Source organism: Rhizobacter sp. SG703, from assembly GCF_012275445.1.
Classification (GTDB): domain Bacteria; phylum Pseudomonadota; class Gammaproteobacteria; order Burkholderiales; family Burkholderiaceae_C; genus Rhizobacter.
This window is the reverse complement of the sequence record NZ_JAAZQK010000001.1, coordinates 1-56935: the sequence shown is the minus strand read 5'-3', so window position 1 is coordinate 56935 and position 56935 is coordinate 1. Positions and strand designations below refer to the sequence as shown.

The 56935-nt window shown below is 68.4% G+C and carries 48 protein-coding genes and 1 pseudogene (1 of these 49 cut by a window edge); 26 read left to right on the top strand and 23 right to left on the bottom strand.

The window, feature by feature from the left end:
* Positions 1-799 carry the final stretch of an EAL domain-containing protein gene (locus FHT26_RS00245; RefSeq protein ID WP_168558208.1) on the top strand. The gene continues 2231 nt to the left of window position 1, outside the view, so 799 of the gene's 3030 nt are visible here — the last part of the coding sequence; the start codon falls outside the window, past its left edge; its stop codon occupies positions 797-799.
* Positions 800-823: 24 nt separating this feature from the next.
* Here the strand turns inward: FHT26_RS00245 and FHT26_RS30440 are convergent, their stop codons facing one another.
* The gene (locus tag FHT26_RS30440) at positions 824-1759 is read right to left on the bottom strand and encodes a TonB family protein (RefSeq protein WP_168558207.1); all 936 of its coding nucleotides are present in this window, start codon (positions 1757-1759) and stop codon (positions 824-826) included.
* Between the two features lie 130 nt (positions 1760-1889).
* Here FHT26_RS30440 and dnaG point away from each other — a divergent pair, with 130 nt between their 5' ends.
* The 3 genes from dnaG to FHT26_RS00225 all read left to right on the top strand — a co-directional run bounded on the left by dnaG (position 1890) and on the right by FHT26_RS00225 (position 7501).
* Entirely contained in the window at positions 1890-3863 is a 1974-nt protein-coding gene (gene dnaG, locus FHT26_RS00235) for a DNA primase (RefSeq protein WP_168558206.1), read from the top strand.
* A gap of 349 nt (positions 3864-4212) precedes the next feature.
* Positions 4213-6432, top strand: a complete 2220-nt coding sequence (gene rpoD / locus FHT26_RS00230) for an RNA polymerase sigma factor RpoD (protein ID WP_168558205.1) — start codon at positions 4213-4215, stop codon at positions 6430-6432.
* Positions 6433-6526: 94 nt separating this feature from the next.
* Positions 6527-7501 carry an adenylate/guanylate cyclase domain-containing protein gene (locus FHT26_RS00225; protein ID WP_168558204.1) on the top strand — a complete coding sequence of 325 codons (975 nt, stop codon included), beginning with the start codon at positions 6527-6529 and terminating at the stop codon, positions 7499-7501.
* 91 nt (positions 7502-7592) lie between these two features.
* Here the strand turns inward: FHT26_RS00225 and FHT26_RS00220 are convergent, their stop codons facing one another.
* A complete protein-coding gene (locus FHT26_RS00220; RefSeq protein WP_168558203.1) occupies positions 7593-8291 on the bottom strand; it encodes an HAD family hydrolase in 699 nt (232 codons plus the stop codon).
* 110 nt (positions 8292-8401) lie between these two features.
* On the opposite strand from FHT26_RS00220, the gene FHT26_RS00215 reads away from it, so the two are divergent.
* Both FHT26_RS00215 and hemH read left to right on the top strand, forming a co-directional pair.
* Positions 8402-11611 (top strand): hybrid sensor histidine kinase/response regulator, encoded by a 3210-nt coding sequence (locus FHT26_RS00215; protein WP_168558202.1) that lies wholly within the window; start codon positions 8402-8404, stop codon positions 11609-11611.
* Positions 11612-11660: 49 nt separating this feature from the next.
* The gene (gene hemH, locus FHT26_RS00210) at positions 11661-12683 is read left to right on the top strand and encodes a ferrochelatase (protein WP_168558201.1); all 1023 of its coding nucleotides are present in this window, start codon (positions 11661-11663) and stop codon (positions 12681-12683) included.
* A 94-nt stretch (positions 12684-12777) separates the two neighbouring features.
* Here hemH and FHT26_RS00205 read toward each other — a convergent pair whose 3' ends face one another.
* The 4 genes from FHT26_RS00205 to FHT26_RS00190 form a co-directional block, all read right to left on the bottom strand.
* Positions 12778-13770, bottom strand: a complete 993-nt coding sequence (locus FHT26_RS00205; RefSeq protein ID WP_168558200.1) for a Bug family tripartite tricarboxylate transporter substrate binding protein — start codon at positions 13768-13770, stop codon at positions 12778-12780.
* Between the two features lie 29 nt (positions 13771-13799).
* Complete coding sequence (locus tag FHT26_RS00200; protein ID WP_168558199.1) at positions 13800-15305, bottom strand: tripartite tricarboxylate transporter permease; 1506 nt, start codon at positions 15303-15305, stop codon at positions 13800-13802.
* 14 nt (positions 15306-15319) lie between these two features.
* Positions 15320-15832, bottom strand: a complete 513-nt coding sequence (locus FHT26_RS00195) for a tripartite tricarboxylate transporter TctB family protein (protein WP_168558198.1) — start codon at positions 15830-15832, stop codon at positions 15320-15322.
* Between the two features lie 141 nt (positions 15833-15973).
* A complete protein-coding gene (locus tag FHT26_RS00190) occupies positions 15974-16930 on the bottom strand; it encodes a Bug family tripartite tricarboxylate transporter substrate binding protein (protein WP_168558197.1) in 957 nt (318 codons plus the stop codon).
* Positions 16931-17136: 206 nt separating this feature from the next.
* On the opposite strand from FHT26_RS00190, the gene FHT26_RS00185 reads away from it, so the two are divergent.
* The 11 genes from FHT26_RS00185 (at position 17137) to FHT26_RS00135 (ending at position 29537) form a co-directional block, all read left to right on the top strand.
* Positions 17137-17817 carry a response regulator gene (locus FHT26_RS00185; RefSeq protein WP_168558196.1) on the top strand — a complete coding sequence of 227 codons (681 nt, stop codon included), beginning with the start codon at positions 17137-17139 and terminating at the stop codon, positions 17815-17817.
* Positions 17818-18005: 188 nt separating this feature from the next.
* The gene (locus FHT26_RS00180; protein WP_168558195.1) at positions 18006-19364 is read left to right on the top strand and encodes a sensor histidine kinase; all 1359 of its coding nucleotides are present in this window, start codon (positions 18006-18008) and stop codon (positions 19362-19364) included.
* 54 nt (positions 19365-19418) lie between these two features.
* Complete coding sequence (locus FHT26_RS00175; protein ID WP_168558194.1) at positions 19419-19847, top strand: RNA-binding S4 domain-containing protein; 429 nt, start codon at positions 19419-19421, stop codon at positions 19845-19847.
* Positions 19848-19966: 119 nt separating this feature from the next.
* Positions 19967-20518 (top strand): nucleotide exchange factor GrpE, encoded by a 552-nt coding sequence (gene grpE, locus FHT26_RS00170; protein ID WP_168558193.1) that lies wholly within the window; start codon positions 19967-19969, stop codon positions 20516-20518.
* A gap of 98 nt (positions 20519-20616) precedes the next feature.
* Positions 20617-22575, top strand: a complete 1959-nt coding sequence (dnaK, locus tag FHT26_RS00165) for a molecular chaperone DnaK (protein ID WP_168558192.1) — start codon at positions 20617-20619, stop codon at positions 22573-22575.
* A gap of 78 nt (positions 22576-22653) precedes the next feature.
* On the top strand, positions 22654-23808 hold the full coding sequence (gene dnaJ / locus FHT26_RS00160; protein ID WP_168558191.1) for a molecular chaperone DnaJ: 1155 nt from the start codon (positions 22654-22656) through the stop codon (positions 23806-23808).
* Positions 23809-23902: 94 nt separating this feature from the next.
* Complete coding sequence (locus tag FHT26_RS00155) at positions 23903-25534, top strand: response regulator (protein ID WP_246867650.1); 1632 nt, start codon at positions 23903-23905, stop codon at positions 25532-25534.
* Positions 25535-25604: 70 nt separating this feature from the next.
* Entirely contained in the window at positions 25605-27296 is a 1692-nt protein-coding gene (locus FHT26_RS00150) for a phosphoethanolamine transferase (protein ID WP_168558189.1), read from the top strand.
* A 40-nt stretch (positions 27297-27336) separates the two neighbouring features.
* The gene (locus tag FHT26_RS00145; RefSeq protein ID WP_168558188.1) at positions 27337-27927 is read left to right on the top strand and encodes an RNA polymerase sigma factor; all 591 of its coding nucleotides are present in this window, start codon (positions 27337-27339) and stop codon (positions 27925-27927) included.
* 12 nt (positions 27928-27939) lie between these two features.
* Entirely contained in the window at positions 27940-28290 is a 351-nt protein-coding gene (locus FHT26_RS00140; protein WP_168558187.1) for a hypothetical protein, read from the top strand.
* Positions 28287-29537, top strand: a complete 1251-nt coding sequence (locus tag FHT26_RS00135) for an MFS transporter (RefSeq protein WP_168558186.1) — start codon at positions 28287-28289, stop codon at positions 29535-29537. The genes FHT26_RS00140 and FHT26_RS00135 overlap by 4 nt, the downstream gene beginning before the upstream one ends.
* A gap of 25 nt (positions 29538-29562) precedes the next feature.
* On the opposite strand, the gene FHT26_RS00130 is transcribed toward FHT26_RS00135, so the two are convergent.
* Both FHT26_RS00130 and FHT26_RS00125 read right to left on the bottom strand, forming a co-directional pair.
* Entirely contained in the window at positions 29563-29763 is a 201-nt protein-coding gene (locus FHT26_RS00130; RefSeq protein ID WP_168558185.1) for a type II toxin-antitoxin system VapB family antitoxin, read from the bottom strand.
* 65 nt (positions 29764-29828) lie between these two features.
* Positions 29829-31517 carry a cyclic peptide export ABC transporter gene (locus FHT26_RS00125; protein ID WP_168558184.1) on the bottom strand — a complete coding sequence of 563 codons (1689 nt, stop codon included), beginning with the start codon at positions 31515-31517 and terminating at the stop codon, positions 29829-29831.
* Between the two features lie 92 nt (positions 31518-31609).
* On the opposite strand from FHT26_RS00125, the gene fhuF reads away from it, so the two are divergent.
* On the top strand, positions 31610-32350 hold the full coding sequence (gene fhuF, locus FHT26_RS00120; RefSeq protein ID WP_210427190.1) for a siderophore-iron reductase FhuF: 741 nt from the start codon (positions 31610-31612) through the stop codon (positions 32348-32350).
* A gap of 52 nt (positions 32351-32402) precedes the next feature.
* Here fhuF and dusA read toward each other — a convergent pair whose 3' ends face one another.
* On the bottom strand, positions 32403-33371 hold the full coding sequence (dusA, locus tag FHT26_RS00115) for a tRNA dihydrouridine(20/20a) synthase DusA (protein ID WP_349238054.1): 969 nt from the start codon (positions 33369-33371) through the stop codon (positions 32403-32405).
* 243 nt (positions 33372-33614) lie between these two features.
* Between dusA and sorA the strand changes: the two genes are divergently transcribed.
* The 4 genes from sorA to FHT26_RS00095 all read left to right on the top strand — a co-directional run bounded on the left by sorA (position 33615) and on the right by FHT26_RS00095 (position 36808).
* Positions 33615-34820, top strand: a complete 1206-nt coding sequence (gene sorA / locus FHT26_RS00110) for a SorA family sulfite dehydrogenase catalytic subunit (protein ID WP_168558181.1) — start codon at positions 33615-33617, stop codon at positions 34818-34820.
* A gap of 11 nt (positions 34821-34831) precedes the next feature.
* A complete protein-coding gene (sorB, locus tag FHT26_RS00105) occupies positions 34832-35179 on the top strand; it encodes a SorB family sulfite dehydrogenase c-type cytochrome subunit (protein WP_168558180.1) in 348 nt (115 codons plus the stop codon).
* Positions 35180-35274: 95 nt separating this feature from the next.
* The gene (locus FHT26_RS00100) at positions 35275-36402 is read left to right on the top strand and encodes a class I SAM-dependent methyltransferase (RefSeq protein WP_246867648.1); all 1128 of its coding nucleotides are present in this window, start codon (positions 35275-35277) and stop codon (positions 36400-36402) included.
* Positions 36403-36565: 163 nt separating this feature from the next.
* On the top strand, positions 36566-36808 hold the full coding sequence (locus FHT26_RS00095; protein ID WP_168558179.1) for a hypothetical protein: 243 nt from the start codon (positions 36566-36568) through the stop codon (positions 36806-36808).
* A 7-nt stretch (positions 36809-36815) separates the two neighbouring features.
* Here FHT26_RS00095 and FHT26_RS00090 read toward each other — a convergent pair whose 3' ends face one another.
* The 13 genes from FHT26_RS00090 to rimP all read right to left on the bottom strand — a co-directional run bounded on the left by FHT26_RS00090 (position 36816) and on the right by rimP (position 51486).
* The gene (locus FHT26_RS00090) at positions 36816-37700 is read right to left on the bottom strand and encodes an alpha/beta fold hydrolase (protein ID WP_168558178.1); all 885 of its coding nucleotides are present in this window, start codon (positions 37698-37700) and stop codon (positions 36816-36818) included.
* Positions 37697-38506, bottom strand: a complete 810-nt coding sequence (locus FHT26_RS00085) for an esterase/lipase family protein (RefSeq protein ID WP_168558177.1) — start codon at positions 38504-38506, stop codon at positions 37697-37699. Before FHT26_RS00085 ends, FHT26_RS00090 begins: the two co-directional genes overlap by 4 nt.
* A gap of 52 nt (positions 38507-38558) precedes the next feature.
* On the bottom strand, positions 38559-40109 hold the full coding sequence (locus tag FHT26_RS00080; RefSeq protein ID WP_168558176.1) for a wax ester/triacylglycerol synthase family O-acyltransferase: 1551 nt from the start codon (positions 40107-40109) through the stop codon (positions 38559-38561).
* Between the two features lie 91 nt (positions 40110-40200).
* On the bottom strand, positions 40201-40437 hold the full coding sequence (locus FHT26_RS00075; RefSeq protein WP_168558175.1) for a hypothetical protein: 237 nt from the start codon (positions 40435-40437) through the stop codon (positions 40201-40203).
* On the bottom strand, positions 40434-41147 hold the full coding sequence (locus tag FHT26_RS00070; RefSeq protein ID WP_168558174.1) for a hypothetical protein: 714 nt from the start codon (positions 41145-41147) through the stop codon (positions 40434-40436). The genes FHT26_RS00075 and FHT26_RS00070 overlap by 4 nt, the downstream gene beginning before the upstream one ends.
* A gap of 96 nt (positions 41148-41243) precedes the next feature.
* Positions 41244-42356 (bottom strand): enoyl-CoA hydratase/isomerase family protein, encoded by a 1113-nt coding sequence (locus FHT26_RS00065; RefSeq protein WP_168558173.1) that lies wholly within the window; start codon positions 42354-42356, stop codon positions 41244-41246.
* Positions 42353-43219 (bottom strand): DMT family transporter, encoded by an 867-nt coding sequence (locus tag FHT26_RS00060; RefSeq protein ID WP_168558172.1) that lies wholly within the window; start codon positions 43217-43219, stop codon positions 42353-42355. The genes FHT26_RS00065 and FHT26_RS00060 overlap by 4 nt, the downstream gene beginning before the upstream one ends.
* 1 nt (position 43220) lies before the next feature.
* Positions 43221-45035, bottom strand: a complete 1815-nt coding sequence (typA, locus tag FHT26_RS00055; protein ID WP_168558171.1) for a translational GTPase TypA — start codon at positions 45033-45035, stop codon at positions 43221-43223.
* Between the two features lie 16 nt (positions 45036-45051).
* The gene (gene truB / locus FHT26_RS00050; RefSeq protein WP_168558170.1) at positions 45052-46011 is read right to left on the bottom strand and encodes a tRNA pseudouridine(55) synthase TruB; all 960 of its coding nucleotides are present in this window, start codon (positions 46009-46011) and stop codon (positions 45052-45054) included.
* A gap of 4 nt (positions 46012-46015) precedes the next feature.
* Positions 46016-46381 carry a 30S ribosome-binding factor RbfA gene (gene rbfA / locus FHT26_RS00045; protein ID WP_168558169.1) on the bottom strand — a complete coding sequence of 122 codons (366 nt, stop codon included), beginning with the start codon at positions 46379-46381 and terminating at the stop codon, positions 46016-46018.
* 105 nt (positions 46382-46486) lie between these two features.
* Complete coding sequence (gene infB, locus FHT26_RS00040; protein ID WP_168558168.1) at positions 46487-49399, bottom strand: translation initiation factor IF-2; 2913 nt, start codon at positions 49397-49399, stop codon at positions 46487-46489.
* A gap of 70 nt (positions 49400-49469) precedes the next feature.
* Positions 49470-50948, bottom strand: coding sequence for a transcription termination factor NusA (nusA, locus tag FHT26_RS00035; protein ID WP_168558167.1), 1479 nt, complete (start codon positions 50946-50948; stop codon positions 49470-49472).
* The gene (gene rimP / locus FHT26_RS00030) at positions 50938-51486 is read right to left on the bottom strand and encodes a ribosome maturation factor RimP (protein ID WP_168558166.1); all 549 of its coding nucleotides are present in this window, start codon (positions 51484-51486) and stop codon (positions 50938-50940) included. Before rimP ends, nusA begins: the two co-directional genes overlap by 11 nt.
* 195 nt (positions 51487-51681) lie before the next feature.
* Between rimP and fabI the strand changes: the two genes are divergently transcribed.
* Positions 51682-52467, top strand: coding sequence for an enoyl-ACP reductase FabI (gene fabI, locus FHT26_RS00025; RefSeq protein ID WP_168558165.1), 786 nt, complete (start codon positions 51682-51684; stop codon positions 52465-52467).
* A gap of 93 nt (positions 52468-52560) precedes the next feature.
* Here the strand turns inward: fabI and FHT26_RS00020 are convergent, their stop codons facing one another.
* Positions 52561-53535 carry a glucokinase gene (locus tag FHT26_RS00020; RefSeq protein ID WP_168558164.1) on the bottom strand — a complete coding sequence of 325 codons (975 nt, stop codon included), beginning with the start codon at positions 53533-53535 and terminating at the stop codon, positions 52561-52563.
* A gap of 494 nt (positions 53536-54029) precedes the next feature.
* On the opposite strand from FHT26_RS00020, the gene FHT26_RS00015 reads away from it, so the two are divergent.
* From FHT26_RS00015 to FHT26_RS00005, 3 genes and pseudogenes are all read left to right on the top strand, one after another.
* Positions 54030-55274: a maltoporin gene (locus FHT26_RS00015; RefSeq protein ID WP_168558163.1), complete on the top strand. Its 1245-nt coding sequence runs from the start codon at positions 54030-54032 to the stop codon at positions 55272-55274.
* 202 nt (positions 55275-55476) lie between these two features.
* Positions 55477-56631 carry an ABC transporter ATP-binding protein gene (locus tag FHT26_RS00010; RefSeq protein WP_168558162.1) on the top strand — a complete coding sequence of 385 codons (1155 nt, stop codon included), beginning with the start codon at positions 55477-55479 and terminating at the stop codon, positions 56629-56631.
* Positions 56628-56935 (top strand): annotated as a pseudogene (locus FHT26_RS00005) (extracellular solute-binding protein); the annotation flags it as partial. The gene FHT26_RS00010 and the pseudogene FHT26_RS00005, both read left to right, overlap by 4 nt.

Here is a 56935-nt window from a genome sequence, read left to right as displayed (position 1 = left end):
CTTCGAGGCGCTCAGTCGCGTGCAGACCGCGCTCGACGCGCAGGAGTTCTGCCTGTACTACCAGCCCAAGGTCGACCTGCGCAACGGCACGGTGATGGGCGTCGAGGCACTGCTTCGCTGGAAGCATCCGCAGCACGGCGTGATCGCGCCGGCGCACTTCCTGCCGCTGATCGAGCACACCGGCCTCAGCGCGAGCGTCGGCGACTGGGTGCTGCAACAGGGCATCGAGCAGCTCGCGCAATGGCAGCGCCAGGGGCTCGACCTGACGGTCAGCATCAACGTCTCGGCGCGACACCTGCAGGAGCCGCTGTTCGCGCAGCGCCTGGCCGGCCTGCTGTCGCGCTACAACTCGCCGGTGGCGCAGCGCCTGGTGATCGAGGTGCTGGAAACCGCTGCACTGGCCGACGTGGACTACACGGTGCAGCTGATGCAGGAGTGCCGCAAGCTCGGCGTGCGATTCGCGCTCGACGATTTCGGCACCGGCTATTCCACCCTCACCTACCTGAAGCGGCTGCCGCTCGACCTGCTGAAGATCGACCGCTCGTTCGTGCAGAACATGCTGCTCGACCCGCAGGACCATGCGATCGTCGCCGGCGTGATCAGCCTGTCGCGCACCTTCGGCTGCACGGTGGTGGCCGAGGGCGTCGAATCGCGGGCCCAGGCGCAACGCCTGATCGCGATCGGCTGCGACATGGCGCAGGGCAACGGCATCGCGGCTGCGATGCCGTCGACCGAGGTGGTCGACTGGGTGCGGCAGTACCGGGGCGCGATCGCGCCGGAGCGGACCATCGCGGCCTGAACGCTGCAGCCCCCCGGGAGCGGCTCAATCCAGGTTGAAGCCCACTTCGACGATGCCCTCTTGCGCCTCGCGCAACGGTTGGAACTTCCATTGCCCGACGGCGGCCAGCGCTGCGCGGTTCAGCCGCACGCTCGTCGAGGACACGACGGTCTGCCCGGCCACCGTGCCATCAGGCAGCACGTCGAAACGCACCCGCACGGTGCCACGACGGAGGTCGAGCATCACCGCGCGGGGGAACTGAGGCTCCACCTGGGACACCATCACCAGCGGCTCCTGCTCGGGCTCGGGCTCCGGCGCCGCGGCGAGCGCAGGCGGCGCTGCGGCGTCCGGCATGGCCGTGCGGCCGCCGCCGTTGCCGACCGCTGCGCCGTTGCCGACCGCTGCGCCGTTGCCGACCGCTGCGCCGTTCCCGCGAGCCAGCGCCGCAGCGTTGTTCGACATGCGCGCCGCTTCGTTGTCGACCGTGGAGACCGGCATCGCCTGCGCCGCCGCGGGGGGCACCTGGGTCGCAGCCGTTGCCGCCGTGGCTCGAATCGCGGGCGCCGGTGCAGGCGCTGCCACCGCTCCTTCGGCACTGCCCTCACCCGCCTTCGCGACGCGTGCGGCCGGTGCCGGTCTGGGTGCATTGGCGACCGGCGCCGGTGCAGGCGCGGTCGGCTTGTCGTCCTTGCCCTCGCGCGTTTTGCGGGGCTTGTCCGAGTGGATCATGATCCAGCGGAAGACGTTCTCCGCCTCGCGCTTGGCGCGCTCGCTGGGCGCGGACTCTTCCTTCGCCGCGGGTGCGGAGGCGGCCTGCGCCAGGGCCGCCTGCCATGCGCCCATCAACCCCGACGCCAGCAGCGCGAGGCAGAGTGTGCGAGGCGAGAATCGCAAACGCGCCTGTTCCGGCGTTGAGTGGAGATGCACACGATTCCTTCCGAGGGTCTTGACGTGCCCCAACGACACGGCATCGAACTTCACGGTGCAAAAAGTGTACCGAGCATGGTCACCCTTGCGTCAATCGGTAACAGCCCGCAAGACCGGCCCCGTGCGAAGCTGCACAAGTCGCCGCCTCGGGGTCTTCCCCCGGTCGGTTCGATAGACTCGCGGGGTGATCCCGCCGAGCTTCATCCAGGAACTGCTGTCCCGCATCGACGTCGTCGAAGTCGTCGGCCGCCACGTGCAGCTGAAGAAGGCCGGCATCAACCACAAGGGCCTGTGCCCGTTCCACGGCGAGAAGACGCCGAGCTTCACCGTCAGCCCGACCCGCCAGACCTATCACTGCTTCGGCTGCGGCGTGCACGGCAACGCGCTGGGTTTCCTGATGGAGTATTCGGGGATGGGCTTCCTCGATGCGGTGCGCGACCTGGCGCAGCAGGCCGGGCTCACGGTGCCGGAAGACGACCGCTCGCCGCAGGAGCGCGAGCGCGCCGCCGAGCTGAAGGAACGCCAGGCCACGCTCAGCGACGTGCTGGCCAAGGCCAGCGAGAGCTACCGCAAGCAGCTGAAAAGCAGTCCGCGGGCGATCGACTACCTGAAGGGCCGCGGGCTGAGCGGCGAGATCGCCGCGGCGTTCGGGCTGGGCTACGCGCCCGACGGCTGGCGCGCGCTCGCGAGCGTGTTCCCGCGCTACGACGACCCGCTGCTCGAGGAGAGCGGCCTCGTCATCTCGCAGGGCGAGAACGACGAGGAGCGCAAGCGCTACGACCGCTTCCGGGACCGCATCATGTTCCCGATCCGCTCGGTGCAGGGCGACGTGATCGGCTTCGGCGGGCGGGTGCTCGACAAGGGCGAGCCGAAGTACCTGAACTCGCCGGAGACGCCGGTGTTCGTGAAGGGCCGCGAGCTGTACGGCCTGCACGAAGCGCGCGCCGGGCTGCGCAAGCGCGGCTATGCGCTGGTGGTCGAGGGGTACATGGACGTCGTCGCGCTCGCCCAGCACGGCTTCGACAATGCCGTCGCGACGCTCGGCACGGCCTGCACGGCCGAGCACGTGCAGAAGCTGTTCCGCTTCACCGAATCGGTGGTGTTCAGCTTCGACGGCGATGCCGCCGGGCGACGGGCGGCCGGCCGGGCGCTCGAAGCCTCGCTGCCGCACGCGAGCGACACCCGCACCGTCCGCTTCCTGTTCCTGCCGACCGAGCACGATCCGGATTCGTATGTGCGCGAACTCGGCGCCGAGGCCTTCGAGGCCTGTGTCGCCCAGGCGGTGCCGCTGTCGCGCCAGCTGGTCGAAGCCGCGCGCGACGGCGGCGACCTGTCGACCGCCGAGGGCCGCGCCAAGTTCCTCGCCAATGCCAAGCCGCTCTGGTCGGCGCTGCCGGACGGCGCGCTGAAGCTGCAGCTGCTGGCCGAACTGGCGCAGCAAGGCGGCATCGGCGCGGCCGACCTGACGCAGCTGTGGCAGGCCTCGGCGCCGTCGCGCCACGGCGGCGGTTCGGCATCGAACCGCCATGAGCCGCCGAGCGACGACAGCTACGGCCCGCCGGACGATGGCGAGCCCGCCGCACCGCGCGAGCGCTTCCAGCGCCGCGACGGCGGCGTCGGCGGTGGCGGCCGCAAGTGGACCAAGGACTGGAAGGGCAAGCGCGGCGCGCCGGACCGCTACGAGGAAAGCGGCCCGTTCCCTCCGCAGTCGAAGGTGCGGACAGTTCCGACCAGCCCTGCCGACACCGTGCTGCGGCTGCTGTTGCTGCACAGCGACTGGTGGGACCAGCTCGGCACCGACGACCACCAGCTGTTGCACGAGCTGCCCGCGCCGCACGGCTCGCTGATCGCCTGGCTGGAGCGCCACCTGCTCGAACACGGTGCCACGCCCTGGGCCGTGCTCGAACAGGCCTTGCACGGCAGCGAATGGGCCGACGACAGCCGCCGCCTCGTGCCGCCGGGCGTGCTGCAGGACGAAATGCAGTTCGCCGACCTGCGCCGGGTGGTCGACGGCATGTGGGTCGAGCTGCTGTCGGCGCGCCAGGAAATCCTGATCCGGCAGGCCGCGACCGACCCCTCCGCGCTCACGCGATGGCGTGAACTCGACGCGGAGCGCCGGCTTCGCCTGCAGGGAATGAAGCCGCCGGCTTTGACGTAACAGGTTCTTTCGCCGATAATCGAGGGTTTGTTGTAAGGCAAGAGTGATGACCGGCTGGCAAGACAGTCAGCAAAGACGGTTCCAAAGACAGCACCTCCGGGCCCCGGCCACCCTCTGACCCAGGGTCCCCACCTCAAGGCCACCCCTATCCCGCAAGGGCTGTACTCCGTTCGATGGTCACGCGACCTTGCCCAATTGATTGCGGCCCCAAGCTAAGGCTTGATCCGGGCCTCGCTACGTCTTTGGACCTCCGCTGAACAAGGCCCTGCCGAGCCGCCGTCATCCGGCTTCTGGGCGTGGGCCCTGGGGCGTGGTTCGACGTGACGACCACCACCATTCGAGGATTTGCATGACCGCGAAGAAGAGCGCCCCCGCCAAGGCAGCACAACCCGCCGCTGCGTCGAAAGCCGTGAAGGCCGGCAAGGCCGAAGCTGAAGACAAGAAGAAGGCCGTCGCCAAGCCGGCCGCCAAGGCCGTGGCCGACAAGACCGTCGCCGACGCCAAGGGCAAGCCGGGTCGCAAGCCGAAGGCCGGCGCCGCCGCCAAGAAGGAAGAAGTGCCCGAAGAGGACTTCTCCGACGTCGAAGCCGAACTCGAAGGCGAGCCCGAGCCCGAAGCGGCGGGCACCGACGACAAGGCAGCCAAGGTCAAGCCGCTGCGGATGAAGGTGTCGCGCGCGAAGGAGCGCGCGCTGATGCGCGAGTTCGGCCTCGACGAGACCGCGCTCACCGAAGAAGAAGTCGCCAAGCGCCGCCATGAGCTGAAGACGCTCATCAAGATGGGCAAGACGCGCGGCTTCCTGACCCACCAGGAAATCAACGACCACCTTCCCGAGAAGCTGGTCGATGCCGACATCCTCGAAGCCATCGTGTCGATGCTGAACGACATGGGCATCGCGGTGTACGAGCAGGCGCCGGACGCCGCGACGCTGTTGATCGCCGGCGGCGGCACCACCACCGCCACCGAGGAAGAGGCCGAGGAAGCCGCCGAAGCCGCGCTGTCGACCGTCGACTCCGAATTCGGCCGCACCACCGATCCGGTGCGCATGTACATGCGCGAGATGGGCACGGTCGAGCTGTTGACGCGCGAGGGCGAGATCGAGATCGCCAAGCGCATCGAAGGCGGCCTGCAGGCCATGATGCTGGCGATCAGCGCGTCGCCGACCACCATCGCCGAGATCCTGGTCTATGCCGACCGCATCGGCGCCGGCGAGATGACGATCTCCGAGGTCGTCGACGGCTTCGTCTCGGAAGACGAGGCCGACGACTACGTGGCCGAGGAGGACGTCGACTTCTTCGACGAGGAAGACGACGACGACGGCAACGGGGGCAGCAAGGCGCTGACCAAGAAGCTCGAGGAACTGAAGGGCGCGGCGCTGACGAAGCTCGCCAACCTGCGCGAGAACTTCGACAAGATGCGCAAGGCCTTCGAGAAGGACGGCTACCAGTCGGCGCCGTACAACAAGGCCCAGCAGGCCATCAGCGCCGAGCTGATGACGATCCGCTTCACGGTCAAGACCATCGAGAAGCTGTGCGGCATCCTGCGCTCGCAGGTCGACGACGTGCGCCGCTACGAACGCGAGCTGCGCAAGATCCTCGTCGACAAGTGCGGCATGCCGCAAGAGTATTTCATCAAGAACTTCCCGCCCAACATCCTGAACCTGAAGTGGGCGGAGAAGGAAGCGGCAGCGGGCAAGCCCTACAGCGCGGTGCTGGCGCGCAACCTGCCGCCGGTGCAGGAATTGCAGAAGAAGCTGACCGACCAGCAGGCCCGCGCCGTCGTGCCGCTGGAAGACCTGAAGCAGATCAACAAGCGCATGAACGAGGGCGAGAAGGCCTCGCGCGACGCGAAGAAGGAAATGATCGAGGCCAACCTGCGCCTGGTGATCTCGATCGCGAAGAAGTACACCAACCGCGGCCTGCAGTTCCTCGACCTGATCCAGGAAGGCAACATCGGCCTGATGAAGGCGGTCGACAAGTTCGAATACCGCCGGGGCTACAAGTTCTCGACCTACGCGACGTGGTGGATCCGCCAGGCCATCACCCGCTCGATTGCCGACCAGGCGCGCACGATCCGCATCCCGGTCCACATGATCGAGACGATCAACAAGATGAACCGGCTGTCGCGCCAGCACTTGCAGGAATTCGGCTTCGAACCCGATGCCCCGACGCTGGCCGAGAAGATGGAGATCCCGGAAGACAAGATCCGCAAGATCATGAAGATCGCGAAGGAGCCGATCTCGATGGAAACCCCCATCGGCGACGACGACGATTCGCACCTGGGCGACTTCATCGAGGACACCAACAACACCGCGCCGATCGAGGCGGCGATGCAGGCCGGCCTGCGCGATGTGGTGAAGGACATCCTCGACAGCCTGACGCCGCGCGAAGCCAAGGTGCTGCGCATGCGCTTCGGCATCGAGATGAGCACCGACCACACGCTGGAAGAAGTCGGCAAGCAGTTCGACGTGACGCGCGAGCGCATCCGCCAGATCGAAGCCAAGGCGATCCGCAAGCTGAAGCACCCGAGCCGGTCGGACAAGTTGCGCACGTATCTGGACAATCTCTGATCGACAGCCCCTGCTGCAAAGGCCCCGCAAGCACCGCTTTCGGGGCCTTTTTTGCGCCTTCGGTGGCCGCCAAGTTGCCATAAACTTCACGCTTATGACCCAGATCCTGCAGCGCACCGTGTTGTTTGCCGATCTTCGCGGCAGCACTGCGCTGTACGAGACGCTGGGCAACGCCGAGGCCACGACGGTCGTCACGCACAGCGTCGCGCTGCTGGCCCATGTGGTGACCAGTTGCCGCGGCACCGTCGTCAAGACGCTGGGCGACGGCCTGATGGCGGTGTTCGAGAACCCGATCGAGGCGGTGTCCGCCGCCGACGGCATGCACGAGTCGCTCGACCGCATCGTGCCGCCGGCCGCGCCTGCCGCCGGCGTACCGGCCGCGGCGCAGCGCTCGCCGGTGCTGAAGCTGCAGGTCGGGCTGGCGCATGGCGAGGTGGTCGCGATGTCGGGCGATTGCTTCGGCGATGCGGTCAACGTCGCGGCACGCCTGCTCGACCATGCCGGCGACAACGAGACGCTCACCACCGCCACCGTGTTCTCGGCCCAGGACGCCGAGAGCAGCGCGCGCTTTCGCAGCCTCGACCGCGTTCAGCTGCGTGGGCGCGTCGAGCCGGTGCACGTCTACCTGCTCGAAGGCCGGCGCTTCGGCGACACCGCGGCCACCGCCTATGGCGACTTGCTGCCCACCGCGACCGAACCCGAAGGCATCCGCCTCGCGTGGCTCGACCTGAACCGCGTCTATGCCGGCCCGAGCCTGCCGGTGGTGCTGGGCCGCAGTCCGCAGGCCACCTACTGCATCGACGATTCGCGGGTGTCGCGCTCGCATGCCCGCATCGACTGGCATGGCGGCGCCTTCCAGCTGACCGACCTCAGCTACAACGGCACGTATGTGCGCTTCTCCAGCGATTCCGAGATCGTCCAGCTGCGCCGCGGCACCTGCACGTTGCACGGCAGCGGCGCGATCGGGCTGGGGGCCTCGCCGGTCGACCCCACCTCGCCGTGCGTGCGCTTCGAGGTGATGAAGTTCTCCGACACCCAGCCGCAGGCGCCGTTCGAATTCAACCGGTGAGGGATGACCCACCCCCGGAGGCGCCGCGCGCCTCCCCTCAAGGGGGCAACACCAGCGGCCCGGCAAAGCCGGTTCCGCGGTGTTCGCTTGATCAGCACCCCAACAGGTCGGCCAGTTCGATCAACGTGGCGGCTTGGCCGCAGCCGGGGGGCAGCTCCCCCTTCGCATGATCCGGGCGGTGCAGCCACAGCGCCTGCAGCCCGGCGTCGCGAGCGCCGTGTACGTCGAGGCGCAGGTCGTCGCCGACGTGCAGCACCTGCGCCGGCGGCACGCCCAGGCGCTCGCAGGCCAGGTGGAAGATCCGCGCGTCCGGCTTGCCGATGCCGAGTTCGCGTGAGCTCAGGCTGCCCTGGAAGTGGTGCGCGACACCGACCGTCGCGAGGTCGGCATTGCCGTTGGTCACCGCATACAGCGGGAAGCGCGCCGCCAGCCGCGCCAGCCCCGGCAACGCATCGTCGAAGAAGTCCACCCGCTGGCGCGCCGCGAAGAACACGTCGAATGCCGGGCCGGCCAGTTGCGGATCGTGGCCGGTCATCGCCAAGGCCCGCGCGATGCTTTCCTTGCGGATCGCGCTCAGGTTGTGGCGCCAGTGCGGGTGCTCGGCCTCCACCGCGTTGCGCAGCGCGCGCAGCGCCGGCGGGTCGAAGCGCTGCGCGGCGGCCGGCGCATGCTCGTGCAGCCAGCCGTGCAGCTGGTGCTCGGCACGCTCGATCGCGGGCCAGACCGGCCACAGCGTGTCGTCGAGGTCGAGGGTCAAGGCCAACGGCGAACTGACAGGGAAAGCAGGCATGGAAGCTGTGGATTCCAACGCGGCGACAGCGCGTCGACCGCCTGGATTCTCCATTACAGTCGATCGACCCCGGAGCAGCAGACACCCATGGATCACGCCTTCCGCGCTTCATGACGCCGGCCGACCTGCCCGCCGACGAGCCCGAGCGCCTGCGCGTGCTGCGCGAGCTCCGCGTGCTCGACACCGTCGTCGATCCGGCCTTCGCCGCGCTGGCCCGCCAGATCGCCGCCCGAACCGGCTGGCCGATCGCCGCGATCAGTCTCGTCGATGCCGAGCGCCAGTGGTTCCCGGCCGCCGTCGGCCTCGCCGTGCGCGAGACACCGCGCGATCAATCGTTCTGCGGCCACGCGATCCTGCAGCCAGCCGCCTTCGAGGTGGCCGACGCACGGGTCGATCCGCGCTTCGGCGACAACCCGCTGGTCAGCGGCGCCCCCGGCATCCGCGCCTATGCGTCGGTGCCGCTGGTGGTCGATGACCGGCGCATCGGCACGGTCTGCGCGATCCACACCGCCCCGGCACGCCTGGACGCCGCGCAACGGCAGGCGCTGCACGACCTCGCGTTGCTGGCCAGCGCACTGCTCGACGCCCGGCTGCGCGAACAGCGCTGGCGGCTGCAGGAGGCGCGGGTGCGGGCTGCCAGCCAATCCGGCAACAGCTGGCTCTGGGAGACCGACGACCAGGGGCAGCTCAGCTGGCTGTCCGAGAACTTCGAGCACTGCATCGGCCTGCCGCCGCAGAACGACCTGGGCCGCCGCTTCCTCGCGCCGTACCAGCCGCATGGCGGCGAGCATGCGGCCTCGTGGCCGCGGTGCGAGGCGGCGCTCGCGCAGCGCAAGCCGTTCACCGAGCTGGTCGCCGACCGCCCTTCCCCGTCCGGCCTGCTGACGCTGTCGATCAGCGGCGTGCCGGTGTTCAGCAGCACCGGCCGGTTCCGTGGCCACCGCGGCTCGGCCACCACGATCAATGCGCGCCTGCAGGCACAGAGCGCCGCGCGGCGTGCCGAGCAGTTGCTGAGCGATGCGCTCGAGAGCATGCACGTCGGCGTGATGATCAGCGCGCCGGACGGCCGCGTCGTGCAGTCGAATGCGGCCTGGCGGCGCTCGATCGGGCGCACCATCCCGGCCGAGCAGATGACCTGGCCCGAGATGGTGCGCAGCATGGCGGCGCGCGGCGACTACCCCGATGCGGTCGGCAACGAAGAGGCCTTCGTGCAGTGGCGGCTCGGCCTGGTCTCCGAAGAGCGCGCCCAGCACGAGCTGCGCTGGCGCCACCGCTGGCTGATCGTCAACGACCGCCGCCTGCGCGACGGCAGCCTGGTGCACCTGTCGGTCGACATCACCGACCGCAAGCGCGCCGAGCTCGAACTGGCGCGCCAGCAGCTGCAGGCGCAGGAGGCGCAGGCGCGGCTCGGCGCGGTGCTGGCCGCGGTGCCCGACCTGTGGTTCGTGCTCGATGCCGACGGTCGCTACCTCGAATGCAGCGACCCGGACCACCCGCTCCTGGTGCACCGCTGGGAGCGCGTGCGCGGCCGGCCCTTCGTGCAGGGCGTCACGCAGGAGCTGGCGGACCAGGTGCTGCCGGCGATCCGCCGCGCGCTGCGGACCGGCGAGGTGCAGCGCCTCGAGTACGACCTGGTGACGGCCGGCGGCCGCCCCGGCAGCTTCGAGGCGCGACTGTCGCCGATGGCCGGCGAGCGGGTGCTGTACGTGACGCGCGACGTCACGCAGCAGCGCGCCGCGGAGCGCGCGCTGAAGGCCGCCGAAGAGCGCTGGAAATTCGCGCTCGAAGGCGCCGGCGACGGCGTCTGGGACTTCGACGAAGACCGCAACATCGCGTTCTATTCGCCGCGCTGGAAGGAGATGCTCGGCTACCGCGAGGACGAGGTCGGCAACACCATCCAGGAGTGGTCGCGCCGCATCCACCCGGACGACCGGCCGCGCGTGATGCGGGCGATCCAGGCCTACCGGCGCGGCGAGACCGAGGCCTACGAGACCGAGCACCGCCTGCTGCACCGCGACGGCCGCTGGCTGTGGGTGCTCGACCGCGGCAAGATCGTCGAGCGCCATGCCGACGGCAGCCCGCGCCGCGTGGTCGGCACCCATTCAGACATCACGCGCACCAAGCAGGCCGAGCAGGCGCTGCGCGACAAGCAGGCCGCCGAGCTCGCCAACCGGGCGAAGAGCGAGTTCCTGTCGCGCATGAGCCACGAGATGCGCACGCCGCTGAACGCGGTGATCGGTTTTTCACAGCTGATGCGCATGGGCGTCGACCAGGCCGACCTCGCCAAGGTGCACGACTATGCCGACCACGTTCTGGACGCCGGACAACACCTGCTGGCGCTGATCAACGACGTGCTGGACCTGCAGAAGGTGGAGGAAGGCGCCCTGGCGCTGGACATGGGACGGGTGGCGCTGGACGACGTCGTCGAACGCACGATCGACCTGCTGGCGCCGATGGCGCACACGCGCGGCATCCGCTTCGAGAACGCGGTGCCGTCGCCGCTGTGGGTGCAGGCCGATGCGCAGCGGCTGCGCCAGGTGCTGCTGAACGTGGCCTCGAACGCGGTCAAGTACAACCGCCCCGGCGGCGCGGTGCGCTGGACGGTGGTCCAGGACTGCCCCGAGCGGCTCACGCTGCGGATCGAAGACGAAGGCGCCGGCCTGACCCCCGAGCAGATGGGCCGGCTGTTCCAGCCTTTCGAACGGCTCGGCAGGGAGACCTCGGCCATCGAGGGCACCGGGCTCGGGCTGATCATCGCGCGCAGCCTGATGCAGGCGATCGGCGGCGATCTGCAGGTGACCAGCGCACTCGGCCACGGCACCTGCGTGCGGCTCGACATGGTCTGCGACCTGGAACCGGCGGCATCCGCCCCGGCACCGCTGGCCGATGGTCCCGGCGATGCGGAGACCGCGCCCGCGCCCGCCGCGCGCTCTGCGTTGCGGATGATGTACGTCGAGGACAACCGCATCAACGCGATCCTCTTCGAGGAGGCATTGCGGATTCGCCACGGCACCGTCGACCTGCGCATCGCCGAGGATGGCGAGGAAGCACTCGAGATCGCGCGCGACTGGCAGCCCGAGGTGCTGGTGCTCGACGCCCACCTGCCCGGCATGACCGGCTTCGAGGTGCTGCACCAGCTGCGCCAGCTGCCGGGCCTGGCCCGCGCCCCAGCCTACATGTGCTCGGCCGATGCGATGCCCGAGGACGTGCAGCGTGCCTACGAGGCCGGCTTCATCGGCTACTGGACCAAGCCGATCGACATCGCTGCAGTGGTGGCCGACATCGACCAGCTGCTGCAATCGCCCGCGCTGGCCGGCTGAAGCGCCTCGGACTGCTGCGACGCCGGAGGCTGCCGCGATAATCCGGCCGATGCGCTTCTCTGCCGAACCTCCCGCCCCCACCCAGCCGGCCCCTGTCAACGGCACCGCGATCCTGCTGTGCAACTTGGGCACCCCCGATGCGCCAACCGCCAGCGCGGTGCGCCGCTACCTCGCCCAGTTCCTCAGCGACCCGCGGGTCGTCGAGATCCCGAAGGCGCTGTGGTGGCTGATCCTGCACGGCATCATCCTGCGCGTGCGGCCGGCGAAGTCGGCCGCCAAGTACGCGACCGTGTGGATGCCCGAAGGCTCGCCGCTGAAGGTCTGGACGCAAAAACAGGCGAGGCTGCTCGCCGGCTACCTGGGCGAGCGCGGCCACCCGGTGCCGGTGGCGTACGCGATGCGCTACGGCACGCCGGCGATCGGCCGCGAACTCGACGCGCTGAAGGCCGCCGGCGCCACCCGCATCCTGGTGCTGCCGCTGTACCCGCAGTACTGCGCGGCCACGACTGCCAGCGTCAACGACGCGATCTACCAATGGGCACTGAAGGTTCGGGCGCTGCCCGAGCTGCGCTTCGTCAACCGCTACCACGACGACCCGGCCTACATCGCGGCGCTCGCGAAGCGGGTGTCCGACCACTGGATGTCGCACGGCCGGCCCGACAAGCTGGTGATGAGCTTCCACGGCATGCCGCGACGCACGCGCGACCTGGGTGACCCGTACCAGGGCGAGTGCCTGGAGACCGGGCGCCTGCTGGCGCAGCGGCTCGACCTGAAGGATGGCCAGTGGGCGGTGACCTTCCAGAGCCGCTTCGGCAAGGCCGAATGGCTGCAGCCCTACACCGAGCCGACGCTGGTGGCGCTGGCGAAGCAAGGCGTCAAGCGCGTCGACGTGATGTGCCCCGGCTTCACCGCCGACTGCCTGGAGACGCTCGAAGAGATCGCGCAGGAAGCGCGCGAGGCCTTCCTGCATGCGGGCGGGGCGGAGTTCAACTACATCCCGTGCCTGAACGACCAGCATGAGTGGATCGCGGCGCTCACCGGCATCGCGACACGCCACATGCAAGGGTGGTGAGATGACAACCCTCGTCCGGTGGGTACACCGGACGGTCCCCCGAGGGGACGCGGGCCGGCTTGGGGCGGCCGGGCGCCCGGCCCGCTGCGCCTGATCAGGCCGTCTTCAGCTTCAGGATGTAGACGAGCGCGTCGGCCATCGCCTTGTCGAGCTCCATCGACTCGCTGAACTCGGTGCCGACCTGCCAGCTCGGCTGCCAGTCGTTGCGCACCAGCGCGGCCTGCCAGCTCGGGTGCTGGGTCGCCTTCTGCAGCGCGGCGCGCACGTTGGCGACCTGCGCATCGGACATGCCGGCCGGCGCGAAGATGCCGCGCCAGTTCGCCAGGTCGACGTCGAGCCGCTGCTCGCGGAACGACGGGATGCCGAACAGCCCGCGGCGCGAGCTGATCGCCAGCGCCCGCAGCTTGCCCGACGAGATGCCCGACTTCAGCTCGCCGAAGCCCGACACCGCCGCCGCCACCTTGCCGGCCGCCAACGCCTGCATCACCTCGGCGCCGCTGCTCGACGGCACGTAGACCAGCTTGCCCGGATCGGCCCCGGCCGCACGCGCCACCAGCGCGGCACACATGTGGTCGACGCCGCCCGCCCCGCCGCCGGCCAGCGGCACCTCGGCGATGTTCTTCACCAGCGCCGCCTGGAAATCCTTGACCGTCTGGAACTTCGAATCGGCCGGCACCACCAGCGCCAGCACCTCGCTGGTCAGGCGAGCGACCGGCTTCACCTTGGCCAGCGTGATGGCCGGGCGGTTCAGCGCGATCGAGCCGACCATCACGAAACCGCCGACCATCACCGAATCCTGGGAATCCGAGTATTTCTCCACGAATTCGGCCAGCCCGATGATGCCGCCCTTGCCGCCCTTGTTCTCGTAGACGATCTCGCTGGCCTGCCCTGCCGCGACCAGCGCGTCGCCGATCGCGTGGCCGGTGCCGTCCCAGCCGCCTCCGGGGTTGGCCGGGATCATGATGCGCAGTTTGCCGAGCGGCGCTGCGGCGGTGGCGGCCAGGCTGGCCACCGGCAGCGTGGGGGCGATGCCGGCGGCCGTGGAGGCGGCCATCCAGCGGAGAACGGAACGACGGTTCGACTTCATGGGGGATCCTTGCTGCGAGGGAGGGCCGGTCAGGCCAGCGCCACGGTACGTCGGCGTCGGAACCGGGTCAACAGCGGCGGGACGATCAAGACCGCCACGCACACGGCGAGGATAGTCGCCGACAACGGCCGTTCAATGAACACCGTCCATTTGCCCTCTCCAATGGACATCGCATTGCGCATGTGAGCCTCGCCGAGCGGGCCGAGGATCATGCCGACGATCACCGGGGCGGTCGGGAAGTCGAAGCGGCGCATCACGACGCCCAGCAGCCCGATGCCGTACAGCAGGAACAGGTCGAAGGCCGACTGGCGCATGCCGTAGACGCCGACCGTCGCGAAGATCAGGATGCCGGCGTAGAGCGTCGGCTTCGGGATCTTCAGCAGCTTCACCCACAGCCCGACCATCGGCAGGTTGAGCACCAGCAGCATCACGTTGCCGATGTACATCGACGCGATCAGCGCCCACACCAGCGCCGACGAGGTCTGGAACAGTGTCGGGCCGGGCTGGATGCCGTAGTTCTGGAAGGCCGACAGCAGGATCGCCGCGGTGGTCGACGTGGGGATGCCCAGCGTCAACAGCGGCACCAGCGTGCCGGCTGCGGCCGCGTTGTTGGCAGCCTCGGGGCCGGCCACGCCTTCGATCGCGCCGACGGTGCCGAATTCTTCCGGGTGCTTCGACAGCTTGCGCTCGGCAGCGTACGACAGGAAGGTCGGGATCTCGGTGCCGCCGGCCGGGATGGTGCCGAACGGAAAACCGATCAGCGTGCCGCGCAGCCAGGACGGCCACGAGCGCTTCCAGTCGCCCTTCGTCATCCACAGGCTGGACATCTTGTTGCGCGTCTCGTCCTGGCGGCCCTCGTACAGCATCGTGTACATCGCCTCGCCGACGGCGAACAGCCCGACCGCGACCAGCACCACCTCGATGCCGTCGACCAGCTCCGGCACGTTGTTCAGCGTGAAGCGCGCCTGGCCGGAGATCTGGTCGATGCCGATGATCCCGACCGACAGGCCCAGCAGCAGGCTGGTCATGCCGCGCAGCGTGCTCTGGCCGAGCACCGACGACACGGTCGTGAAGGCCAGCAGGATCAGCGCGAAGTATTCCGGCGGGCCGAAGCGCAGCGCGAATTCGGCCAGCCCGGGCGCGAACAGCGTGATCAGCACGGTGGCGATGGTGCCGGCGAAGAACGAGCCGATCGCCGACGTGGCCAGCGCCGCGCCGGCACGGCCGCTCTTGGCCATCAGGTTGCCTTCGAGCGCGGTGACCATGCTGCCGGTCTCGCCCGGCGTGTTCAGCAGGATCGAGGTGGTCGAGCCGCCGTACATCGCCCCGTAGTAGATGCCGGCGAACATGATCATCGACGCGGTCGGCTCGACGTGCGAGGTGATCGGCAGCAGCATCGCGACCGTCAGCGCCGGGCCGATGCCCGGCAGCACGCCGATCGCGGTGCCGATCAGGCAGCCCAGCAGCGCCCACATCAGGTTGATCGGCGAGCCGGCCGTGATGAAGCCCTGCAGCAGCGAATTCCAGATATCCATGGTGATGCTTTTCTTCAGATCCAGCCGGAGCTGGTGAGGCCAGGGAGGGTCAAGCCCAGCAACTTCGTGAACAGCCAGTAGACCGGCGCCGACAGCGCCGCGCCGACCAGCACGTCGCGCATCCAGTCGGCCAGCGTCGCGCGCCCTGCGCCCATCGACAGCCGGAAGCCGCGCGCCGCCAGCACGAACAGCAGCGAGCACGACGGGATGAATCCGATGTGCGTGATCAGCGCCGCATTCAACAGCAGGCCGGCCGACAGCCAAGCCATGCCGACCCAGTACGGCGGGTGCACGTCATCGTGACCCTCGGGCATCGCGCGGAAACCTCCGCTCGCGGCCTGCACGATCAGCAGCACGCCACACAGCGCCATCGCGGCCGCCATCAGCCACGGCAGGAAGCCCGCGCCGACGCCGGCATAGCCCGCTTCGCTCTTGATCTGCGCCGCGCCGATGGCCATCAAGGCCCCCAGCCCGATCGCGCCGGCACCGAGGCCGATCTCGGATCGCCGGGTCGTGTGCTTGGTCATCTTCCACCTCCATCCGTTGGTTCGGTTGCGCCGACAGGCCCTGCGACGCCGCGGGGCTGCAAACGCGGGCTGGCCGGCGCACGGGCGCCGGCCAGCCGGTACTGCAAGGAACTTTGCGTACTGCCTCGAAGCGTCGCTGCCTCAGAGCATGCCCAGCTTCAGCATCAGCGCACGCAGGCGCGCGGTGTCGTCGTCGACGAACTTTCCGAAGTCGTCGCCGGTCATCAGCGCCGAGTTCCACTTGTTGGCGGCCAGCGTCTCGGCCCAGCTCTTGGTCTTGGTGGCCTTGGCGACCGCGTCGACCAGCTTCTGGCGCTGCGCCGGCGTGATGCCGGGCGCGCCGTACACGCCGCGCCAGTTGCCGATCGAGACGTTGATGCCCTGCTCGACCAGCGTCGGGATGTCGGAGCCGCGGATGCGGTTCGGTGCCGTGACGCCGATCGCGCGCATCTTGCCGGTCTTGATGAATTCCTCGAACTCGGCCAGGCCGCTGGTGCCCACCGTGACGTGTCCGCCCAGCACCGCGGCCGTCGCCTCGCCGCCGCCCTTGAACGGCACGTAGTTGATCTTGGTCGCATCGACTCCGGCTTCGCGCGCGATCATCGCGACGCTGACGTGGTCGACCGAGCCCTTCGAGCCGCCGCCCCACTTGACGCTGCCGGGGTCCTTCTTCATCTGCTCGACGACATCCTTCATCGTCTTCAGCGGCGAATTGGCCGGCACGACGAACACGTTGTACTCGGCCAGCAGGCGCGCCACCGGCGTCGCGTCGGCCAGCGTGATCGGCGGCTTGTTCTGAACGATCGCGCCGACCATGATGGCGCCGACGACGATCATCGCGTTGGGGTCGCCCTTCGACGCGTTCGCGAACTGGGCCAGCCCGATCGTGCCGCCGGCACCACCCTTGTTTTCATAGGTGACCGAGCCGGCCACGCCCGCTTCCTGCATGGCCTTGCCGATGCCGCGGCCGGTCTGGTCGTAGCCGCCACCGGGGTTGGCGCCGATCATCACCTTGAAGTTGTCCTGGGCGAACACGGCCACGGAAGCGGTCGCGAGGGCCAGCGGCAACAGCACGGTTTTGAGCAAGAGGCGTCGCATGGATAGGTCTCCTTGAAGGGTGATGCACGGAACAGAGGCGCCATCCTGAGCGCAGGGTGCGCCCGGTTACATCCGGGCAAGCCCTGGGGTCGCGGCATCAGGCTGTCAGACGCCTGTCATTCCCTGCCGATGGCGCTGTCGTCTGCCTGTCAGGCCGGGTTCGCCCCTGGCGCGACCCCCTTGCGCGGCAAGGCACACTCGCGGCCATGAAACTCCTGCTGGTGGAAGACGACCTCGCGATGGCGCAGGCGCTGCAGCTGGCGCTCGAACGGCGCGGCTTCGACATGGCGGTCGCGCACAACGGCAGCGATGCCCTGCAGCAGCTGCGCAACCAACCGCCCGACCTGGCGCTGCTCGACCTGACGATCCCCGGGCTGGACGGCCTGCAGGTGCTGCACCGGGCGCGTGCCGAGGGCATCCGCGTGCCGATCGTGGTGCTGACGGCGCGCGGCGCGGTCGGCGACCGGGTGCTGGGGCTGAACGCCGGTGCCGACGACTACCTCGCGAAACCGTTCGACCTCGACGAGCTCGAGGCCCGCATCCGCGCGCTGCTGCGGCGCACCGCGGGCAACGAATCGGAAGAACTGGCCTGCGGCGCGCTGACGCTCGAGGTGGCCTCCGGCGCGTTCTACCTCGACGGCCGGGTGTTCGACGTGACGCCGCGCGAGCAGGCCTTGCTGAAGGCACTGATCGCGCGCCCCGGCCATGCGGTGCCGAAGGAGAAGCTGTTCCGCGTCGTGTTTCCGATGGAGACCGACATCCAGTTCGAGGCGATCGAGGTGGTGGCCTACCGGCTGCGCAAGAAGCTGACCGGCTCCGGCGTCTCGCTGATCACGCTGCGCGGCCTGGGCTACCTGCTGCGCTCCGACCCGGCTGAAGGCGCATGAGCCCGCCGGACCGCTCCAAGGGCGAATACCGCGGTGCGCAGCACGAAGGTATTCCAGTGAGCGAATCGCAGCACGAAGGCGGGCCGAGCGCCGGGCCGATCCCGGGCCCGCCCGCCCTCCCCCCGGGGGAGCGGCCGACGTACCCGTCGGTCGAGGGGTCGTCATCCTATTCATTGCGCAGCCGGTTGATGGGTTGGATCGTGCTGCCGATCGCCTGCTTCATCGCGTTCGACACCATCAGCCTGTACCAGCGCGCGCTCGACGCGATCACGCTGGCCTACGACCGCACGCTGCTCAGCTCGGCGCGCAACATCGGCGAGCTGCTGTCGATCAAGGGCGGCGAGCTGCGCGTCGAGCTGCCGTACAACGCGCTCGAGATGCTCGACAACGGCGACGCCCGCATGATGTACCGCGTCAGCGGCTTCAACGGCGAGTTCCTGTCGGGCTATGCCGACTTCCCCGCCTATGAGCGCACACCGCCGCAGCGCTCGGCCTACGACGCGCTGGTCGATTTCTACGACGGCGAGTTCCACGGCGAGCCGGTGCGCATCGCCGCGCTGTACCAGCCCGTCGCGAGCCCCGACGCGCGTGGCGTCGCGCTGGTGCAGGTCGCCGAAACGCTGGAGGTGCGGCGCCGCCTGGCGCGCCAGATCCTGCTGGACACGCTGGTGCGCCAGGCGCTGCTGATCAGCGTGGTCGCGCTGATCACGTGGTTCGTCGTCGCCCATGCGCTGCGGCCGATCGAGGCGCTGCGCGCGCAGCTCGAATCGCGCAGCGACCGCGACCTGTCGCCGGTCAGCGACCCCAACCTGCCGACCGAGCTGTCGCCGCTGCTCGGCGCGGTGAACCAGCTGATGCAGCGGCTGCAGCGGCTGCACGGGCACCAGCGGCAGTTCGTGCGCGACGCGTCGCACCAGCTGCGCACGCCGCTGGCGGTGTTGAAGACGCAGGTGCAGTCGGCGATGTGCGCGCCCGGCAAGGATGCAAGCGCGGCCTTGCCGGCGATGCATGCCACCGTCGACCGGGCGATCCGGCTCGCCAACCAGATGCTCGCGCTGGCCAAGGTCGAGCAGGTGCAAGGCCAGCCCGAGCCGGCCACCGCCGACCTGGGCGCGCTGGCGCGCGAGGTGGCGCTGGACCTGTCGCCGCTGATCGGCGAGCGCAACCTCGACTTCGAGCTGCAGGCCGAATCGACGCTGGTGCACGGCCATGCGTGGATGGTGCGCGAGCTGCTGCGCAACCTGCTGCACAACGCGATCCGCGAGACGCCGAAGCGCGGCGAGCTGCTGCTGCGGGTCGCGAACGCCGAATTGCTGATCAGCGACAGCGGCCCGGGCATCGCGCCCGAACTGCGCGAGCGGCTGTTCGAGCCGTTCCACACCGGCCATCCGACGCAGGGCAGCGGCCTCGGGCTGTCGATCTGCCGCGAGATCTGCAACTCGGTCGGCGCAACCATCGAGCTGGCGAACCGGCAGTACGCCGGACGCCTCGCCGGCCTGGATGCCACGGTGCGCTTCCGGCCGGCAACCGAGCCGCCGCCCGCCTGATTCCTGCCTACACTGGGTGCCCGATCACTGCGCGCCCGCCCCCCCGAACCGTTCATGGCGAAGACACCTTCCAGCACACCCGACGACGCCGGCGTGCGGCTCGACAAATGGTTGTGGGCCGCCCGTTTCTTCAAGACCCGCAGCCTCGCGACGCAGGAGATCGACAAGGGTCGCATCCAGGTGAACGGCCAGGCCGCGAAGCCGGCGCGCGAACTGAAGCCCGGCGACCGCCTCGAGATGCGCCAGGGCCCGGTGACCCGCAGCATCGTCGTGCTGGCGCTCAGCCACCAGCGCGGACCGGCACCGGTCGCGCAGGCGCTGTACGAGGAGACGGCCGAGAGCATCGCCCGGCGCGACGAGGCGGCGCGGCAGCGCAAGCTGGCCGCCGAACCGGCGCTGGCGATCGAGCAAGGACGGCCGACCAAGCGAGACCGCCGCCAGTTGGCGGACTGGGACCGCTGGAGCGCCAGCATCGATCCCTAGTAACCCTCGGCGCGGCACGCCCGCCCTTGCCTTTGCGCCAGCCGCTCCCACGTGCCTTCCAGCGCGGGGGCCTGCATTATTTTGAAAGCCCCTCTTGAAACGCGGGACAAAGCGCCAATATGCGCGCCATTCGACAGGATCCACCCATGCAAAATCCAGAAAATTCATCGCAAGATCAAGGACTTGAGACGCCGGCCGACAACGCTGGCGCTGCCGCCGCGCCAGCGGCCGAGCCGACGCTGGAGGCCCGCCTGGCCGAGATGTCCGACGCCTACCTGCGCGCCAAGGCCGAGACCGAAAACATCCGCCGCCGCTCGGAAGAAGAAATTGCCAAGGCCCGCAAGTTCGCGGTCGAAGGCTTCGCCGACAGCCTGCTGCCGGTGAAGGACAGCCTGGAAGCCGCGATCGCGATCCAGGCGGCGACGCCGGAGCAGCTGCTCGAAGGCGTGCATGCCACGCTGCGCCAGCTGTCGGCGGCCCTCGAGCGCAGCAAGGTGATCGAGATCAACCCGCCGGCCAGCACGAAGTTCGATCCGCACCACCACCAGGCCATCAGCATGGTGCCGGCGGAGCAGGAGGCCAACACCGTCGTGGCCGTGCTGCAGAAGGGCTACCTGATCGCCGACCGCGTGCTGCGCCCGGCGCTGGTCACGGTGGCCGCACCGAAGTAGCGCAAGCCAGGCGGCTGTCCACAAGCCCGGCCCCTTGAAACGGCCCGACTTATCCACAACTCGAACACATCAAGATTTTCGGAATTCAGGAGAACCACATGGCAAAAATCATCGGCATCGACCTCGGCACCACCAACTCGTGCGTCGCCATCATGGAAGGCAACACCACCAAGGTGATCGAGAACAGCGAGGGTGCGCGCACCACGCCGTCGATCATTGCCTACCAGGAAGACGGCGAGATCCTCGTCGGTGCCTCTGCGAAGCGCCAGGCCGTCACGAACCCGCGCAACACGCTGTATGCGGTGAAGCGCCTGATCGGCCGCAAGTTCACCGAGAAGGAAGTGCAGAAGGACATCGACCTGATGCCCTACACGATCGCGAAGGCCGACAACGGCGACGCGTGGGTGGAAGTGCGCGGCCAGAAGCTCGCGCCGCCGCAGGTCAGTGCCGAAGTGCTGCGCAAGATGAAGAAGACCGCCGAGGACTACCTGGGCGAAGCCGTCACCGAAGCGGTCATCACGGTGCCGGCGTACTTCAACGACGCCCAGCGCCAGGCCACGAAGGACGCAGGCCGCATCGCCGGCCTCGACGTCAAGCGCATCATCAACGAGCCGACCGCTGCGGCGCTCGCGTTCGGCCTCGACAAGAACGAGAAGGGCGATCGCAAGATCGCGGTGTATGACCTGGGCGGCGGCACCTTCGACGTGTCGATCATCGAGATCGCCGACGTCGACGGCGAGAAGCAGTTCGAGGTGCTGTCGACCAACGGCGACACCTTCCTGGGCGGCGAAGACTTCGACCAGCGCATCATCGACTACATCATCACCGAGTTCAAGAAGGAGCAAGGCGTCGACCTGTCGAAGGACGTGCTCGCGCTGCAGCGCCTGAAGGAAGCGGCCGAGAAGGCGAAGATCGAACTGTCGAACAGCTCGCAGACCGACATCAACCTGCCGTACGTGACGGCCGATGCCTCGGGCCCGAAGCACCTGAACATCAAGCTGACGCGTGCCAAGCTCGAGTCGCTGGTCGAGGAGCTGATCGAGCGCACCATCGCGCCGTGCCGCACCGCGATCAAGGATGCCGGCGTCGCGGTGAACGCGATCGACGACGTGATCCTGGTCGGCGGCATGACCCGCATGCCCAAGGTGCAGGAGAAGGTCAAGGAGTTCTTCGGCAAGGAACCGCGCAAGGACGTGAACCCTGACGAAGCGGTGGCCGTCGGTGCCGCGATCCAGGGCCAGGTGCTGGCCGGTGACCGCAAGGACGTGCTGCTGCTCGACGTGACCCCGCTGTCGCTGGGCATCGAGACGCTGGGCGGCGTGATGACGAAGATGATCGCGAAGAACACGACCATCCCGACCAAGTTCGCGCAGACCTTCTCGACCGCCGACGACAACCAGCCGGCGGTGACGATCAAGGTCTACCAGGGCGAGCGCGAGATGGCCTCGGGCAACAAGAGCCTGGGCGAGTTCAACCTCGAAGGCATCCCGCCGTCGCCGCGCGGCACGCCGCAGATCGAGGTCAGCTTCGACATCGACGCGAACGGCATCCTGCACGTCGGCGCGAAGGACAAGGGCACCGGCAAGGAAAACAAGATCACCATCAAGGCGAACTCCGGCCTCTCCGAAGCCGAGATCCAGCAGATGGTGAAGGACGCCGAGCTGAACGCCGCCGAGGACAAGAAGAAGCTCGAGCTGGTGCAGGCCCGCAACCAGGCCGACGCGATGGTGCACAGCGTGCGCAAGTCGCTGGCCGAACACGGCGAGAAGCTCGATGCCGGCGAGAAGGAAAAGATCGAGACCGCGCTGAAGGACGCCGAGGAAGCGCTGAAGGGCGAAGACAAGGCGGCCATCGAGGCCAAGAGCGAAGCGCTGATGGCCGCGAGCCAGAAGCTGGGCGAGAAGGTCTATGCCGATGCGCAGGCGGCCCAGGCCGCTGCCGCCGGCGCCGCATCCGGTGGCGAGGCGCATGCCTCGCACGCCGAAGCGGCTTCGTCGAAGCCGGCCGACGACAACGTCGTCGACGCCGAGTTCAAGGAAGTGAAAGACCAGAAGTAAGCCCGGCGGTTCGCTGAGCGGTACCCCCGTGGGCTGTCACAGGCGCACGGGGGATTTGCATTTCAAGCATGAGCACCCATGGCAAAGCGTGACTACTACGAAATCCTCGGCGTCGCGAAGAACGCGTCCGACGAGGACATCAAGAAGGCCTACCGCAAGCTGGCCATGAAGCACCACCCCGATCGCAACCAGGGCGACGGGGCGAAGAAGTCCGAAGAGCAGTTCAAGGAGGTCAAGGAGGCCTACGAGATGCTCTCGGACGCGCAGAAGCGCGCGGCCTACGACCAGTATGGCCATGCCGGCGTCGACCCGAACGCCGGCGGCTTCCGTCCGGGCGGCCAGGGCGGCGAAGGCTTCGGCGGCTTCGCCGAGGCCTTCGGCGACATCTTCGGCGACATCTTCGGCGGCCAGGGCGGCGGCCAGCGCCGCGGCGCCGGCGGCCAGCAGGTGTTCCGCGGCAGCGACCTGAGCTACGCGATGGAGATCACGCTCGAGGAGGCGGCGCGCGGCAAGGAAACGCAGATCCGCATCCCGAGCTGGGAAGAGTGCGAGACCTGCCACGGCAGCGGCGCCAAGCCCGGCACCAGCGCGAAGACCTGCCCGAGCTGCAACGGCGCCGGCACGGTGCACATGCGCCAGGGCTTCTTCAGCATCCAGCAGACCTGCCCGCACTGCCACGGCACCGGCAAGATCATTCCCGAGCCGTGCGTCACCTGCCACGGCCAGGGCAAGATCAAGAAGACCAAGACGCTGGAGGTGAAGATCCCCGCCGGCATCAACGAAGGCATGCGCATCCGCTCGGCCGGCAACGGCGAGCCGGGCACCAACGGCGGGCCGGCCGGCGACCTGTACATCGAGATCCGCATCAAGCAGCACGAGATCTTCGAGCGCGACGGCGACGACCTGCACTGCACCGTGCCGGTCGGGCTGACGCTGGCGGCGCTGGGCGGCGGCATCGAAGTGCCGACGCTGGGCGGCAAGGCCGAGATCGAGCTGCCCGAAGGCACGCAGCACGGCAAGACCTTCCGGCTGCGCGGCAAGGGCATCAAGGGCGTGCGCTCCAGCTACCCGGGCGACCTGTACTGCCACATCAGCGTCGAGACACCGGTCAAGCTGACCGAGCACCAGCGCAAGCTGCTGAAAGAGTTGGACGAGTCCTTCAACAAGTCGGGCGGCAAGCATTCTCCGAATGCCAAGAGCTGGACCGATCACGTGAAAGACCTGTTCAAGTAAAGCGCCCGGCGCGGCCGGCGCTCAAGCGGCCATCCCACCCGACCGATATGGTGGGATGGCCCCGCTCGACCGTGACATTGCGCAGTGCCGGGCCATGGTCATCGACCCGAACCCGACCTCGCGCAGCATTCTTTCCGCCCAGCTGCGCGATTTCGGCGTCGGCACGGTCGTGCAATGCGGCCGCATCGAAGACGCCCGCAAGCAGTTGGAGGCCCGCCCGTTCGACGTGGTGCTGTGCGAGCACAGCTTCAGCGCCACCGGCTACTCCGGCCAGAACCTGCTCGACGACCTGCGGCGCAACCAGCTGCTGCCACTGTCCACCGTCTTCATCATCGTCACCAGCGAAGCCTCGTACGCGCTGGTGGCCGATGCCGCCGAATCGGCGCTCGACAGCTACCTGCTGAAACCCCACACCGCGACCGCGCTCGGCGAACGCCTGATGCAGGCGCGCCGGCGCAAGAAATCGCTCGGCGAGATCTTCCTCGCGATCGAGGAAGGCGACTTCGAGCGCGGCGCGGCGCTGTGCGCCGCCCGCTTCGAGCAGCGCGGGCCGTACTGGCTGTACGCCGCGCGCATCGGCTCGGAACTGCTGCTGCGCGTCGGCAAGCACGCCGAGGCGCGCCAGATGTTCGAGGAAGTGCAGAAGACCGGCGCGATCCCGTGGGCGCGGCTGGGCATCGCGCGCAGCCAGCTCGATGCCGGCCAGACGGGGCCGGCGCTGCGCACGCTGGAAAGCCTGATCGGCGAGCACCCGAGCTTCGTCGACGCGTACGACGTGATGGGCCGCGTGCAGGTCGAGCAAGGCGACCTGCAGAGTGCGCTGGACACCTACAAGCGCGCCACCGCGCTGACGCCCGGCTCGATCAGCCGGCTGCAGAAGCACGGCATGCTGGCCTTCTACATGGGCGACCGCGACGAAGCCGGCCGCATGCTGGAGCGCGCTGCCTCGGTCGGCATCAGCTCGAAGATGTTCGACTACCAGACGCTGGTGCTGCTGGCCTTCACGCGCTTCCACCAGCGCGATTCGAAGGGCCTGCAGCGCTGCCTCGACAACCTGCTGCATGCGCTGCAGAAGGTGCCGCAAAGCCGGCGCCTGCAGCGCTTCGCCGCGGTCGTCGAGGTGTTCAACCTGATGCTGCAGAAGCAGCTCGGCGCGGCCATCGCCGCGGTGCGCGAGATCACGCGCGACCTGCGCGATCCCGGCCTCGACGTCGAGGCGGCCTGCAACATGCTGGCGATGGTGTCGCAGCTCACCGCCGCCGAGCTGAACCTGGACGGTGCCGACGACTGGGTCGACGCGCTGGCGCTGCGCTTCGCGAGCGCGAAAGGCCTGGCCGAGCTGCTGGCGCGCACCGCCTCCAGCCACCCGCCGCACGCACAGCGCGTGCGCGATGCGCAGCAGCGCATCAACGAGATGGCCGAACAGGCGGTGTCGCACACGCTGTCGGGCGACCACCGCGGCGCGGTGCAGCTGCTGCTCGCGCACGGCGAGCGCACGCTGAACGGCAAGCTGATCGAGATGGCGCGCATGACGCTGCAGCGACACCACGAGAAGATCGCCGACGCCGAGCCGCTGCAGCAGCGCGTCGAAGCACTGCGCAGCCGCTACGCCGGCAATGCGATGCCGGCGCTCGGGCAGGCCTCGGGCCGCCAGGCGGGCGCGCTGACGCTGCGCGAACGCGGCGCACCGGCCGAGGCCGAAGTGAAGGTGGAAGCCGAGGATTGACCCAGCCGCGCCCCGCTGAACCCGCCTGGCCGGGCCGCCGGGTGGCGCCCCTTGGGGGCACAATCCCAGGATGCACCTTGGCCGCAACCGGGCACTGTTCCCTCGCACTCCGAACCGCTCCGCCTGGAATCCGCTGACGCTGGCCGTGCTGGCCGGCGTGTGGATCGCGGCCCTCGCGAACTGGCCGCTGTGGCAGTCGCTGCACGCGCTGCCCGAGATGCAGGGCCCGCGCGGCACGCTGTTCATCATCGCGTTCGGCGTCATCGTCGCGTGCCTGACCACGCTGGTGCTCGCGCTGCTGGCCTGGCGCTGGAGCATCAAGCCGGCGATCGGCCTCTTCCTGCTGGCGGCCGCCTTCGGTGCGCATTTCATGGGCACCTACAACGTCGTGATCGACAGCACGATGATGACCAACGTGCTGCAGACCGACCTGCGCGAGACGCGCGACCTGCTGAGCCTGCGCATGGCGGCGAGCGTCATCGTGATCGCGCTGCTGCCGCTGGCCTGGCTGTGGCGCCGGCCCTTGCAGGCGCCGGGCGCGCTGCGGCAGGCGGGTCGCAACCTGGTGGGCGTGGTGGTCGCGGTGGTCGTGATGGTGGCCGTCGCCGGCGCGCTGTTCGCCGACCTCGCGTCGACGATGCGCACCCACAACACGCTGCGCTACAAGATCAATCCGCTGAACTCGTTCTATGCGCTTGGCATGCTGGTGCACGACGCCAACGCGCGCCCGGCCGGACCGCCAGTGGCGATTGGCACCGACGTCGCGCTCGCGCCGCCGGCGCCAGGCGCGAAGCCGCTGCTGCTGGCGCTGGTGGTCGGCGAGACGGCGCGGGCCGATCACTTCGCGCTGAACGGCTACGGCCGGGCGACCACGCCGGCGCTGGCTGCGCATGGCGTCGTCAGCTTCAGCGACGTCACCTCGTGCGGCACCAGCACCGCCACCTCCCTGCCCTGCATGTTCTCGCACCTGGGCAAGCAGGCCTACGAATCGCGCGACCAGGACTTCGAGAACCTGCTCGACGTGCTGCAGCATGCCGGCCTCGCGGTGCTGTGGCTGGACAACCAGGCCGGCTGCAAGGGCCTGTGCGAACGCGTGCCGCATGACGACGCGTACCGCCTGGCGCCCGGCGCCGCGCCGATGCCGGCCGGGTTGTGCGACGGTGGCGAATGCCTCGACGAGGCCTTGCTGCACGGGCTGGACCAGCGGCTGGCCGCGCTGCCGGCCGAACGCCGCGCGCGCGGTGTGGTGCTGGTGCTGCACCAGATGGGCAGCCACGGGCCGGCGTACTCGAAACGCTCGCCGCCGGGCCGCAAGCCGTTCATGCCGGAGTGCACGACCAACGTGCTGCAGCAGTGCGACCGCCAGCAGCTGCTCAATGCCTACGACAACTCCATCGCCTACACCGACAGCGTGCTCGGGCAGGCCATCGACTGGCTCGGACGGCAGTCCGGCGGCTACGACCCGGCGCTGCTGTACCTGTCGGACCATGGCGAATCGCTCGGCGAGAACAACCTCTACCTGCACGGCCTGCCCTACGGCATCGCGCCGCGCGAGCAGAAGCACGTGCCGCTGGTGGTGTGGCTCGCGCCGCAGACCGAGACCGCGACCGGTGTCGCGATGAGCTGCCTGCAAGGCCGGCGCGACGTCGCGCTGAGCCACGACAACCTGGTGCCGAGCGTGCTGGGCTTCATGCGCGCGAAGACGGGCGTCTACCGCGCCGACCTCGACCTGTTCGCTGCCTGCCGGGGCCGACAACCGTAGGGTCCCACAATATTCCCGCGGCACGAACGTCTACCCAGGCATGGACCCGCCAACGCAGCCTGCCGCCACCGTGACCCTCCCGGACCGCGCCGACCCCGACCGTGACATCGCCGCCACGGTCCGGCGCGAGTCCGGCCGGCTGGGCGATTTCATCCGGCGGCGCGTGCGGGACCCCGGCGAGGCCGAGGACATCCTGCAGGACGTGCTCGAAGAATTCGTCGAGGCCTACCGGCTGCCGGCCGCGATCGAGCAGGTCAGCGCGTGGCTCTACCGGGTGGCGCGCTACCGCATCGTCGACCGCTTCCGCAAGAAGCGGGAGCAGCCGCTGCACGACGACGGCGACCCGGACGACGACGAGTCGAGCCTCGACCTGGCCCTGCCGTCGCCCGACGCCGGGCCGGAGGCAGCCTATGCGCGCTCGGTGCTGCTGGACACGCTGCAGCAGGCGCTCGACGACCTGCCGGCGAACCAGCGCGAGGTCTTCGTCGCGCACGAGCTCGAAGGCCACAGCTTCAAGGACATGGCCGCGCGCAGCGGCGTGCCGGTCAACACCTTGCTGGCCCGCAAGCGCTATGCGGTGCTCTACCTGCGCTCGCGCCTGCAACCCATTTATGACGAACTGGACGACTGAAGGAGAAACATGATGAAGGACACGACGAGATTCAAGGCGAGGTTCCTGGGCCGCGCGCTGCTGATGCTGGTCGCGGTGGCCGCGCTCGGCGCGGTGGTGATGGGCCTGTGGAACGCGATCGTCCCGGGGCTGCTGAGCGGTGCCCAGGTCATCGACTACCCGCACGCGCTCGGGCTGCTGGTGCTGTGCCGCATCCTGTTCGGCGGCTTCCGCGGGCACGGCGGCTGGCACGGCCACCGCTTCGGCCACCGCTGGCATTCGATGACGCCCGAAGAGCGCGAGCAATTCCGCCGCGGCCTGCGCTCGAAGATGGAATCGCGCATGGGCCACGGCCCGTTCGGCCGCGACGGAGCCGCTGAATGAGTGCAGCTCCCGCCCCCACCGCAGTCGCCGCCCCGGTCTTCACCGGCTACCAGAAGGTGGTGCTGGGGCTGCTCGCGTTCCTGCAGTTCGCCGTCATCCTCGACTTCATGCTGATGGCGCCGCTCGGCGCGCTGATCATGCCGGCGTTGTCGATCACGCCGAAGCAGTTCGGGCTCGTCGTCTCGGCCTATGCGTTCAGCGCCGGCACGGCCGGCCTGCTGACGGCCGGCTTCGCCGACCGCTTCGACCGCAAGAAGCTGCTGCTGTTCTTCTACGGCGGCTTCGTGCTGGGCACGCTGTGGTGCGGGCTCGCGCCGAACTTCGAAAGCCTGCTCGCGGCGCGCATCGTCACCGGCCTGTTCGGCGGCGTGATCGGCTCGATCGTGCTCGCGATCTCGACCGACCTGTTCCCGGCCTCGATGCGCGGCCGCGTGATGGGGGTGATCCAGACCGCGTTCGCCGCCAGCCAGGTGCTGGGCCTGCCGGCGGGGCTGTACCTGTCGAGCCACTGGGACTGGCACATGCCGTTCTTCGCGATGGCCGCGCTCGGGCTCGTCGGCGGCATGGTGGTGGCCTGGCGCCTGCAGCCGGTGGACGGGCACCTGAAGCTGCCGCAGGAACGCGGCGCCTTCGCCCACCTGCTGCACACGGTGACGGTGCCGCGCCACCTGCTGGCGTTCGCGGCGACAGCGTTGCTGACCACCGGCGGCTTCATGCTGATGCCGTTCAGCAGCGCGTTCACCGTCAACAACCTCGGTATCGACCTGCACAGCCTGCCGGTGGTGTACCTGGCGACAGGCTTGTGCACGATCGTCTTCGGACCGCTGATCGGGCGGGCCGCCGACAGGTTCGGCAAGTTCCGCATGTTCACGGTGGGCACGCTGCTGGCGATGACGATGGTGCAGATCTACACGCACCTCGGCCCGGTGCCGCTGCCGGTGCTGATCGCGGTCAATGCAGTGCTGTTCGTCGGGATCTTCTCGCGGATGATCCCGTTCCAGGCCATGGTGGCCGGCGTGCCCTCGCCGGCGCAACGGGGTGCGTTCAACGCGATCAGCGCGTCGGTGCAGCAGTTGTCGGGCGGCATCGCGTCGGTGGTGGCCGGACACATCGTCACCGCGGGGGCCGATGGGCGGCTGCAGCACTTCGAGTGGGTCGGCCACGTGGTGGTGGCGGCGTCGGTGGCGTCGTTCCTGCTGGTGTGGCGGCTGCAGCGGGCGGACAAGCCGGCGGCCGTGGCTGGGTGATCCCACAGCGAGGTATCGACCGGGATCATGTGTCGTCTCCGCCACGACGGCGGGGAGCGGCTTTCAGTTTCGGTTGCGTGCCGCCGAGCCGAGCCAGGCGCTTGGCACTCTCGCGCTCGATGAGCGCCTTCAATCCGTCGCGCACCATGGCCGAGCGGTCCAACGGACCGGTGAGTTTGGTCGCCTTGGCGAGCAGATCGTCATCGATGTTGATGGTGGTTCGCATGCTTCGACACCCTTGGCTGCCTCTCGACGGGCACCCCATGTAGCTTCGGTTGATGCTGAACTGATTCACGCCACCAGCGCCGCGGCTTCCTCCTCGACCCGTCCCTTCGACATCCGCACCACCCGATCCGCCACGTGGAAGTAGCGGTCGTCGTGCGAGATCACCACCAGCAGGTGCCCCTTCGCGCGCAGCTCGGGCAGCAGCTCGGTGTAGAACAGGTGCCTGAACGCCGGGTCCTGGTCGGCGGCCCATTCGTCGAACACCAGCACCGACCGGCCTTCGAGCCAGGCATGCACCAGCGCCAGCCGCTTGCGCTGGCCGGTCGACAGGTCGGTGGTGCTGAAGGCGCCGTCGCGCACCGACACCTTGTGCGCGATCTCCAGCCGCTCCAGGTAGGGCTGCGCCGCCTGCGGCAGCGGTGCCCCGCCCTCGCCTGCCAGCAGGTCCTCGAACAGGTAGAAGTCGGAGAACACCGTGGTGAACAGTTGCCGGTAGTCGTCGCGCGTCGCGTCGGTCACCGGCTGGCCGTCGAGGCGCAGCTCGCCGTGCTGGGGCGCATACAGCCCGAGCAGCAGCTTGATCAGCGTCGTCTTGCCGGAACCGTTGTCGCCGACGATGAAGACCAGCTCGCCGCGCCGCAGCACCAGGTCGACCGGGCCGAGCACGAACGGTTCGCCGCCGCCCTCGGAGGCGGCGAACGCATAGCGCACGCCGCGCAGCTCGATGGTGTCGACGAACGCGACCTCGCCGGCCGGGCGGTCCAGGTGCAGGTGCGGCTCGGGCGTCGCGAAGCGCAATGACAGATCGCCGATGCGCTGGAACGCCACCTTCGCGCGGCCGACGTTCGGCAGCACGCCGACCAGTTGGTCGATGGGGCCCTTCAGGAACAGCAGCACCAGCACGAAGCCGCTCAGCACCGCCGGCGCCACCGTGCTCGCCGCGGCCCAGCCGAGGATCACCGCGATCAGCAGGAAGAACAGCGCCGAGCCGAACGCGCTGCCGACCACGTAGGTGTTGATCGCGCGCTGGTTGACCGCGCGGATGCCGTCGACCGTCCGCTCGATCTGGCCGGACATCATCCGCGCCCGCCGCCCGCGGTGCATGCGCAGCTCCTTCGCGCCTTCGCTGATGCCCCGGTAGGCCTTGTGCAGCTGCTCCTCGCCGTCGCGAGCGCGCCAGAAGCCGGCCTCGGCGCGCGTCAGCACCACCGCCTGCACCGCGGCGCCGACCGCGAGCGCCACCACCAGCAACCCGAACATCGGCAGCGACAGCCACGCCAGGTAGCCCAGGCAGCCGAGCGCGATCGACAGCGCGATCACGGTGGACGCGAGCACGAAGCCGGCGTCGCTGATCATGTCGACGTCCTGCGTCAGCACCGGCATCAGGCGGTGCGTTCGGTAGCGCTCCAGTGCATCGATCGGCGCCGAGAGGATCTTCTGCGCGAGCGACTTGCGCACCTGCGCCACCAGGCGCTGGCCGACCCGGTTGGTCGACATGTCGGAGGTCACGCGGCCGACCAGCGCCACCGCGCACAGCGACACGAAGGTCAGCAGCAGCCCGCCGGCCATGCCGCCGCTGCGGTTCAGCACCTGGTTGATCGTGCCGAGCAGCGCGACGGTGGCCGCGCCGGCCGCGATGCCGGTGACGACCGACAGCGCGAGCCACGGCAGGAACGGCCGCAGCAGGCGCGCGACCTCCGCGAACGGCCGGTCGACGAAGGGCGGATGGGGAGGAGTCGAGGCAGGAGGGCTCATGCCTTGCATGACGAACCACGCGTGCCGCCGTTCAGCGGCGTGGTCCCGCTGAACACCGCCCTGCCCCGTTCGTCTGCTCAGTCGTGATCCCGATGCTCGAACCTCTTTTCCAGGGCGCCTGGGCGCCGCTCGGCGAGGCGCTGGTGTGCGCGGCGCGGCCACCGGCGGGCGCTGTCGCCGTGCATCGGCTGATCGATGCGCAAGACGATTTGCTGGACAACCTGCTGCGCCGGCATGCGCGCCACCTCGGCGTGAGTGATGCGGAGCAGCACGGCACCGACCTGCGCGCGGCCGCGTCGAGCTGGTGCTTCGCCTACCTCGACGCGCTGCTGCCGCCGGTGGTCGCGGCGGCCAGCGTGCTGCAGCAGGTGTTCCCGACCGCGCCGCACGAGATGCAGGTCGCGTTCGACGACACCGAGGCGGTGCCGCGCCGGTTCTACATCGGGCACATCGGCACGCCGCACCCGGATGCCGACGGCGCGACCCGCCTCGCGCCGTTGATCGACGCCCACCTGGCGCCGCTGTTCGCGCAACTGGCGCGCTGCGCGCGGCTCCCTCCGAAGATCCTGTGGGGCAACCTGGCGCGGCGGCTCGACGGCATCTTCGAGCAGGCGCAGGCGCTGACGGGACACGCGGCCCGGATCGCGCACGACCGAGACACGCTGCTGGACCAGCCGCTGTGGCACGACGGCCGGGCCAACCCGTTGTGGCCGCGGCAGCGCCCGCACCCCGATGCGCCGCGCGACATCCGGCTGCACCGGCAGTGCTGCCTGTTCTACCGGCTGCCGGCGCAGGCGTACTGCAGCGCCTGCCCGCTGGCGCCGCAGCCGTAGCCGGGATGCCCATCCGGGAAATGGTCGGACGAATCCCGGATGGGCCGGCGGGCTACGCGGCCGCGAGCCTTGCGACCGCGCGCGCCGGCTCCGCCTTCAGCGTGTGGTCCGACCACACCTGGCGCCAGCGGCGGGCGCCGGGCAGCCCGTTGCGCAGGCCCAGCATGTGGCGCACCACGCGCGACCACGGCTCGCCGCGCAGGCCGACGCGCTCCATGTAGTCGACCATCTGCTGCTCGATCGCCGCGCGGTCGAGCGCGCGGTGATCGGCGCCGAAGAAGAGCTCGTCCCACTGCGACATCAGCCAGGGGTTGTGATACGCCTCGCGGCCGAGCATCACGCCGTCGAGGTGCTGCAGCTGCTCGGTGATCTGCTCTTGCGTGGTCACGCCGCCGTTCAGCACGATGGTCAGGTGCGGAAAGTCGCGCTTCAGCCGGTGCACCGTCTCGTAGCGCAGCGGCGGCACCTCGCGGTTCTCCTTCGGGCTCAGGCCTTTCAGCCAGGCGTTGCGCGCATGGACGATGAAGACCTCGCAGCCGGCCTCGGCGATCTGGCCAACGAAGTCGCGCACGAATTCATAGCGTTCGTCCTGGTCGATGCCGATGCGGTGCTTCACGGTCACCGGGATGGACACCGCATCGCGCATCGCCTTGACGCTGTCGGCCACCAGCGCCGGCTCGTTCATCAGGCAGGCACCGAAGGCCCCGCGCTGCACGCGTTCGCTGGGGCAGCCGCAGTTCAGGTTGACCTCGTCGTAGCCCCATTGCTCGGCCAGCTTCGCGCAGAACGCCAGATCGGCCGGTTCGCTGCCGCCGAGCTGCAGCGCGACCGGGTGCTCCTCGGCATTGAAGTCCAGGTGCCGCGGGCGGTCGCCATGGATCAGCGCCCCGGTGGTGACCATCTCGGTGTAGAGCCGGGTGCGCCGGGTCAGCAGGCGGTGGAAGTAGCGGCAGTGGCGGTCGGTCCAATCCATCATTGGAGCGACGGACAGGCGCCAGGGGGAAGCGTCGGGGGTGTTCACGTGGGTGGGGTGCCTGGGCTGTTCGAGGGGCGCGCAGGCTCGTGGCTCGCGGGAAGGAGTGCATTGTCCCAAAGAACGGCGAGCGACATGGGCGGTGGGGTCAGCTCCTGCAGATCGCTTGCATCCTGTCTCTCCCGACAAGCCCGCCATCTTGCTTCAAGACAGCGGAATAAAGTGCCCACCGGACGCGTCCACACACGACAGGCGGCCCACCGGTCACGGCCGCCACACCGGAGACACCCCATGCAACGTCGCAGACTTCTTGCCGGCAGCGCCGGCCTGCTGGCCGGTGCCACGCTGGCACGCCATGCCCTCGCACAGGCGCCCATGCCCATCGACCTTCCCTTCGCCAATGGCAGGCGCAACCTCGTCGCCTTCCCCGAGAAGCGCCCGCTGATCGTGCTGACCTCGCGGCCGCCGCAGCTCGAAACGCCCTTCGAGGTCTTCAACGACGGCCTCCTGACACCCAACGATGCCTTCTTCGTGCGCTATCACAACGCCGGCATCCCGACCTCGATCGACGCCGACACGCACGTCATCAAGATCGGTGGCAACGCGCTCGCCAAGCCCTACGAGCTGAGCTTCAGCGCGCTGCGCACGCAGTTCAAGCCGACCGAGATCGTCGCCGTCAACCAGTGCTCGGGCAACAGCCGCGGCTTCTTCAGCCCCCGCGTCACCGGCGGGCAACTCGGCAACGGTGCAATGGGCAATGCGCGCTGGCTGGGCGTGCCGCTGAAGGACGTGCTGGCCCGGGCCGAACCGAAGAACAGCGCACGCCAGGTCAGCTTCAACGGCCTGGACATCGCGCTCTTCGGCGGCGGAGATTTCGTGAAGGCGCTGGACATCGCCCACGCGATGGACGGCGAGGTGATGCTCGCCTACCAGATGAACGGCGCCGACATCCCGCTGCTCAATGGCTACCCGGTCAAGCTCATCGTGCCGGGCCACTATGGCACCTACTGGGTCAAGCACCTGTCGGAGATCGAGGTCGTCGACGACACCTTCGACGGCTTCTGGATGAAGACCGCCTACCGCGTGCCCGACAACGACTGCACCTGCATCGAGCCCGGCACGACCCCGAAGTCGACGCGCCCGATCGGCCGCTTCAACGTGCGCTCCTTCATCACCTCGCTGGCCGATGGTGCGCGCGTGAACGCCGGCCAGCCGATCGCCGTGCGCGGCATCGCGTTCGACGGCGGCCAGGGCATCCGGGAGGTCGCGTACTCGACCGACGGCGGCCAGAGCTGGCGTGGCGCGAAGCTCGGCACCGACATCGGCCGCTACTCGTTCCGCGAGTTCAGCTTCGGCTTCACGCCCGACAGGGGTCCGCACGAGCTGCGCGTGCGGGCCTGGAACCGCTCCGGCCAGAGCCAGCCGATGGAAGCGCTGTGGCAGCCCGCGGGCTACATGCGCAACGTCGTCGAATCGATCCGCGTCCACGCCGCATGAGGAGCCAGGCCATGAAGAATCGTTCGTCCCTGCTTGCGCTCGCGCTGGTCGCCATCGCACTTGCCACCGCGTGGCCGACGCCGGCGCCCGCGGTGCCGAAGAACATCGAACTGCCGCCCGACGGCCTGCAACTCAAGCCGAGCGCGCTGCCCGGCTTCGAGAAGGCGCAGGCCCACTGCACCGCCTGCCACTCAGCCGAGTACATGGCCTACCAGCCGCCGACCGCCGCACGTCCCTACTGGGACGCGATGGTCAAGCGCATGAAGGGCGTCTTCAAGGCGCCTGTCGCCGACGCCGACATGCCGGCCATCATCGACTACCTGGTGAAGACCTATGGCAACGAACAGGTCGCGCCGTGATGCGTTTTGAGGTGCGCGGTCATTGAACCACGTCCTCAAGCCCGGGCGCCGAGGCTGACAGGCTACGTGCCCACGCAGGTCAAAGTGGGAACGCGATGTCTGAAGGTATGGAAGAGCTGGCGCGCCGGCTGGTCGTGGACCACAAGCGCGATGGACGGGTCGTGTACGACGAGCAGGCAAAGGCGAACTGGTCTCCATGTGCACCGCGCCCAGAGCGTCTGGTGTCGCGCTTGGCACGCGAGTGCGGCGTCAACGCCAACCAGCTTGGCCGCTGGATCCGCGAGAGCGCCGAGCGGCGCCAGCGTGCGCTCGTTGTACCGCCGGAGCGTGGCGCGGCGCTCGTCCCGGTCACGATGGAAGCTCCGTCGTCGACCGTGGGGGCCGAGGGGCGCTGTGCTTGCAGGCTCGACTGGGCGCCTGCGGTATCGTTGACCGCAGCCCGACAACGATCCGCCCAAATGAGCAGCGACTTCTACGACCGGCTCGCGCCCTTCTACCACCTGCTCTATGGCGACTGGGATGCCGCCGTGCGAACGCAGGGCGAGGCGCTGGCGCGCCTTCTACACATGCGGGGCGTGGAGCCGGGCGAGCCTGTTCTTGACGCAGCCTGCGGTATTGGCACGCAGGCGCTGGGCTTGCTCGCCCGGGGCTACGCGGTAGACGCCTCGGACCTCTCGCCGGGCGCGGTCGCCCGACTGCGACAAGAACTTGATGCACGTGGCCTGCGGGCCAGCGTTCGCGTCGACGACCTTCGCACACTGCAAGGCACGGCCGACTGCAGCTGCGCCGCTGTCCTCGTCTGCGATAACAGCCTGCCACACCTGCTGACCGATGCTGAGATCCTGCAGGCGCTGCGCAATGCCCATCGCGTCCTACGCCCTGGCGGCTGGCTGGTGCTCTCGGTCCGTGACTACGGCGCCATTGAGCGCCGCTCACCCGACGTTCGCCCGTACGGCCTACACCTCGACCGTGATGGCACGCGCTTCCTTGCCGTCCAGGTGTGGGAGTGGGATCGCGACTGCTATGACTTGCGCATGTACCTCACGACTGAACAGCCTGACGGTCGCTGCACGACGCAGGTCTTAACAAGTCGCTATTACGCGGTGACCACTGACCGGTTGCAGGAGCTAATGAGCGAAGCGGGCCTATTTGAAGTTCAGCGTCTCGACAATGTTCTGTTCCAGCCGGTGCTCGTCGGGCGTCGGGCCGAGACGCCAGCCTGACTGCCCGCGTCCAACAATGGGCTGCGAAGCAAGGACGTAGCTCAAAGCGCGCTTACGTTTTGAGGCACGCAACTGACAGCTGCAGACAGCACTCGGAAATACTGTACGTTCGTACAGTTCATCGCTACGATGCATCGCTCCTCGACTCCGCCGAACGACTGCGATGAACCCCGACATGACTTCCGAAAACTGGGCGCTGAAGTGCGCCGAGCGCCTGCACGAACAATGGCCGCGCGTCGACCGCAGCGATCTTGAGCACCTCGCGTGGGCACTGATCTCGGAGCCCTATTGGCAAGGAATGGACCCCGGCGCGGCCGCGCTCGAATGGCTGCAGCAAGGTGTGTCCGATCAACGCGACGCGCAGCCTGAAGCCAGCAACGACGCAGTGCTGCCGTGCAGCCGCTGACGGCCGCTCAGGCCCGCCCGGCGGCCAGCGCGATGCCTTGTGCGAAACGCGGCAGCAAGGGCATCGGCAGGTCGTGCCCCATGCCGTCGATCAGGTCGAGCTCGGCACCGGCGATCTTGCGGGCCAGGTCGTGCGCCGCACCCACCGGCACCAGCGGGTCGGCCTGGCCGTGGATCACGCGGCATGGCAGCGTCACGCCCGCCAGGCGCCGGCTGCGGTCGCCATCGGCCGCAATCGCCACCAGTTGGCGTGCGGTGCCGGCGGGTCGGTACGCACGGTCGACCGCCGCGCGCAGCTTGGCCTGCATCCACGCCGGATCGGGCCGGTACGCGGGGCTGCCGATCAAATGCATGAAGCGACCCAGGTGCGCCGCGATCGAGGCCGGGTCGCGCGGGTTCTCCGGCCGGCTCAGCAGCGCGCGTCGCACCTCGGGCGTGGCCATCGGCACGCGGCGCGAGCCGGTGCTGGTCATCATCAGCGTCAGGCTCTTCAGGCGCTGCGGATGATGGATGGCCATCAGCTGCGCCACCATGCCGCCCATCGACGCGCCGCACACATGGGCCTTCGCGATGCCCAGCGCGTCGAGCACGCCGATGGCGTCGTCGGCCAGCGCGCGCAGCGGGTACGGCGGGCGGATCGGCAAGTGGAAGGCGAACTTCATCGCCGCCACCGCCACGTTCGGCACGCCCAGCTGGTCGAAGCCCTGGCTCAGGCCGACATCGCGGTTGTCGAAGCGGATCACCCGGAAGCCGCGCGCCACCAGCATGTCCACCAGCTCGTCGGGCCAGGCGGTGAGCTGCATGCCCAGGCCCATCACCAGCAGCAGCGGCTCGCCGGTGGGCGAGCCGTGGTCCTCGACCTCGAGCGAAATGCCGTTGGCCGAGAGCTTCATGCGCCGGCGGTCTTCAAGAACCCGCCCTTGAAAAACCACTTGCGCACGCCGCCGGTCGCAAAGCGGTGCCAGTGCGCCGGGTCCTGCGCGAGCCGGTCGGCGATGGCATAGAGCGCCAGCGGGTTCATGCCCATGCCGATGTGGCTCGCATGCACCTCGATGTTCTCGGCCAGCGGAGATTCGTCGTTGATGCTGCACTGCCACGCGACGACGCCATCGGTGCGCGAGTAGATCGACGTGGTCGGCACCGGCGGCGGCCGGCGCACCTGCTCCAGCAGCGCCGGGTCGTGCACGCTCTGGCCGCTGACCCATTCGTAGAGGCGCCAGGCGTTGGTCGCGCGCGGGTGGCCGGTGAACGGCGTGCCGAGCGTGATCACGCAGCGGGTCTGGTGCGGGCGCTCCTTCGCGACCTCGCGCGCGTAGACGCCGCCCAGGCTCCAGCCGATCAGGCTGACCGGCTTCCGGTGGCGCTGGTGCAGGCCGTCGACGGTCTCGACGCAGCGTTGCAGCACGCCGTCGCGCGGGCCGAAGTTGAAGCCCTGCTCCCACGGGTACGGCACATAGCCGCGGTCGCGCAGGAAATTGCGCAGCGGCACGGTCGTGAAATCGGCGGCGGCGAGGCCGGGGAACACCAGCACCGGGTGGCCGTCGCCGGGCGGCAGCTTGTCGAGCGCGCGGTTCAGCACCGGCGTCGATGCGAGCATCGCCGCGAGCTCCCACGGCGCACGCCCTTCCAGCATCAGGAGCAAGGCGTTGGGGGCTTTCAGGTCGTCACCGGGAAACTGCTGCGCGCCGTCACGGGGCATGGTGGAGGGCCTCGTCGGGCCGTCGTGAACACACCTGCATCTTAGTGGGCAATCAGCGAGCAGCCGCGAGTTTGGCTGGAGCCTTCGCCCTAGGCTCGGCATGGGGCCTGGTGCGGCGCTTGGCAGCAGACGACGGTGTCACCTTCGCGACAGGCGCGACCGGCTTGGCGGTGGCCGGCAACGCCAGCAACTCGGCCAGCGAGGCCTGCAGGTGGTCCGCCAGTTCGGCCACCTCGGGCATCGCCTTCGCGCAGGCCATCAGCCCGAAGTCCAGCGATTCGTCATAGCTCTGCACCGTGATGTTGAGTGCGATGCCATGCACGACGATCGAGGCCGGGTAGTTGGTCAGCATCTTCGCGCCGGCCATGTAGAGCGGAAACGCCGGCCCGGGCACGTTCGAGATCACGACGTTGGCGATCGGCGGGATGCGGTCGGCCACCCTCGCCTTGCCGTACAGCGACGTGACGGTGCTCATCAGCCACGGCACGCCGAGCGACGGAAAGTCGCTCGGCATCAGGCTCTTGACGCTGCCGAGCGTGGATTTCATCGCCGCGCTGGCGGCCTGCACGTAGCGCAGACGCTCCATCGGGTCGGCGATGTGGGTGCCGAGGTTGACGACCGTCATCGAGGCCTGGTTGTTCGCGGTGGTGTCGCCGGCCGCGCGGGTCGACACCGGCACCGCCGCCACCATCGACTTGCGCGGCAGCGGGCCGTGCTGCAGGAAGTGCCGCCGCAGTGCGCCGCCGCACAGCATCAGCACGACGTCGTTCAGCGTCGCGTCGTGCGCGCGGCGCAGCGCCTTGACCTGCGCGATCGGCAGGCTGACGCCGGCGAAGGCTCGGCCGGCGGTCACCGAGGCGTTGAGCCGGGTGCGCGGGGCGAGGCCGATCGACGCTTCGGCGGTGCCGCCGCGCACCTGGGCCACGGCACGGCCGGCGACGCTGCGGGCGCCCTTCTCCGCCATCTGCGACAGGGCCCCCACCGTCGATGGCAAGGCCTTCACGAGCTTGCCGTACTGCTGCAGCTGGTTCGCGAGCACGCCACTCAGCAGGCTGGCGAGGCCGATGTCGAGCTTCTTCGCGGGGCGCGCCTCGTGGTCGATGTTGCGCGGCGTGGCCTGCACATCGAGGATGGCCTGGGCCAGCGCGATCGCGGCCTGGCCGTCGACGGCGGCGTGGTGCAGCTGCGTGTAGAGGGCGACGCGCTTCTCCTTGTCCGGCCCCGACGCGAGCCCTTCGAAGACGTGGAACTTCCACAGCGGGCGTTCGCGGTCGAGCAGCACGGGGTGCAGGCGGCTGACCTGTTCATCGAGTTCGGCGAGGCCGCTGCCGCGGGGCAGCTTGATGCCGACGATGTGCTGCGCAAGATCGGGCTGGGCATCGACCCACACCGGGTTGGCCAGGTTGAACGGCATCCACGCGAGCTTGCGGCACAGCACCTTCGCCAGCGGCAGGCGCGAACCGATGTGGCGCCGCACGTCGGCGACGAAGCTGCCCTTGTAGCTGGCCGGCAGCTCGAACAGGTGCAGCGCGCCGACGTGCATCGGCATCTCGGGCGTCTCCATGTAGAGGAAGGACGCGTCCAGACCGGACAGCTGCTTCATGGGCCTCTCCCTGGGGAATGAGGCTGATGCTAGGGCGGGCCGTCGAACCTGGCCCCTCGGAGAAGCCCTAGCACCCATCCGATGGAGGGGATCACCCCCATGCGTAGGAAGTCAGGATTGGTTGGTGATCCGATGCAAACGCCGGTTCGCTGTCGTGATCGTTGATGTACTTTTTCACCTGGTCTTCGTTGTTGAACGAGGTGATGCCGGACGTGTCGTGGCACGCCGCCGGCAGAAGCTTGCATTTCGTCCTCTCGAATCCTCGCTGAAATACCCGATCCAAGGTGCCGCCCAATGCGGGGCAACGCTGGAACAAGACACTGATCATTGCCTTACGGCATTCAGGCTGCAATGACGCAAGGAACGCGTGTGGATTGAAGGGATGTGAAGCTTTCGATAGCGCGTCATTGGCCTCTTGCCGGTGCTGTTCGGATGCCAGTGAAGCGACAACCTCTCCCATAGTCGATGCTGCTCAGGGAGGTCAAGGTGAACGTTGATTGAATAGAACGGTTCGTCCTCATCGCGATGCTTGAACTTCGTGACCTGCACCCCCCGTTCCCACTCGGATCCGAAGTTGTGATCCTTGATCTGATCGGCCACGGCTTTGGCCTCTTCAGGCGACATACCGCTCGTGTCGGGGCGAACAGTTGGTTGACTCGGCGTTCGGGTGAAATAGCGCATGTAGCTGCCTTCTAGCGTCAGCTTTTGCGGGTCGTATGCCGTGATGAACTTGAACGCCTTGTCGCCGCCTGCCTCGTTGTAGTTGTTCACGAGTGCTTCGTATCCTCGCAACTTGAACTGATCGAGAAGCGGTGTGAGCGAATCCACGGCGTCGCCAAACTTGGTCTCGAACTGGCGACATTCCTGAATGTTGACCACGTCCGGTCGCTTCGCCACCAGGACCGCGTCGAGCGCTTCGACGACCTCGGGAGCGCGCGCATTGGCGCGCCATGCGGGATGGGTCTCCCGCGCGTAGCCCTCTTCCGTACGCGCAATGTTGGTGTCGATGTTGTAGCTCAGCGAGCGGACCTTGGTCATGGGAATTCCTCGTTTGGCGCTGCTCAACAGCAGCTTGTGCCACCCTGAGCAACGCAGCCCAACCGAGGGTTCCGCTCTTCTACAAACAGCTTGGGGCTATGCTGCCCGATTCAGTCCAGCCAACGGATGCGCAAACCCCGGCCACGGGCTCTCGAAGAACGCCGCCACCATCGCCGGCGTCACGTCGTCGATGCGCGCCGGGTTCCAGCGCGGGTTGTGGTCCTTGTCGACCGCCAGTGCGCGGATGCCTTCGACGGTCTCGCTCGCCGCGCCCGGGCGCAGCTGGAAGCAGCGGCGCACCAGATCGCGCTCCATGCGCAGGTCGTCGGCCAGCGTCATCGTGCGGGCACGCCGCACTTGCTCCAGCGTCACCGCCATCATCAGCGGCGAGCGTTTGCCCAGCGTCGCGAGCGTGGCCTGGGCCCACTCGCTCGAATCACCCTTCAGCGATTCGACGATGCCGATCAACGACTCGGCCGCAAAGTGCCGGTCGATGGCCGCACGATCGAGAACGCTCGTGGCCGCCGGCGCCACCGCCCGCGCGCGCACTGCGGCCTGCAGTTGCGCAGCGTTCTCGTGCGGCTGGTCGACCAAGGCCTCGACCAGCGCCGGCAACTCGCCGCTTGCCACGCACACATCCGCCAACCCGCACGCGATCGCATCGCCCGCGCCGAGGATCTGCCCCGTCAGCGCCAGGTACTCACCGAGCCGCCCCGGGCAGCGCGCGAGGAACCAACCACCGCCGACGTCAGGGAACAGCCCGATGTGCGTCTCCGGCATCGCCATCTTCGTGCGCTCGGTCACCACGCGCAGCGAGGCGCCTTGCGAGATGCCCATGCCGCCGCCCATCACAATGCCGTCCATCAGCGCGACATAGGGCTTCGGATAGGTGTGGATCAGGTGGTTGAGCGCGTATTCCTCGGTGAAGAAATCTTCCAGTTCCGGGTTGCCGGCCAGCGCCGCCTGGTGGAAGAAGCGGATGTCGCCGCCGGCGCAGAAGGCCACGCCCTTGCCCTCCAGCGTGGCACCGCGCACCACGACGGCCTGCACCGCCGCATCGTCGCGCCACGCCAGCAGCGCGCGCGTGATGTCGCGGATCATCGACAGCGACAGCGCATTCAGCGCCTGCGGCCGGTTCAGCGTCAGCAGGCCGATGCCGCCCTGCACTTCTGCGATGACGAATGACGAACTGGATGTCGAAGCGCTCATGCCCGTGCCTCCCGCAACCCGACCCATGCATTGACGAACAAGGTGCCCAGCACCAGGCTGCCGCCGACGATCACCGCCATCGACGGCTGCTCGCTGGTGCCCAGCCACGCCCACGCGATGCCGAACACGATCTCCAGCAGCGCCAGCAGCGACATCTCCGGCGCCGGCAGGTGGCGCGCCAGCCGCACCGCCAGCACGCACGGGATCGCCAGTTGCACCAGCCCCAGCAGGCCGAGCAAGCCGACATCGTGCACCGACGCCTGCAGCGGCAGCGACAACGGCAGCGTGACGATGGCCGAGATCAGCGAGCCCAGCAGCAGCGCCGGCACCAGGTCGACGCTGGTGCCGCTGCGCTGCAGCGTGTTCCAGTTGATCGCGCTCGCGATGGGCACGCCCAGCGCGACCAGCGTGCCGATGACGTGCTGCGGCTCCGAGCTGACACCCTGCCCGTACATGTAGGCGATGCCCAACCCGGCCAGCACGATCGCGGCCCAGGTGCGCCGCGCGACCGGGTGGCCGAGCGTGAATCGCGCCAGCACCGCGGTGATCAGCGGCGCGAGCGCCATCGTGATCAGCACGTTGGCCACCGTGGTCAGCGTGAGCGCCACCATGAAGCAGGTGAACATCACGCTCCACATCACGCTCGAGACCCACAGCGGCCGCCCGCCTGCGCGCAGCAGCGCCAGCGTGCTGCGGCCGTGCGCCCAGGCGTAGTAGCCGCCCAGGCACACGAACGTGGCCAGGCTGCGCCAGAACGTCACCTCGAAGCTGCGCGCCGATTCGAGCTGGCGCGTCACCACGCCGGCGATGCTCCACATCAGCGTGACGAGCAGCATGCCCGCCACCGCCCGCCCGTGGGTCATGTCACTCGCTGCGGGAAGCGCGCTTGCGGTCGTGTTCCTTCAGGTGGCGCTTGCGCACGCGGATCGACTTCGGCGTGATCTCGACCAGCTCGTCGTCGGCGATGAACTCCACGCCGTACTCCAGCGTCAGGATGATCGGCGGCGTGATCTTGATCGCGTCTTCCTTGCCGGAGACGCGGAAGTTGGTCAGCTGCTTCGCACGCACCGCGTTGACGATCAGGTCGTTGTCGCGGCTGTGGATGCCGACGATCATGCCTTCGTACACCGGGTCGCCCGGCTTCACGAACATGCGGCCGCGGTCATCGAGCTTGCCGAGCGCGTAGGTCACGATCTCGCCGTCGTCCTGGCTGATCAGCACGCCGTTCTTGCGGCCTTCGATCTCGCCCTTGAAGGCTTCGTAGCCGTCGAAGATGTTGCTGATCAGGCCGGTGCCGCGCGTCAGGTTCAGGAACTCGTTCTGGAAACCGATCAGGCCGCGCGCCGGGATCTTGTACTCGAGGCGCACGCGGCCCATGCCGTCCGGCTCCATGTTGACGAGCTCGCCCTTGCGCTCGCCCATCGCCTGCATCACCGCACCCTGGTGCTGGTCCTCGACGTCGGCCGTCACCATCTCGATCGGCTCGTGGCGCTCGCCGTCGACCTCCTTGAACACCACGCGCGGCTTGCTGACGGCCAGCTCGTAGCCCTCGCGGCGCATGGTTTCCAGCAGGATGGTCAGGTGCAGTTCGCCGCGGCCCGACACCTCGAAGATGCCGTCTTCGTCGGTCTCGCGGACCTTCAGCGCCACGTTGCTCTGCAGCTCGCGCTGCAGGCGGTCCCAGATCTGGCGGCTGGTGACGAACTTGCCTTCGCGGCCGGCCAGCGGCGAGTTGTTGACGCAGAAGTTCATCGTCAGCGTCGGCTCGTCGACCTTCAGCATCGGCAGCGGCTTCGGGTCGTCGATGCTGGTCAGCGTGACGCCGATGCCGATGTCCTCGATGCCGTTGATCAGCACGATGTCGCCGGGGCCGGCTTCAGTGGCTTGCTGGCGCTCCAGGCCTTCGAACTTCAGCACCTGGTTGACGCGGGCGTTGAACGGCGTGCTGTCCGGGCCGCTGAACACGGCCACGTTCTGCATCGGCTTCAGCGTGCCCTGGTTGACCCGGCCGATGCCGATGCGGCCGACATAGGTGGAGTAGTCCAGCGAGCAGATCTGCAGCTGCAGCGGTCCGGCCGGGTCGCCTTCGTGCGCCGGCACGTGCTTCAGGATCGCGTCGAACAGCGGCGCCAGGTCGGTGCCGGTCTCGCCGGCGGTCAGCGTGGCCCAGCCGTTCAGGCCGGAGGCATACACCACCGGGAAATCGAGCTGCTCTTCGGTCGCGCCGAGCTTGTCGAACAGCTCGAAGGTCGCGTTGATCACGTAGTCGATGCGCGAACCGGGGCGGTCGACCTTGTTGACGACGACGATCGGCTTCAGGCCGAGCGCCAGCGCCTTCTTGGTGACGAAGCGGGTCTGCGGCATCGGGCCTTCGACGGCGTCGACCAGCAGCAGCACGCTGTCGACCATCGACAGCACGCGCTCGACCTCGCCGCCGAAGTCGGCGTGCCCCGGGGTGTCGACGATGTTGACGTGCGTGCCCTTCCATTCCACCGCGCAGTTCTTCGCGAGGATGGTGATGCCACGTTCCTTTTCGAGGTCGTTGCTGTCCATCACCCGTTCGGTGACCTTCTCGTTCTGGCGGAAGGTGCCGCTCTGGCGAAGCAGCTGGTCCACCAGCGTGGTCTTGCCATGGTCCACGTGGGCGATGATGGCGATGTTGCGGATCTGTCGGGTCATGACGTGCTCTCTGCGTTCAAGGTGTCTTCAGGAGGCCTTGCACCTCCACCGGGCTCAAGAGCCTCGTCGAAATCAGTTCTCCGGCATTCACCCGGCCGCTGCCGAGGAACGCACGGGGGTCGGGGCCGTACACGCGGACCTGCTCCGCATCTGCCAGCGGCAGGCGGCGGCGCAGGCCGCTCAGGAATCGGCCGGCGTCTTCGTCGCCGAGGCGCACCACCGGCCAGTCGGCCAGCAGCGCATCGGCATCGAGCAACGCGGCTTCGCGCTGTGCTTCGTCCATGCCGGCCAGTTGCTCCAGCGTGAGCGCCTGGCCGAGCGTCAGGCCACCGGTCTCGGTGCGGCGCAGCGCAGCCAGGTGGGCGCCGCAGCCGAGCGCTTCGCCGATGTCTTCGGCCAGCGTGCGGATGTAGGTGCCCTTCGAGCAGCGCACGTCGAGCGTCCAGCGGTTGTTTTCACCGGCAGTCTCGTCCGCATGGTGGTCATCAACGATGGCAATGCGATGAATCGTCACCTCGCGCGCCTCGCGCTCGATCTCGATGCCGGCGCGCGCGTAGTCGTACAGCGCGCGGCCTTCGTGCTTCAGCGCCGAATGCATCGGCGGCACCTGGCGGATCGGGCCGGTGAAGCGCTCGATCGCGGCCTGCAGTTGCGCGCGCGTCACGTCCACCTCGCGCCGCTGCAGCACCTCGCCCTCGGCATCGGCCGTGGTGGTCGTGGTGCCCAGCTGCAGCGTGGCGCGGTAGGTCTTGTCGGCGTCCAGGCTGACCTGCGAGAACTTGGTGGCCGCGCCGAAGCACAGCGGCAGCAGCCCGGTGGCCAGCGGGTCCAGCGTGCCGGTGTGGCCGGCCTTCTCGGCGCGGTACAGGCGCTTGGCTTTCTGCAACGCGTCGTTGCTCGACAGGCCGAGCGGCTTGTCGAGCAACAGCACGCCGTGGACGGCGCGCCGCGGAATGCGCGGGCGTTGTGCGTTCACCGGATCAGTCGTCCTTGGCCTGCGTCGAATTGGCCTGCTGGATCAGCGCGCTCAATTCGGCCGCCCGCTCGGTGGTGCGGTCGAAATAGAAATGCAGCGTCGGCACGGTGTGGATCTGCAGCCGCTTGAACAAGCCGTTGCGCAGGAAGCCGGCGGCCTCGTTCAAGGCCTCCTCGCATTCCTTCACGTCGCCGACCAGCAGCGAGAAGAACACCTTCGCGTGCGCATAGTCGGGCGTGACCTCGACCGCCTGCAGCGTGACCATGCCGATGCGCGGATCCTTCAGGTCGCGGATCAGCTCCGCCAGATCGCGCTGGATCTGGTCGGCGATGCGGAAACCGCGGTTCGGAATGGCTCTTTTGTGTCGCATGTTCAAGGCTCCTGCCGGGGGCGAGGGGGTCTCCCGAGACTCTCTTCAAACACAAACCCCGCCATCTTTCGGAGGGCGGGGTTTGGGGGAGAGACCCACTCCGCTTTACAGCGTTCGTGCCACTTCCTTCACCTCGAAGAACTCCAGCTGGTCGCCTTCGGCGATGTCGTTGTAGTTCTTCAGCTTGATACCGCACTCGAAGCCTTCCTTGACTTCGCGCACGTCGTCCTTCAGGCGGCGCACCGATTCGACTTCACCGGTGTACACCACCACGTTCTCGCGCAGCAGGCGGAAGCGCGCGTTGCGGCGCACCACGCCCGAGGTGACCATCGAGCCGGCCACCGTGCCGATCTTCGAAGCCACGAACACCGTGCGGATCTCGGCGGTGCCGATCACCTCTTCGCGCTGCTCCGGCGCCAGCATGCCGGTCATCGCCTTCTTCACGTCGTCGACCGCGTCGTAGATGATGTTGTAGTAGCGCAGGTCGACGCCGTTGCCTTCGGCCAGCTTGCGCGCACCGGCATCGGCACGCACGTTGAAGCCGACGATCACGGCCTTCGAGGCGATCGCGAGGTTGATGTCGCTCTCGCTGATGCCGCCGACCGCCGCGTGCACGATCTGCACCTTGACCTCGGCGGTGCTCAGCTTGAGCAGCGACTGGGCCAGTGCTTCCTGCGAACCCTGCACGTCGGCCTTGATGATCAGTGCCAGCGTCTGCGCTTCGCCCTGGCCCATGTTCTCGAACATGTTCTCGAGCTTGGCGGCCTGCTGCTTGGCCAGCTTGACGTCGCGGTACTTGCCCGAACGGAAGGTCGCGATCTCGCGCGCCCGGCGTTCGTCGGCCAGCACCATGAACTCGTCGCCGGCCTGCGGCACTTCGGTCAAGCCCTGGATCTCGACCGGCAACGACGGACCGGCTTCGGTCGCCGGCTTGCCGTTTTCATCGAGCATGGCGCGCACGCGGCCGTAGGTCGAGCCGGCCAGCACCACGTCGCCACGCTTCAGCGTGCCCGACTGCACCAGCACCGTCGCGACCGGGCCGCGGCCCTTGTCGAGCTGGGCTTCGATCACCAGGCCCTTGGCCGGCGCATCTTTCGGTGCCTTCAGTTCCAGCACCTCGGCCTGCAGCAGCACCTGCTCCAGCAACTGGTCGATGCCCATCCCGGTCTTGGCCGACACCGGCACGAACGGCGAATCGCCACCGAAGTCTTCCGGCACGACCTGTTCGGCCACCAGCTCCGACTTCAGGCGCTCGACGTTGGCCTCGGGCTTGTCCATCTTGTTCATCGCGACGACGATCGGCACCCCGGCCGCCTTGGCGTGCGAGATGGCTTCCTTGGTCTGCGGCATCACGCCGTCGTCCGCCGCCACCACCAGGATGACGATGTCGGTCGCCTTGGCACCGCGGGCACGCATCGCCGTGAAGGCCGCGTGACCCGGGGTGTCGAGGAAGGTGATCATGCCGCGCGGCGTGTCGACGTGGTACGCGCCGATGTGCTGCGTGATGCCGCCGGCTTCGCCGGCGGCCACGCGGGCACGGCGGATGTAGTCGAGCAGCGAGGTCTTGCCATGGTCGACGTGACCCATGACGGTGACCACCGGTGCGCGCGGCAGTTCTTCGTGCGTCGATTCGGCCTGGGTGTCTTCGAGGAAGGCTTCCGGGTCGTCCAGCTTCGCAGCGAACGCCTTGTGGCCCATTTCCTCGACGAGGATCATGGCCGTTTCCTGGTCCAGCTGCTGATTGATCGTCACCATCTGGCCGAGCTTCATCAACTGCTTGATGACCTCGGACGCCTTCACCGACATCTTGTGCGCGAGGTCGGCGACGCTGATGGTCTCCGGCACGTGCACTTCCTGGATCTGCTGCTCAGGCGGTGCATTGAAGTTGCCGCCCTGCGAATCGTTGCGGTCGCCACGGCGGCCCCCGCGAGGCGCACGCCAGCCCGGCCGGGCCGCGGCGTCGTTGCGGGTCTTCAGCGCGCGCTTCTTCGCGGCGTCATCGGCCCAGCTCGACGACAGCTTCTCGGACTTGACGGACTTCTTGTCGCCCGGCTTGTCGCCCGGCTTCGCGGCGGCGGCCGTGGTCGTCCCCGGCGCGGCAGCCGGCTTGTGGATCGTGCCCTTGATGCCTTCCTTGCCGGCTTCCGGCTTCGGCGGTTCTTCGGGCTTCTTGGCCGTCAGCACCTTCTTCGGCGCGTTCATCATCGCGCGGATCGCGGCGGCTTCGTCCTCGGCGGCCTTGCGGCGCTTGGCGAGGTCGGCGGCGCGCTGCTTCTCTTCGTCGACGACGTCGGCAGCCTTGATCACGCGCAACGCGGGCTTCGGCGGCTCGACAGGCGCAGCCGGCGCCGCGGCAACCGGCGCGGCGGTCGGTGCCGGCGCCGCCTTGGCCGCGGCGGCCGCGGCCTTCGCGGCAGGTGCCGGCGTCGGCGCGGTCGGCGCAGCCGCGGCGGCCTTCGCGGCAGCAGCCGCGGCGGCGGCCGCTTTCGCGGCTTCCTCGGCGGCGGCCTTCGCGGCGGCCTCGGCGGCTTCACGTGCGCGGGCCTCGGCGGCCTCGCGTTCGCGGGCTTCCTGCTCCTCGCGCAGGCGGCGCTTCTCGGCCAGTTCTTCTTCCTGGCGGCGCAGCAGCTCGGCCTGGGCCTGGGCCTCGACCTCGCGGCGCTGCAGTTCGGCGTCGTCGACGACCGGCGCTGCCGGCTCTTCGGACGGCGCCGATTCATCGCGTTTGACGAAGGTGCGCTTCTTGCGCACCTCGACCTGGATCGTGCGCGCCTTGCCGCTCGAATCGGCCTGCTTGATCTCGCTGGTCGACTTGCGGGTCAGCGTGATCTTCTTGCGCTCGCCCCCGCCCGTGCCATGGGCGGTGCGGAGGTAGTCAAGCAGTCGCTCCTTGTCGGACTCGGTCAGCGCGTCGTCGCTCGACGCCTTCGCGACGCCGGCCGACTGGAGCTGCTCGAGCAGCGCAGCCGCCGGGCGATTGAGCTCAGCAGCCAACTGGGCGACGGTGGTCACAGCCATTGTGAATATCCTTGCTTGGTACTTGCAGTGCAGCGTTCGATCGGGCGTTGGGGCATCAGGTCGTTCAATGTCAGGTCGTGAACCAGTGTTCGCGTGCCTTCATGATCAATGCCTTGGCCTGGTCTTCCCCGATGCCGGCAATTTCAGTCAGCTCGTCGACCGCCAGGTCGGCGAGGTCATCGCGTGTGTTGATCCCGCTCTCGGTCAGCTTCGGGATCAGGGCCGGGTCCAGCCCTTCGAGGTCGCGCAGGTTCTGCGAAACGTCTTCCATTTTCTCTTCGCGGGCGATCTCCATCGTCAGCAAAGCGTCTTTGGCCCGCGTGCGCAGCTCGTTGACGGTGTCTTCGTCGAAGCCTTCGATCTCGAGCATTTCCTGCATCGGGACGTAGGCCACTTCCTCGAGGCTGCTGAAGCCTTCGGCGATCAGGATGTCGGCCACTTCGGCGTCGACGTCGAGCTTGTCGACGAACAGCTTGCGAACGCTGTCGGACTCCTCGCTCTGCTTCGCCTGCGACTCTTCAGCCGTCATGATGTTGATGCGCCAGCCGGTCATCTCGGAAGCCAGGCGCACGTTCTGGCCGCCGCGGCCGATCGCGATCGCGAGGTTCTCTTCATCGACGACGACGTCCATCGCATGGCGCTCTTCGTCGACGACGATCGACTGCACGTTGGCCGGGGCCAGAGCGCCGATCACGAACTGCGCCGGGTCTTCGGACCACAGCACGATGTCGACACGCTCGCCGGCGAGTTCGTTGGTGACCGCGTTGACGCGCGAACCGCGCACGCCGACGCAGGTGCCGATCGGATCGACCCGCTTGTCGTGCGAGATCACCGCGATCTTGGCGCGCGAACCCGCATCGCGGGCGCACGACTTGATCTCCAGCAGGCCCTGCTCGATCTCGGGCACTTCCTGGGCGAACAGCTCGATCATGAAGCCGGGCGCGCTGCGCGACAGCACGATCTGCGGGCCGCGCAGCGTCGAATCGACCTCGGCGATGAAGGCGCGGACGCGGTCGCCGGAGCGCAGGTTTTCCTTCGGGATCATCTCGCTGCGCTTCAGGCGTCCTTCGACCCGGCCGGATTCGACGATCACGTCGCCCTTGTCGAGGCGCTTGACGGTGCCGACGAAGATCTTCTCGCCGCGCGACAGGAAGTCGTTGAGCAGCTGCTCGCGCTCGGCGTCGCGGATCTTCTGCAGGATGACCTGCTTGGCCGCCTGGGCGCCGATGCGGCCGATCGACACCGAGTCGACCGGTTCCTCGATGTAGTCGTCGACCTCGATGTCGGGGATCTGCTCGAGCGCCTCGAACAGCAGGATCTCGGAATCGGGCAGTTGCAGGCCGGCCTCGTTCGGCACCACGTGCCAGCGGCGGAAGGTTTCATATTCGCCGCTCTCGCGGTCGACGGTGACGCGCATGTCGACCTCGCCTCCGTGCAGCTTCTTGCTGGCCGAGGCCAGGGCGGCCTCGACCGCGCCGAACACGACTTCGCGATCCACGCTCTTCTCGCGCGAGATGGCATCGACCAGCATCAAGAGTTCACGATTCATTCTTAGGATCTCCGTCAACATCTTCGGCCTGCACGTCGGCGTCGTGCGGCGCAGCAGCCGGCTGCGCAAAGCGCCGGCCCTTGAAATCGAGGACGGGCACCAAGTGGGCGTCCCGCACTTCCTCGAACGAAAATTCCAGGGCCTGGTCGACCTTGCCGTCGTTGAACACCAGGCGCCACTGCTCCCCCAGGGCCTCCAGCACGCCGCGGTACTTCTTGCGGCCCTGGAACGGCATCTTCAGCGTCAGCTCGATTTCCGAGCCGGCGAATCGCTGGTAGTCGGCAGGCTTGTTCAGCGGCCGGTCCAGCCCCGGCGACGACACTTCCAGGCGCTCATAGGCGCACCCTTCGACCTCCAGCACGTGCTGCAGCTGGCGGGTCACCTTCTCGCAATCCTCGACCACGATGAACTCACCGTTCGGATCATTCTGCAACCGGTCGATGAAGACACGCAGCAAACCCTTGGGACTGCGATCGCAGCTCACGAGGTCGTAACCCAGCCCGGTCACGGTGCGTTCAACAACGTCTTGCCAATTCATCCAGCGAGTGTCTTCAGAGGTTATGAAAATGTGGAGAAGCAAAAAAAATGGGCTGGAAGAATCCGCCCATGCAGTTTTCTTGCGAAAGACGCATTGTATCTCGCTGAGCGAGCACGCGGCAAGGGTTGTGACGGGCAAGCCCATGTGCATGCCAGAATGAGCACCCCCTTTTGATGACACCAGACTGGAGACTCCATGGGATTCCTGGCCGGCAAGCGCTTCCTGATCACCGGCGTTCTGTCCAACCGCTCGATCGCCTACGGCATCGCACGTGCCTGCCGGCGCGAAGGCGCCGAACTGGCGTTCAGCTACGTCGGAGAACGCTTCCGGGACCGCGTGGCCGAGTTTGCCGCCGAGTTCGACTCCACGCTGTTGTTCGATTGCGATGTCGCGAGCGACGAACAGATCGACGCGATGTTCAACCAGCTCGGCGAAACCTGGCCACAGTTCGACGGTTTCGTCCATTCGATCGGTTTCGCACCGCGCGAAGCGATTGCCGGCGATTTTCTCGACGGCCTGTCGCGCGAGAGTTTCCGGATCGCCCACGACATCTCCAGCTACAGCTTCCCGGCGATGGCCAAGGCAGCCGCCTCGCGCCTGACCCCGAAGGCCGCGTTGCTGACGCTGAGCTATCTGGGGGCGATCCGCAGCGTTCCCAGCTACAACACGATGGGGCTGGCGAAGGCCTCGCTCGAGGCCTCGGTCCGCTATCTGGCGGCCAGCCTGGGCCCGAAGGGGGTGCGGGTCAACGGCATCTCGGCCGGGCCGATCAAGACGCTGGCCGCATCCGGCATCAAGGGCTTCGGCAAGATACTCGACGTGGTCGAGCAGAACGCGCCGCTGCGCCGCAACGTGACGATCGACGACGTCGGCAACGTCGCGGCCTTCCTGCTGTCCGACCTCGCGGCCGGCGTGACGTCCGAAATCACCTATGTGGACGGCGGCTTCAGCCACGCGATGGGCGGCGCTTCGGAGGCCTGACCCGTCACCCGGATGCCAATCCGGGTGGCATGACAACCCCTCGCCCGGCGGGGCCGCCTGGGATCGGCCCGGCGCTCGATCCGCTCCGGCCGGCTACAGGTCGTCCAGCGCCCGCAGCGCGCCGAGCAAGGCCGGCGAGGTGCTGGCCTGCACCACGAAGGTCGGCATCGCATCCAGGTAGGCCCGGAACCGCCCCTTCGCGATGAAGCGCTCGCGGAAGGTCGATCGGTCGATCCGGTCGCCCAGGCGCGGCACGATGCCGCCGCCGATGTACATCCCGCCGCGCGTGCCGAGCGACAGCGCCAGGTTGCCGGCCACGCTGCCGAGCAGCGCGAAGAACATGTCGAGCGCCTCGACGCAATGCGCGTCGCTCGCCGCCACTGCGCGCTCGCTGACCTCGGCCGCGCTCAACGGATGCGCGGTGGCGCGGTCGACCTGGCACAGCGCCTCGTACAGGCTCACCAGCCCCGGGCCCGACAAGGCCCGCTCGGCTGACGCATGGCCGTAGCGCTGGCGCAACGCCGCAATCACCGCATCCTCGCGCGGCGTCGCGCCGCCGAGCGTCACATGGCCGCCCTCCCCGTTCAGCGGCACCACGCGCTCGCTGCCCGGCACCCGCAACAGGCCCGACACGCCGAGCCCGGTGCCCGGGCCGATCAGCCCGACCGGCGCGCCGTCGACCACCGCCCCGCCGCCCACCTGCCGCAGTTCGGCCGGCTTCAGCGACGGCAGCGACAGCGCGAGCGCCGTGAAGTCGTTGATCAGCAACAGCCGCTCGAGGCCGAGCGTCCGGCGCACCGCCTCGATCGAGAACGACCAGTGGTGGTTGGTCATCTGCACCCGGTCGCCGACGATCGGATTGGCGATGCCGATCGCGCACCAGCGCGGGCGCACCGCCGGCGAATGCGTTTGCAGGTAATGCGCCATCGCATCCTGCAGCGTCGGGTGATCGGCCGCCGGAAGGGTGTCGACGGCGCTCAGCTCGGCGCCAGGCGCCAGCTGCAGCGCGAAACGCGCGTTCGTGCCACCGACGTCACCGACCCACCGCGGATATGAATCTGCCTGCATGTCAACGTTCTCTCGTTCGAGTCACCGCAGGCAAACCCCGTGGCAACGGTCCTCGCCGCAGCGCGACCATTCGCACGCGGCCTCCGACGCGGAGTGCGCCCCCTCGAAGCGCTCCGCCCGGCGCGCCATGCACCCGAACCGTGCGCTCGACTTTGTAGCCAAACTACTTTTCATGATAGCCAAGCCGGCCGCAAAGTATCGGCAGCTGGGCATTCGGGACTTCCCTGATGGGTGTGGTTATTGTGATAAACGACGGGAAAACCCGCGTTTACCGGCTGTAGTCGGATTACTAGAGTCAACCTTGACAAAACATTACAGCCAACGATGTAGCCGTGCTACTCGCTGGCACAAGGAAGACAACGCACGTTTCCAGCCATTCGGGGCGAACTGCGAACCGCTCGCCCCAGCCCGTTTCCCCCAACCGCTGCAGCAATGGGTCCCCCCAGACCAGGCGCTCGGCACATTTCAAAGCAAAACCTCTGAGGAGTCAGTTGATGAAGAGTCAGTTCAAGCTCGCAACCGTTGCCGCCGCGATGGGTCTGTTGAGCGCCACCTCTGCACAAGCCGTCGATTGGGGCGGCTACTTCCGCACCGGCCCGGGTGCCACGTCGAAGGACTCGTCGCGCGCCTGCTACGGGCTGGGCGGAGAAGGCATGAAGTACCGGCTCGGCAACGAGTGCGACTTCTACGGCGAGTTCCTGCTGAGCCAGGGCTTCAAGGCCGATGGCGTGGAATACAAGGCCGCGCTGATGACCAACCTGTACAGCAATGGCACCGACACCGGCGCAGTGGACCGCGGCCTGAGCGGGCAGCCGGCGACGAACCAGTCGCTGGACCACAGCAAGCTGGGCATCAACCAGATGTATGTCGAGGGCAAGGGCTACGACATCGCCCCGAACACGAACTTCTGGATCGGCAAGCGCTTCTACGGCCGCGCGGACGTGCACATCGTCGACACGTTCTTCGTGAACCTGTCGGGCGTGGGCGCCGGTGCGGACAGCATGGACGTCGGCGGCGGCAAGCTGGCGATCGCGGCGTTCCGCTCGGACAGCGCCGACTCGACCAAGCCGGGCTCGCGCGTGAACGTGGACTTCTCGGAGCTGGTGGTGAACCCGGGCGGCAAGCTGCGCATCGTGGGCACGATCACGAAGGGCGACTTCACCGACGGCAAGAACGGCTTCGGGCTGACCGCGCAGCACAACCAGGACAACGCGCTGGGGCTGGGCGGCACCAACATCCTGTGGGTGCAGTACGCGCAGGGCTCGGCCGGGCTGAACGGCAACTTCGGCAACCTGGGTGCGAACTCGGGCAACAAGAGCTACCGCATCGTCGAGAGCCCGGGCTGGCAGGTCGGCCCGTTCGGCGGGCAGGGCATGGTGATGTTCCAACACGACAAGCTGGACGACGGCCTGGGCAACACGACCAACGTGAAGTCGGTGTCGGTGGGCGGGCGCGGCTCGTACGCGCTGACCAAGAACTTCAAGCTGGTGGCCGAAGCGGCGTACGTGCAGAAGAAGCCGGACGACAGCGACACGCAGAAGCTGGCGAAGTTCACCTTCGCGCCGACGCTGGCGACCGGCCCGGGCTTCTGGAACCGTCCGGAACTGCGCCTGTACGTCACCACCGCGAAGTGGAACAACGCCGCCAACGCCGCCTCCGGCGCCAACGGCCTGACCGGCAACGCCGACGGCAAGACCAAGGGCACCTCCTATGGTGCCCAGGCTGAAATCTGGTTTTGAGCCTGACTGCGTAGCGCTGAACGCGCCCGCCGCTGCGAAGCAAGGCACGCGCGGGCGCCGAGGTACTTCGATGAGCTTATGTTCTGATAAGGGACTGTTCACAGCCTGACGACCCGGCTGCGGCCGGGTCCGTGACGCAGTACGGGGCCGGCTGGGAAGCCGGCCCTTTTGACGAGCACTTGACCCAGAGGACTCGCACCCCATGGCCGACCTGCAACTGAAGTCGCTGCGCAAGGCGTTCGACGACGTGGTGATCCTGCCTGGGGTGGACCTTTCGGTGCGCGACGGGGAGTTCCTGGTGTTCGTGGGCCCATCGGGCTGCGGCAAGTCGACGCTGCTGCGCTGCATCGCGGGGCTGGAGGACATCACGTCGGGCGAGCTGTACATCGGCGGCGAGCGGGTCAACGACGTGCCGCCGGCCAAGCGCGGCATCGCGATGGTGTTCCAGAGCTATGCGCTGTACCCGCACATGACGGTCGCCGAGAACATGGCCTTCGGGTTGCGGCTGGCGGGGTATTCGAAGGACGAGATGCGCGCGGCGGTGCAACGCGCCGCGCAGGTGCTGCAGATCGAGCACCTGCTGGAGCGCAAGCCCAAGGCCTTGTCCGGCGGCCAGCGCCAGCGCGTGGCCATCGGCCGCGCGATCGTGCGCAAGCCGGGCGTGTTCCTGTTCGACGAACCGCTGTCGAACCTGGACGCGGCGCTGCGGGTGCAGATGCGGGTGGAGCTGTCGCGGCTGCACCAGGAACTCAAGACCACGATGATCTACGTGACGCACGACCAGGTGGAGGCGATGACGCTGGCCCATCGCATCGTCGTGCTGAACGCCGGGCGCATCGAGCAGGTGGGCACGCCGATGGCGCTGTACCACCGGCCGGTCAACCGCTTCGTCGCCGGCTTCATCGGCTCGCCGCGGATGAACTTCATCGCCGGCACGCTGGTCGGCGTGAACGATGGCCGGAGCGCCGGGCTGGCGCGCATCGCGCTGGCCGACGGCTCGAGCGTGGCGGTCGATGCCGATGTTTCATCGCTGCAGCCGGGCGTCGCGGTCACGGTCGGCCTGCGCCCCGAGCACGTCGACGCGAGCGCGCAGCCGAGCCCGGACGCGCTGCGCGCGCACGTGCAGCTTGCCGAGCACCTGGGCGATATCACGTACCTGCACGTGACGCTGACCGGCGCGACGCAGAGCGGCGCCACCGACGCGATGACGATCCGCACCGCGCCGGAGAACCCGCTGAAGACCGGCGACACCGCGTACCTGAGTTTCCCGCCGCAGCGCGGCTTCCTGTTCGACGAGCAGGGGCGCACGCTGTTTTCCTCTTCCCCACAAGACACACCCGACGGAGACAAGCGATGAACACCAAGCGACATCACCTGAAGCGACTCGCCGCTGCTGCTGCAGTCCTGGCCCTGGCCGGCGCGCTGCCCCTCGCCGCGCAGGCCGCCGAGCCCGGCAAGCTGCTGGTCTGGATCAACGGCGACAAGGGCTACAACGGCCTGGCCAAGGTCGGCGAGGAGTTCACCGCCAAGACCGGCGTGCAGGTGGTGGTCGAGCACCCGGAGGATGCGCCCAACAAGTTCCAGCAGGCGGCCGCCGCCGGCAAGGGCCCCGACATCTGGATCTGGCCGCACGACCGCATCGGCGAATGGATCGCCGGCGG

What these genes read in the sequence shown, in the direction of transcription:
- sorB (WP_168558180.1), top strand. Translation starts at nt 34,832, where the DNA reads ATGAAGAATCGTTCGTCCCTGCTTGCGCTCGCGCTGGTCGCCATCGCA.
- FHT26_RS00195 (WP_168558198.1), bottom strand. Translation starts at nt 15,832, where the DNA reads ATGACCAAGCACACGACCCGGCGATCCGAGATCGGCCTCGGTGCCGGC.
- FHT26_RS00065 (WP_168558173.1), bottom strand. Translation starts at nt 42,356, where the DNA reads ATGAGCGCTTCGACATCCAGTTCGTCATTCGTCATCGCAGAAGTGCAG.
- hemH (WP_168558201.1), top strand. Translation starts at nt 11,661, where the DNA reads ATGCGCTTCTCTGCCGAACCTCCCGCCCCCACCCAGCCGGCCCCTGTC.
- grpE (WP_168558193.1), top strand. Translation starts at nt 19,967, where the DNA reads ATGCGCGCCATTCGACAGGATCCACCCATGCAAAATCCAGAAAATTCA.
- rbfA (WP_168558169.1), bottom strand. Translation starts at nt 46,381, where the DNA reads ATGCGACACAAAAGAGCCATTCCGAACCGCGGTTTCCGCATCGCCGAC.
- FHT26_RS00190 (WP_168558197.1), bottom strand. Translation starts at nt 16,930, where the DNA reads ATGCGACGCCTCTTGCTCAAAACCGTGCTGTTGCCGCTGGCCCTCGCG.
- FHT26_RS00080 (WP_168558176.1), bottom strand. Translation starts at nt 40,109, where the DNA reads ATGAAGCAGCTGTCCGGTCTGGACGCGTCCTTCCTCTACATGGAGACG.
- nusA (WP_168558167.1), bottom strand. Translation starts at nt 50,948, where the DNA reads ATGAATCGTGAACTCTTGATGCTGGTCGATGCCATCTCGCGCGAGAAG.
- dnaJ (WP_168558191.1), top strand. Translation starts at nt 22,654, where the DNA reads ATGGCAAAGCGTGACTACTACGAAATCCTCGGCGTCGCGAAGAACGCG.
- sorA (WP_168558181.1), top strand. Translation starts at nt 33,615, where the DNA reads ATGCAACGTCGCAGACTTCTTGCCGGCAGCGCCGGCCTGCTGGCCGGT.
- FHT26_RS00125 (WP_168558184.1), bottom strand. Translation starts at nt 31,517, where the DNA reads ATGAGCCCTCCTGCCTCGACTCCTCCCCATCCGCCCTTCGTCGACCGG.
- FHT26_RS00090 (WP_168558178.1), bottom strand. Translation starts at nt 37,700, where the DNA reads ATGAAGCTCTCGGCCAACGGCATTTCGCTCGAGGTCGAGGACCACGGC.
- FHT26_RS00060 (WP_168558172.1), bottom strand. Translation starts at nt 43,219, where the DNA reads ATGACCCACGGGCGGGCGGTGGCGGGCATGCTGCTCGTCACGCTGATG.
- FHT26_RS00140 (WP_168558187.1), top strand. Translation starts at nt 27,940, where the DNA reads ATGAAGGACACGACGAGATTCAAGGCGAGGTTCCTGGGCCGCGCGCTG.
- FHT26_RS00205 (WP_168558200.1), bottom strand. Translation starts at nt 13,770, where the DNA reads ATGAAGTCGAACCGTCGTTCCGTTCTCCGCTGGATGGCCGCCTCCACG.
- rpoD (WP_168558205.1), top strand. Translation starts at nt 4,213, where the DNA reads ATGACCGCGAAGAAGAGCGCCCCCGCCAAGGCAGCACAACCCGCCGCT.
- FHT26_RS00145 (WP_168558188.1), top strand. Translation starts at nt 27,337, where the DNA reads ATGGACCCGCCAACGCAGCCTGCCGCCACCGTGACCCTCCCGGACCGC.
- fabI (WP_168558165.1), top strand. Translation starts at nt 51,682, where the DNA reads ATGGGATTCCTGGCCGGCAAGCGCTTCCTGATCACCGGCGTTCTGTCC.
- FHT26_RS00220 (WP_168558203.1), bottom strand. Translation starts at nt 8,291, where the DNA reads ATGCCTGCTTTCCCTGTCAGTTCGCCGTTGGCCTTGACCCTCGACCTC.
- fhuF (WP_210427190.1), top strand. Translation starts at nt 31,610, where the DNA reads ATGCTCGAACCTCTTTTCCAGGGCGCCTGGGCGCCGCTCGGCGAGGCG.
- FHT26_RS00015 (WP_168558163.1), top strand. Translation starts at nt 54,030, where the DNA reads ATGAAGAGTCAGTTCAAGCTCGCAACCGTTGCCGCCGCGATGGGTCTG.
- FHT26_RS00020 (WP_168558164.1), bottom strand. Translation starts at nt 53,535, where the DNA reads ATGCAGGCAGATTCATATCCGCGGTGGGTCGGTGACGTCGGTGGCACG.
- FHT26_RS00100 (WP_246867648.1), top strand. Translation starts at nt 35,275, where the DNA reads ATGTCTGAAGGTATGGAAGAGCTGGCGCGCCGGCTGGTCGTGGACCAC.
- FHT26_RS00180 (WP_168558195.1), top strand. Translation starts at nt 18,006, where the DNA reads ATGGGTTGGATCGTGCTGCCGATCGCCTGCTTCATCGCGTTCGACACC.
- FHT26_RS00135 (WP_168558186.1), top strand. Translation starts at nt 28,287, where the DNA reads ATGAGTGCAGCTCCCGCCCCCACCGCAGTCGCCGCCCCGGTCTTCACC.
- FHT26_RS00155 (WP_246867650.1), top strand. Translation starts at nt 23,903, where the DNA reads ATGGTCATCGACCCGAACCCGACCTCGCGCAGCATTCTTTCCGCCCAG.
- FHT26_RS00150 (WP_168558189.1), top strand. Translation starts at nt 25,605, where the DNA reads ATGCACCTTGGCCGCAACCGGGCACTGTTCCCTCGCACTCCGAACCGC.
- FHT26_RS00130 (WP_168558185.1), bottom strand. Translation starts at nt 29,763, where the DNA reads ATGCGAACCACCATCAACATCGATGACGATCTGCTCGCCAAGGCGACC.
- FHT26_RS00200 (WP_168558199.1), bottom strand. Translation starts at nt 15,305, where the DNA reads ATGGATATCTGGAATTCGCTGCTGCAGGGCTTCATCACGGCCGGCTCG.
- FHT26_RS00215 (WP_168558202.1), top strand. Translation starts at nt 8,402, where the DNA reads ATGACGCCGGCCGACCTGCCCGCCGACGAGCCCGAGCGCCTGCGCGTG.
- infB (WP_168558168.1), bottom strand. Translation starts at nt 49,399, where the DNA reads ATGGCTGTGACCACCGTCGCCCAGTTGGCTGCTGAGCTCAATCGCCCG.
- FHT26_RS00085 (WP_168558177.1), bottom strand. Translation starts at nt 38,506, where the DNA reads ATGCCCCGTGACGGCGCGCAGCAGTTTCCCGGTGACGACCTGAAAGCC.
- FHT26_RS00070 (WP_168558174.1), bottom strand. Translation starts at nt 41,147, where the DNA reads ATGACCAAGGTCCGCTCGCTGAGCTACAACATCGACACCAACATTGCG.
- FHT26_RS00095 (WP_168558179.1), top strand. Translation starts at nt 36,566, where the DNA reads ATGAACCCCGACATGACTTCCGAAAACTGGGCGCTGAAGTGCGCCGAG.
- FHT26_RS00185 (WP_168558196.1), top strand. Translation starts at nt 17,137, where the DNA reads ATGAAACTCCTGCTGGTGGAAGACGACCTCGCGATGGCGCAGGCGCTG.
- dnaK (WP_168558192.1), top strand. Translation starts at nt 20,617, where the DNA reads ATGGCAAAAATCATCGGCATCGACCTCGGCACCACCAACTCGTGCGTC.
- typA (WP_168558171.1), bottom strand. Translation starts at nt 45,035, where the DNA reads ATGACCCGACAGATCCGCAACATCGCCATCATCGCCCACGTGGACCAT.
- FHT26_RS00075 (WP_168558175.1), bottom strand. Translation starts at nt 40,437, where the DNA reads ATGATCAGTGTCTTGTTCCAGCGTTGCCCCGCATTGGGCGGCACCTTG.
- FHT26_RS00010 (WP_168558162.1), top strand. Translation starts at nt 55,477, where the DNA reads ATGGCCGACCTGCAACTGAAGTCGCTGCGCAAGGCGTTCGACGACGTG.
- rimP (WP_168558166.1), bottom strand. Translation starts at nt 51,486, where the DNA reads ATGAATTGGCAAGACGTTGTTGAACGCACCGTGACCGGGCTGGGTTAC.
- FHT26_RS00225 (WP_168558204.1), top strand. Translation starts at nt 6,527, where the DNA reads ATGACCCAGATCCTGCAGCGCACCGTGTTGTTTGCCGATCTTCGCGGC.
- FHT26_RS00175 (WP_168558194.1), top strand. Translation starts at nt 19,419, where the DNA reads ATGGCGAAGACACCTTCCAGCACACCCGACGACGCCGGCGTGCGGCTC.